52 protein-coding genes, 1 tRNA gene and 1 rRNA gene are annotated in these 51022 nt (G+C 41.6%); 52 read left to right on the plus strand and 2 right to left on the minus strand.

The window, feature by feature from the left end:
* Positions 1-22 precede the first annotated feature (22 nt).
* The 11 genes from rrf to rsmI all read left to right on the plus strand — a co-directional run bounded on the left by rrf (position 23) and on the right by rsmI (position 7335).
* Positions 23-138: ribosomal RNA gene (rrf, locus tag CSV79_RS10465) — 5S ribosomal RNA — on the plus strand.
* Positions 139-214: 76 nt separating this feature from the next.
* Positions 215-1660 carry an aminotransferase class I/II-fold pyridoxal phosphate-dependent enzyme gene (locus CSV79_RS10470; protein WP_099689003.1) on the plus strand — a complete coding sequence of 482 codons (1446 nt, stop codon included), beginning with the start codon at positions 215-217 and terminating at the stop codon, positions 1658-1660.
* Positions 1657-2298 (plus strand): dTMP kinase, encoded by a 642-nt coding sequence (tmk, locus tag CSV79_RS10475; protein ID WP_099689004.1) that lies wholly within the window; start codon positions 1657-1659, stop codon positions 2296-2298. The genes CSV79_RS10470 and tmk overlap by 4 nt, the downstream gene beginning before the upstream one ends.
* A gap of 54 nt (positions 2299-2352) precedes the next feature.
* Positions 2353-2682 carry a cyclic-di-AMP receptor gene (locus CSV79_RS10480; RefSeq protein ID WP_099689048.1) on the plus strand — a complete coding sequence of 110 codons (330 nt, stop codon included), beginning with the start codon at positions 2353-2355 and terminating at the stop codon, positions 2680-2682.
* A gap of 17 nt (positions 2683-2699) precedes the next feature.
* Entirely contained in the window at positions 2700-3140 is a 441-nt protein-coding gene (locus CSV79_RS10485) for a YaaR family protein (RefSeq protein ID WP_099689005.1), read from the plus strand.
* A 73-nt stretch (positions 3141-3213) separates the two neighbouring features.
* Positions 3214-4218: a DNA polymerase III subunit delta' gene (gene holB, locus CSV79_RS10490; RefSeq protein ID WP_099689006.1), complete on the plus strand. Its 1005-nt coding sequence runs from the start codon at positions 3214-3216 to the stop codon at positions 4216-4218.
* Positions 4211-5038, plus strand: a complete 828-nt coding sequence (locus tag CSV79_RS10495; RefSeq protein ID WP_099689007.1) for a PSP1 domain-containing protein — start codon at positions 4211-4213, stop codon at positions 5036-5038. The genes holB and CSV79_RS10495 overlap by 8 nt, the downstream gene beginning before the upstream one ends.
* A gap of 13 nt (positions 5039-5051) precedes the next feature.
* Positions 5052-5411 (plus strand): DNA replication initiation control protein YabA, encoded by a 360-nt coding sequence (gene yabA / locus CSV79_RS10500; RefSeq protein WP_099689008.1) that lies wholly within the window; start codon positions 5052-5054, stop codon positions 5409-5411.
* 58 nt (positions 5412-5469) lie between these two features.
* A complete protein-coding gene (locus CSV79_RS10505) occupies positions 5470-6210 on the plus strand; it encodes a tRNA1(Val) (adenine(37)-N6)-methyltransferase (protein WP_099689009.1) in 741 nt (246 codons plus the stop codon).
* A complete protein-coding gene (locus CSV79_RS10510; protein ID WP_099689010.1) occupies positions 6197-6460 on the plus strand; it encodes a GIY-YIG nuclease family protein in 264 nt (87 codons plus the stop codon). Before CSV79_RS10505 ends, CSV79_RS10510 begins: the two co-directional genes overlap by 14 nt.
* Positions 6460-7335 (plus strand): 16S rRNA (cytidine(1402)-2'-O)-methyltransferase, encoded by an 876-nt coding sequence (gene rsmI, locus CSV79_RS10515; RefSeq protein ID WP_099689049.1) that lies wholly within the window; start codon positions 6460-6462, stop codon positions 7333-7335. The genes CSV79_RS10510 and rsmI overlap by 1 nt, the downstream gene beginning before the upstream one ends.
* A 53-nt stretch (positions 7336-7388) precedes the next feature.
* Here rsmI and CSV79_RS10520 read toward each other — a convergent pair whose 3' ends face one another.
* Positions 7389-7664, minus strand: coding sequence for a transition state genes transcriptional regulator AbrB (locus CSV79_RS10520; protein ID WP_099689011.1), 276 nt, complete (start codon positions 7662-7664; stop codon positions 7389-7391).
* Between the two features lie 268 nt (positions 7665-7932).
* Here CSV79_RS10520 and metG point away from each other — a divergent pair, with 268 nt between their 5' ends.
* The 27 genes from metG to CSV79_RS10655 all read left to right on the plus strand — a co-directional run bounded on the left by metG (position 7933) and on the right by CSV79_RS10655 (position 34205).
* Complete coding sequence (metG, locus tag CSV79_RS10525) at positions 7933-9927, plus strand: methionine--tRNA ligase (RefSeq protein WP_099689050.1); 1995 nt, start codon at positions 7933-7935, stop codon at positions 9925-9927.
* 207 nt (positions 9928-10134) lie between these two features.
* Positions 10135-10902, plus strand: a complete 768-nt coding sequence (locus CSV79_RS10530; protein WP_099689012.1) for a TatD family hydrolase — start codon at positions 10135-10137, stop codon at positions 10900-10902.
* Between the two features lie 137 nt (positions 10903-11039).
* Positions 11040-12269 carry a G5 and 3D domain-containing protein gene (locus CSV79_RS17365; protein ID WP_099689013.1) on the plus strand — a complete coding sequence of 410 codons (1230 nt, stop codon included), beginning with the start codon at positions 11040-11042 and terminating at the stop codon, positions 12267-12269.
* 137 nt (positions 12270-12406) lie between these two features.
* Positions 12407-12973 carry a ribonuclease M5 gene (rnmV, locus tag CSV79_RS10540; RefSeq protein WP_099689014.1) on the plus strand — a complete coding sequence of 189 codons (567 nt, stop codon included), beginning with the start codon at positions 12407-12409 and terminating at the stop codon, positions 12971-12973.
* On the plus strand, positions 12966-13859 hold the full coding sequence (gene rsmA / locus CSV79_RS10545) for a 16S rRNA (adenine(1518)-N(6)/adenine(1519)-N(6))-dimethyltransferase RsmA (RefSeq protein WP_099689015.1): 894 nt from the start codon (positions 12966-12968) through the stop codon (positions 13857-13859). Before rnmV ends, rsmA begins: the two co-directional genes overlap by 8 nt.
* A 144-nt stretch (positions 13860-14003) precedes the next feature.
* On the plus strand, positions 14004-14270 hold the full coding sequence (veg, locus tag CSV79_RS10550; protein ID WP_009499413.1) for a biofilm formation stimulator Veg: 267 nt from the start codon (positions 14004-14006) through the stop codon (positions 14268-14270).
* A 142-nt stretch (positions 14271-14412) separates the two neighbouring features.
* The gene (locus tag CSV79_RS10555) at positions 14413-14586 is read left to right on the plus strand and encodes a small, acid-soluble spore protein, alpha/beta type (protein ID WP_099689016.1); all 174 of its coding nucleotides are present in this window, start codon (positions 14413-14415) and stop codon (positions 14584-14586) included.
* A gap of 157 nt (positions 14587-14743) precedes the next feature.
* The gene (gene ispE / locus CSV79_RS10560; protein ID WP_099689017.1) at positions 14744-15610 is read left to right on the plus strand and encodes a 4-(cytidine 5'-diphospho)-2-C-methyl-D-erythritol kinase; all 867 of its coding nucleotides are present in this window, start codon (positions 14744-14746) and stop codon (positions 15608-15610) included.
* A 56-nt stretch (positions 15611-15666) separates the two neighbouring features.
* Complete coding sequence (gene purR, locus CSV79_RS10565; protein WP_099689051.1) at positions 15667-16509, plus strand: pur operon repressor; 843 nt, start codon at positions 15667-15669, stop codon at positions 16507-16509.
* Positions 16497-16874 carry a RidA family protein gene (locus CSV79_RS10570; RefSeq protein WP_099689018.1) on the plus strand — a complete coding sequence of 126 codons (378 nt, stop codon included), beginning with the start codon at positions 16497-16499 and terminating at the stop codon, positions 16872-16874. Before purR ends, CSV79_RS10570 begins: the two co-directional genes overlap by 13 nt.
* Before the next feature lie 271 nt (positions 16875-17145).
* A complete protein-coding gene (gene spoVG / locus CSV79_RS10575) occupies positions 17146-17433 on the plus strand; it encodes a septation regulator SpoVG (RefSeq protein ID WP_099689019.1) in 288 nt (95 codons plus the stop codon).
* 415 nt (positions 17434-17848) lie between these two features.
* Complete coding sequence (gene glmU, locus CSV79_RS10580; protein WP_099689020.1) at positions 17849-19207, plus strand: bifunctional UDP-N-acetylglucosamine diphosphorylase/glucosamine-1-phosphate N-acetyltransferase GlmU; 1359 nt, start codon at positions 17849-17851, stop codon at positions 19205-19207.
* Between the two features lie 27 nt (positions 19208-19234).
* The gene (locus CSV79_RS10585; protein ID WP_099689021.1) at positions 19235-20194 is read left to right on the plus strand and encodes a ribose-phosphate diphosphokinase; all 960 of its coding nucleotides are present in this window, start codon (positions 19235-19237) and stop codon (positions 20192-20194) included.
* A gap of 97 nt (positions 20195-20291) precedes the next feature.
* Positions 20292-20918, plus strand: a complete 627-nt coding sequence (locus CSV79_RS10590) for a 50S ribosomal protein L25/general stress protein Ctc (RefSeq protein WP_199171907.1) — start codon at positions 20292-20294, stop codon at positions 20916-20918.
* Between the two features lie 82 nt (positions 20919-21000).
* Complete coding sequence (gene pth, locus CSV79_RS10595) at positions 21001-21567, plus strand: aminoacyl-tRNA hydrolase (RefSeq protein WP_099689023.1); 567 nt, start codon at positions 21001-21003, stop codon at positions 21565-21567.
* Positions 21568-21621: 54 nt separating this feature from the next.
* Positions 21622-21846 carry an anti-sigma-F factor Fin gene (locus tag CSV79_RS10600; RefSeq protein WP_099689024.1) on the plus strand — a complete coding sequence of 75 codons (225 nt, stop codon included), beginning with the start codon at positions 21622-21624 and terminating at the stop codon, positions 21844-21846.
* 114 nt (positions 21847-21960) lie between these two features.
* The gene (mfd, locus tag CSV79_RS10605; protein WP_099689025.1) at positions 21961-25488 is read left to right on the plus strand and encodes a transcription-repair coupling factor; all 3528 of its coding nucleotides are present in this window, start codon (positions 21961-21963) and stop codon (positions 25486-25488) included.
* An 83-nt stretch (positions 25489-25571) separates the two neighbouring features.
* Positions 25572-26108 carry a stage V sporulation protein T gene (spoVT, locus tag CSV79_RS10610; protein ID WP_099689026.1) on the plus strand — a complete coding sequence of 179 codons (537 nt, stop codon included), beginning with the start codon at positions 25572-25574 and terminating at the stop codon, positions 26106-26108.
* A 554-nt stretch (positions 26109-26662) separates the two neighbouring features.
* Positions 26663-27865 (plus strand): NAD(P)-dependent malic enzyme, encoded by a 1203-nt coding sequence (locus tag CSV79_RS10615; protein ID WP_099689027.1) that lies wholly within the window; start codon positions 26663-26665, stop codon positions 27863-27865.
* Between the two features lie 283 nt (positions 27866-28148).
* A complete protein-coding gene (gene ytaF / locus CSV79_RS10620) occupies positions 28149-28742 on the plus strand; it encodes a sporulation membrane protein YtaF (protein ID WP_233201422.1) in 594 nt (197 codons plus the stop codon).
* Positions 28743-28787: 45 nt separating this feature from the next.
* Positions 28788-30380, plus strand: a complete 1593-nt coding sequence (locus CSV79_RS10625) for a putative polysaccharide biosynthesis protein (protein ID WP_099689028.1) — start codon at positions 28788-28790, stop codon at positions 30378-30380.
* A gap of 4 nt (positions 30381-30384) precedes the next feature.
* Positions 30385-31854, plus strand: a complete 1470-nt coding sequence (yabN, locus tag CSV79_RS10630) for a bifunctional methyltransferase/pyrophosphohydrolase YabN (RefSeq protein ID WP_099689029.1) — start codon at positions 30385-30387, stop codon at positions 31852-31854.
* Positions 31841-32131 carry an RNA-binding S4 domain-containing protein gene (locus CSV79_RS10635; protein ID WP_099689030.1) on the plus strand — a complete coding sequence of 97 codons (291 nt, stop codon included), beginning with the start codon at positions 31841-31843 and terminating at the stop codon, positions 32129-32131. Before yabN ends, CSV79_RS10635 begins: the two co-directional genes overlap by 14 nt.
* 308 nt (positions 32132-32439) lie before the next feature.
* Entirely contained in the window at positions 32440-32736 is a 297-nt protein-coding gene (yabP, locus tag CSV79_RS10640) for a sporulation protein YabP (protein WP_099689031.1), read from the plus strand.
* On the plus strand, positions 32733-33218 hold the full coding sequence (gene yabQ / locus CSV79_RS10645; protein ID WP_143560562.1) for a spore cortex biosynthesis protein YabQ: 486 nt from the start codon (positions 32733-32735) through the stop codon (positions 33216-33218). The genes yabP and yabQ overlap by 4 nt, the downstream gene beginning before the upstream one ends.
* Before the next feature lie 29 nt (positions 33219-33247).
* Complete coding sequence (locus CSV79_RS10650) at positions 33248-33661, plus strand: FtsB family cell division protein (RefSeq protein ID WP_099689033.1); 414 nt, start codon at positions 33248-33250, stop codon at positions 33659-33661.
* Positions 33662-33782: 121 nt separating this feature from the next.
* Positions 33783-34205, plus strand: a complete 423-nt coding sequence (locus tag CSV79_RS10655) for a S1 domain-containing RNA-binding protein (protein ID WP_099689034.1) — start codon at positions 33783-33785, stop codon at positions 34203-34205.
* A 122-nt stretch (positions 34206-34327) separates the two neighbouring features.
* Here CSV79_RS10655 and CSV79_RS10660 read toward each other — a convergent pair.
* A tRNA-Met gene (locus CSV79_RS10660) sits at positions 34328-34401 on the minus strand.
* Positions 34402-34612: 211 nt separating this feature from the next.
* Here CSV79_RS10660 and CSV79_RS10665 point away from each other — a divergent pair.
* The 14 genes from CSV79_RS10665 (at position 34613) to lysS (ending at position 50834) form a co-directional block, all read left to right on the plus strand.
* Complete coding sequence (locus CSV79_RS10665; RefSeq protein ID WP_099689035.1) at positions 34613-37009, plus strand: SpoIIE family protein phosphatase; 2397 nt, start codon at positions 34613-34615, stop codon at positions 37007-37009.
* A 34-nt stretch (positions 37010-37043) separates the two neighbouring features.
* A complete protein-coding gene (gene tilS / locus CSV79_RS10670) occupies positions 37044-38453 on the plus strand; it encodes a tRNA lysidine(34) synthetase TilS (RefSeq protein ID WP_099689036.1) in 1410 nt (469 codons plus the stop codon).
* Positions 38454-38471: 18 nt separating this feature from the next.
* Positions 38472-39014, plus strand: a complete 543-nt coding sequence (gene hpt / locus CSV79_RS10675; RefSeq protein WP_099689037.1) for a hypoxanthine phosphoribosyltransferase — start codon at positions 38472-38474, stop codon at positions 39012-39014.
* Between the two features lie 141 nt (positions 39015-39155).
* Positions 39156-41177, plus strand: coding sequence for an ATP-dependent zinc metalloprotease FtsH (gene ftsH, locus CSV79_RS10680; protein ID WP_099689038.1), 2022 nt, complete (start codon positions 39156-39158; stop codon positions 41175-41177).
* Between the two features lie 128 nt (positions 41178-41305).
* The gene (locus CSV79_RS10685; protein ID WP_099689039.1) at positions 41306-42070 is read left to right on the plus strand and encodes a type III pantothenate kinase; all 765 of its coding nucleotides are present in this window, start codon (positions 41306-41308) and stop codon (positions 42068-42070) included.
* A 14-nt stretch (positions 42071-42084) separates the two neighbouring features.
* Positions 42085-42978: an Hsp33 family molecular chaperone HslO gene (hslO, locus tag CSV79_RS10690; RefSeq protein WP_099689040.1), complete on the plus strand. Its 894-nt coding sequence runs from the start codon at positions 42085-42087 to the stop codon at positions 42976-42978.
* Positions 42979-43191: 213 nt separating this feature from the next.
* The gene (gene cysK / locus CSV79_RS10695) at positions 43192-44118 is read left to right on the plus strand and encodes a cysteine synthase A (protein ID WP_099689041.1); all 927 of its coding nucleotides are present in this window, start codon (positions 43192-43194) and stop codon (positions 44116-44118) included.
* Between the two features lie 365 nt (positions 44119-44483).
* Positions 44484-45125, plus strand: coding sequence for a peroxiredoxin family protein (locus CSV79_RS10700; RefSeq protein ID WP_099689042.1), 642 nt, complete (start codon positions 44484-44486; stop codon positions 45123-45125).
* A 25-nt stretch (positions 45126-45150) separates the two neighbouring features.
* Positions 45151-46572, plus strand: coding sequence for an anthranilate synthase component I family protein (locus CSV79_RS10705; RefSeq protein WP_099689043.1), 1422 nt, complete (start codon positions 45151-45153; stop codon positions 46570-46572).
* Positions 46518-47423 carry an aminodeoxychorismate lyase gene (gene pabC, locus CSV79_RS10710; RefSeq protein WP_369824949.1) on the plus strand — a complete coding sequence of 302 codons (906 nt, stop codon included), beginning with the start codon at positions 46518-46520 and terminating at the stop codon, positions 47421-47423. The genes CSV79_RS10705 and pabC overlap by 55 nt, the downstream gene beginning before the upstream one ends.
* Positions 47423-48274, plus strand: coding sequence for a dihydropteroate synthase (folP, locus tag CSV79_RS10715; RefSeq protein ID WP_099689045.1), 852 nt, complete (start codon positions 47423-47425; stop codon positions 48272-48274). The genes pabC and folP overlap by 1 nt, the downstream gene beginning before the upstream one ends.
* Before the next feature lie 21 nt (positions 48275-48295).
* On the plus strand, positions 48296-48664 hold the full coding sequence (gene folB / locus CSV79_RS10720; protein ID WP_099689046.1) for a dihydroneopterin aldolase: 369 nt from the start codon (positions 48296-48298) through the stop codon (positions 48662-48664).
* A gap of 17 nt (positions 48665-48681) precedes the next feature.
* Entirely contained in the window at positions 48682-49176 is a 495-nt protein-coding gene (folK, locus tag CSV79_RS10725; protein WP_099689053.1) for a 2-amino-4-hydroxy-6-hydroxymethyldihydropteridine diphosphokinase, read from the plus strand.
* A gap of 167 nt (positions 49177-49343) precedes the next feature.
* Positions 49344-50834: a lysine--tRNA ligase gene (gene lysS / locus CSV79_RS10730; RefSeq protein ID WP_099689047.1), complete on the plus strand. Its 1491-nt coding sequence runs from the start codon at positions 49344-49346 to the stop codon at positions 50832-50834.
* The last annotated feature ends 188 nt before the right edge of the window (positions 50835-51022 follow it).

Raw genomic sequence — 51022 nt, forward strand, 5'->3', positions numbered from 1 at the left:
TTTGAGTGAACAACTCAAACAGTCTAGTAACGATAGCGAAGAGGTCACACCCGTTCCCATACCGAACACGGAAGTTAAGCTCTTCAGCGCCGATGGTAGTTGGGGGTTTCCCCCTGTGAGAGTAGGACGTTGCTGGGCACGCGAAGCCATTCACTATGAATTCATAGTGGATGGCTTCTTTGTGTTCTCATTAAAAAAGAGGGGTGCATAGCAGATGATTTATGAAGATCGGCCACTTGTTCAGGCACTTGAAAAATTTCATCAACAACAACATGTTTCATTTCATGTGCCTGGTCATAAACATGGATCATTGTCTGGTTTACCACATGAATTACGACAGGCATTAGCCTATGATGTAACAGAGCTGACGGGTCTTGATGATTTGCATGAACCGCAAGGGGTGATTCAGCAAGCGGAGTTAAAGTTAGCAGCACTTTACGGTAGCGATAGAAGCTTCTTTCTGGTTAATGGTTCAACGGTTGGGAATTTGGCGATGTTGTATGCAACAGTGAGGTATGGAGATACCGTGTTGGTACAGAGAAATGCGCATAAATCAGTATTTCATGCGTTAGAACTAACTGAAGCAAAGCCGGTGTTTTTGTCTCCACAGTGGGATGAAACCACACAAACAGCAGGTTATGTAACGTTAGAAAGCGTAAAGGTAGCAGTTTTACAATCTACTAATGTCAAAGCAGTTGTTTTAACGAACCCAACATATTACGGAATGAAAAATAATGAGTTGAAAGAAATTATCACTTTTTGTCACACGCGTGGAATTCCGGTATTAGTGGACGAGGCGCATGGTGCCCACTTTATTGTGGATGAAATATTTCCTGAAAGTGCATTACAATTAGGAGCAGATGTAGTTGTACAATCAGCGCATAAAACGTTGCCAGCCATGACGATGGGCTCATTTTTACATGTTCATTCAGATTTGGTGAGTAAAGAGCGAGTCGCGCACTATCTGCATATGCTACAGTCGAGTAGTCCATCCTATGTAGTAATGGCTTCATTAGACGATGCACGGCAGTATGTGGAGTCTTATAATAAAGATGACTCCGCATATTTTCAAGCTTATCGTAAGAAGTTGCTACAAGGCTTGCGAAGTATCCCTACAATCCGTGTGGTAGAAGTGGATGATGCATTAAAGTTATTGGTGCGAGCGGAAGGACATACAGGACTTTCATTGCAGAAAGCATTAGAGAATCAAGGAGTCTATACAGAGTTGGCAGATTTGTATCAAGTTTTATGGGTACTACCTCTCGTCAAAAGTGGTTATACTGACAATCAGATGGAGCTAATTGAGAAGTGTAGAACAGCAGTGGCTTCACTGAATCAGTCTGAAAGTAGCGTAGTAACGTCAAACATTTTCATGCCCCCACTTCCTGTATCAACTGTCGTGTATCTATCCAATCAGCTCGTTGGAATGAAAACGGAGTGGAAGCATATAGATAAGGCAACAGGATGTATTGCTGCTGAAGCTATTGTTCCGTATCCACCGGGAATTCCATTGCTATGCGCGGGTGAACGGGTATCGAAAGAACATATTACGCAGTTAGTTGCTTTATTAGTAGCGGGAAGTCACTTTCAAGGTGCAATCAAACCGGAGACAAATCAAATAAAAGTTGTTGTTGATGAGGATAGGGGACGTTTACTATGACAGGACTATTTATCAGTTTTGAAGGACCAGAAGGAGCAGGTAAGACATCTGTATTGCAGGAAGTTGCTACACGATTGAAAGCACTAGGACATGCTGTCGTCGTAACGCGTGAACCAGGTGGGATTCCAATCGCGGAGAAAATTCGTGAAGTGATTTTAGATACGAGTCATCATACGATGGATGGGAAGACAGAAGCTTTACTATATGCAGCCGCACGACGACAACATTTGGTGGAAAAAGTAATACCTGCTCTGGAACAAGGGATGGTCGTGCTATGCGATCGCTTTATCGACAGTTCATTGGCTTATCAAGGAGTTGCGCGCGGTCTAGGATTGGAAGAAGTACTAGCGATCAATCTGTTTGCGATAGAGGATCATATGCCGGATTGTACGGTGTTTTTTGATGTGCCGCCTGAAGTTGGATTAGCGCGTATCTGGAAAGATAAAGAACGAGAACAAAATCGTCTGGATCTTGAAACGTTAGAATTTCATCAGCTAGTTTATAAAGGCTACCAAGAAGTAATGCGCAAAGATGTAGAACGCTTTCGTGTAGTGGATGCGCGGAAGCCACAGTCTGAAGTTTTCGAAAAAGTTTGGAGAATTGTAAGTTCAAAAGTCAACAAGCACAAGGATTCATGATATAATATGAAAGAACACTACTTTTATAAGAAATCGGAAAAAGGGGAGAGTACATTGAAACTGATCGTAGCAGTGGTACAGGACCAAGATAGTAACCGATTATCTTCCGCGTTAACTAAAAATGATTTTCGGAATACGAAATTAGCTAGTACAGGCGGATTTCTTCGTGCAGGAAATACCACATTCTTGATGGGTGTGGAGGATGAGTTAGTCTCAAAAGCATTAGACTTAATTCGTGAAAATTGTCGGTCACGTGATCAGATGGTAGCACCAGTTTCGCCAATGGGTGGAAATGCAGATTCATATATACCGTATCCGATCGAGGTAGAGGTAGGCGGAGCTACTGTATTTGTCTTGCCAATTGAACAGTTCCACCATTTTTGATGTTGAGGTGAACACTGATGAAAGTCAATGGTGATTTACGGACGGGAATGGATAAACTACCGCCAGATTCGCTTCGCCAACAGTCGGGCAATGCTCGTTTTGGTCAAATGGTTGAACAGCAAGGAGCACGTCTGCAAGGTGAACAAATCACTCGACTCTTTGGGGATATTTCAACTGTGGGAGATCAACTAGCTAGATCACGCAACTTGCGGGATATGGCAAAGTATAAAATGCTGATCAAGCGTTTTTTGAAGGAAGTAGTTGAATCTGGCATTGAATTGAAGCAATCCCATACATGGAATCAATTTGGCGATGGACGTCGATTGAAGATTGTTCAAACGATTGATGAGAAACTAATTGCACTAACTGAAGCCTTAGTAGATGAAGAAGAATCCTCTATTGATTTACTGGCTAAGATAGGAGAAATCAAGGGACTTCTTATCAACTTATATATGTAATCCCGTGCTACACTTACCTGTAGTACGGGGTTTTTTGCAACAACTATAGAATAATTGCTAAGGAGGAGATTGCATGTCGGACATTATGCATGCCCTGCAGTCTCAGCAACAAGTAACAAAGCGTTTACAAGCCATTTATAATAGAAACCGAATTGGCCATGCCTATATATTTGACGGATCAAATGGAGCAGGAAAAGAAGCTATAGCATTCTACTTTACGAAGTTACTATTATGCATGAATCCAATAGAAAATGTTCCATGTGAAACATGTCACTCATGTAAAAGAATTGATTCCGGTAACCATCCAAACGTTATGCTGATCAGACCAGATGGACAGGATATAAAAAAAGAACAGATGTCTAGCTTGATTATGAAGATGACGAAAAAGGGGTATGAAGAAGGTCGTAAAGTATATGTGATTGCGAATGCGGAAAGAATGAACACGTCGGCTGCTAATACATTACTGAAATTTCTTGAAGAACCTGAGGGGAATGTAACGGCAATCTTGCTTACTGACTCTTACCAATCCATTTTGCCAACGATTCAATCACGCTGTCAGCGGATATCCTTACAGCCGATGAATCGACAAGAAAGTATGGAAAGCCTCATAACGCAAGGTATTACGCCATCGATGGCTGCTACGGTTACGATGTTGACTGCGAATGTGAATGAAGCTTATGAAATGGCACAAGAAGATTCTTTTGTACAGAGACGAAGATTAGTGTTAAAATTAGTAGAGGTAATAGAACAACGATCGCCTGGGGAGGCTTTGTTGTTCATCCAGACAGATTGGATGCCTTTGATGAAGGAAAAAAGTGATTGCGAACAAGGGATTGACTTGCTTCTCTTTGCTTACCGTGATATTGTTGCGGTAAAAGCGGGGTTGCAATCAACTATTGCGTATCCAGATCAACTAGAATTCTTCACCAGACACTCTGTTAAAAATGCGTATAGCAGTTTAACTGTGAAAATAGATGCCATCTTGCAGGCAAAAAAACGATTGCATCAAAATATGAATCGTACGCTTTTACTAGAACAATTGGTGCTTACTATGCAGGAGGGGTTATTGTTTGTTTAAAGTCGTAGGCGTCCGTTTTAAAAAGGCGGGAAAGTTATATTATTTCGACCCATTAGATTTGACTATCGAAATCGGTAACTATGTCATTGTGGAAACCGCAAGAGGCGTAGAGTATGGAAAAGTAGCTAGTCGAAGTAACGAAATAGACGATGAAGATGTCGTCTTGCCGTTGAAGAAGATTATCCGTCTTGCAGACGAGAGTGATCGAGAACGTGTGAAAGAAAATCAACAGGAAGCAGAGCAAGCTTTCGATGTATGTGTTGAGAAAATTATAGAGCATCAACTTGATATGCGTTTAGTGGATGTAGAATATACATTTGACCGCAATAAAATTGTTTTTTACTTTACCGCAGAAGGGCGTGTAGACTTCCGTAACTTAGTAAAGGATCTAGCGGCTATCTTCCGAACAAGAATTGAGTTACGTCAGATTGGTGTGCGTGATGAAGCGAAGATGCTTGGCGGCATAGGACCTTGTGGAAGAATGCTTTGTTGTTCTACATTTTTAGGAGATTTTGAGCCAGTTTCTATTAAGATGGCAAAGGATCAAAACCTATCATTGAATCCATCGAAGATTTCCGGACTTTGCGGCCGACTCATGTGTTGTCTGAAGTATGAGAATGACGAATATGAAGAAGCGAAAGCGCAAATGCCTGATATTGGTAAACAAGTTGTTACGCCAGACGGGGTAGGAAAAGTAGTTGGTTTGAACTTATTGGAGCGCGTGCTACAAGTGAATATACCAGCGTTTGAAAGAGTACTTGAGTATGCGTGGAGTGAGATTGAGGATTTACAGAAGGAAATGGCTCAATTGACGAATTGATGAGGTGGAACAGTTGAAAGAAGTGAACTTTCTTGACAGAGTAATGGAGTTTGAGCAACAGTTGGACTCCATGCAAAAACAATTCAGGGAACTCATTGGGTTTGTCGCAGAGATGACTGAAGAAAACCACTCGCTTCGTCTGGAAAACCATCATTTACGAGCGCGGCTGGACGAAATCGATAAGATTACACAACATATAGAAGAGACCACACGTGATGAGAGTCCGAAAAAGCTAGATGTTGGCGAAGGCGTAGATAATCTGGCACGTCTGTACAATGAAGGTTTTCATGTGTGCAACGTCCATTATGGCAGTAGTCGTAAAGGCGAAGATTGTTTGTTTTGTCTGTCATTTTTAAATAAACAGAACGGCTGAAATGGTCAATTCCTATTTTTAGGTATTGGCTTTTTCTTTTGATTGAGGAGTGTATATTGTGAATTTACAAGATGATGAACGGCTTGACTATTTATTAGCGGAAGACTTACGTATTATTCAAAGTCCTTCTGTCTTTTCATTTTCATTGGACGCAGTATTGTTGTCTCGTTTTGCTTCAGTGCCGATCAATAGAGGAAAAATTGTCGACTTGTGTACGGGAAATGGGGCCATTCCGTTGTTCTTGAGTGCACGGACAAAGTCAAGAATTATAGGTATTGAACTACAGGAACGACTAGCAGATATGGCAACGAGAAGCGTGGTTCACAATGAGTTAGATGAACAGATAATGATCATACAAGATAACGTCATTGGAATCGCAAAAAAAATAGGTTTTGAAGCGTATGACACGGTTACTTGCAATCCACCTTATTTTCCGGCAATAGACGCTAGTACAAAAAATAAAAGTGAGCATTATACTATTGCCCGTCATGAAGTAGAGTTAACATTGGATCAAGCCGTCCGATCTGCAAGTGAGTTATTGAAGCAAGGCGGTAAAGCAGCATTCGTTCATCGTCCGGGAAGATTGATGGATATACTTACTTCCATGCGACAGAATCGATTGGAACCAAAACGTATTCGATTTGTCTTTCCAAAGGAAGGGAAGGAAGCGAATACGTTATTAATTGAAGCGATAAAAGATGGAAAGCCGGACTTGAAGATCCTACCACCTTTGTATGTCTACACGCAGGATGGAGAATACACCGAAGAAGTGAGGCACTTGTTGTATGGCGACGAGTGAGCATTTCTTTTATGTGCTGGAATGTCGGGATGGTTCGTATTACGCGGGTTATACAAATAATCTAGAACGCCGCTTGTGCGTCCATAATGAAGGAAAAGGTGCAAAGTATACGAGGGGACGCTTGCCTGTACACTATGTATATTACGAAAGGTATGAAACAAAAAGACAAGCAATGCAAATAGAGTATCAATTCAAGAAGTTGAATCGCTTGCAAAAAGAGCAGTATATTCGAAAGGGGCAATCCGAATGATTACTTCTCAAAAAAGTGCTGAGATGACCGAAGCAGGTAAGTTGTTTATCGTTGGCACGCCGATTGGTAACCTAGAAGATATGACATACCGTGCAATTCGCATCTTGCAGGAGGCAGACTTTATTGCTGCAGAAGATACACGAAATACTATTAAGCTTTGTAATCATTTCGATATCCGCACTCCAATGATCAGCTACCATGAACATAATACACGAGTGGCAGGAGAAAAAATTATAGAACATCTACAAAGTGGGAAAGATATAGCTATCGTTAGTGACGCAGGTATGCCATGTATTTCAGATCCAGGAGCAGATCTTGTAGAACTAGCGATTGAACAAGGGCTAGCGGTTGTTCCAGTTCCCGGTCCGAATGCCGCAGTCACTGCATTAGTTGCTTCCGGGATAACCCCTCAACCCTTTTTGTTTTGGGGATTCTTACCGAGACAAAAGAAGGAACAAAAAGTACAACTTGCAAAACTACAACGCTATGAAGAAACCTTGTTATTTTATGAAGCACCCCATCGCCTAAAACAAACGCTAAAAGCACTCGTTGAGCAATTTGGCAATGAACGAAAAATTGTCATGGCACGGGAACTAACAAAGCGCTTTGAAGAGTTATTGAGAGGTACATTGGTAGAGGCAGTAGAATGGGCTGAAACGAATGAGATTAAAGGAGAGTTTTGCTTAGTAGTAGAAGGGAATCGACATGTACAGGAAGAACAAGTTGATGTCTGGTGGTCAGATCTAACTGTAAAAGAACATGTTGAGCATGTAATAGAACGGAAGGAAATACGTTCGAAAGAGGCTATTCGTGAAGTAGCGGAAGCACGAGAAATGAGTAAGCGAGATGTCTATCAAGCCTATCATGTAGATTGATGAAGAAATAAAAAAGGAATCCTGGACGATTGAACGTTCAAGATTCTTTTTAATTAATTGATTTTCTCTTCAATTTCTTGAATGAGTTGTTTTGCGCCTTCAGGACTTAAAATTAACTTACCGTCAATTAGACGAAGGTTATCGTCTGAGACTTCTCCTGTAATAGAACATGTCATATTAGGCATGTACTTTTTCAAGATAATTTTATCGTCGTCTACGTATATTTCCAACGCATCTTTTTGCTCGATGCCAAGTGTACGACGTAGTTCAATGGGGATGACAACGCGACCTAACTCGTCAACTTTTCTCACGATTCCAGTAGATTTCATGACAAGGATTCCTCCTACACTCTAGATTTCTTTTCGTCAAAATTCGACATGATTCTCTTGCCTAATATTTATCATACCAACTCTTCCAATAACCGTCAATCAACATAACTTGAATTATGTCTATTATTATTTATCACTTTTTTGACAAGGGAAAAGTGGAAGTTGAATAGAGTTTTAACTACCACAACATTTGCTGTGATTGATAAAAGATAGAAGACTCGTACAGAATTGCTTGATAACATGGCACTTTTGCATAACATCCGATAAAATGAAACTATACATTAATTATTTGGAGGAATTTTGTGTGGACAATCAATCTAAAACATTTTATATTACAACACCTATTTATTACCCGAGCGGAAAGTTCCATATAGGAACGGCTTATACGACGATTGCATCCGATGCAATGGCACGCTATAAGCGCCTACGTGGATATGACGTTAGATTTTTAACAGGGATGGACGAACATGGCCAGAAGATTCAAGAGAAAGCCGAAGAAGAAGGGCTTTCACCACTTACGTATGTAGATGGAATTGCTGATATCGCAAAGAGTCTTTGGAAACTTATGGACATTTCCTATGATGATTTAATTCGCACAACTGAAGATCGTCATAAAAGAGTTGTAGAAAAGATCTTCCAAAAGTTCCTTGAAAATGGAGATATCTATAAAGGGAAATACGAAGGATGGAAATGTGTACCGTGTGAATCATATTTTACAGAGTCACAGCTGGAAGATGGTAATTGTCCTGATTGTGGACGTCCCGTACAACGTGTGGAGGAAGAGTCGTATTTCTTTAATATGAAGAAATACTCTGATCGTCTATTAGCGTATTATGAAGAAAATCCAACATTTATTGAGCCAGAATCACGTAAAAATGAAATGATCAATAACTTTATCAAACCGGGATTAGAAGACTTGTCAGTTTCCCGTATGTCATTTGATTGGGGAATTAAAGTACCTGGAGATCCGAAGCATGTAATTTATGTGTGGGTAGATGCGTTGACGAACTATATTACGTCTCTTGGCTATATGACAGACGATGATTCGCTGTTTAAAAAGTATTGGCCGGCAGATGTTCATGTTGTAGGAAAAGATATTGTCCGCTTCCATACGATTTACTGGCCAATCTTCTTAATGGCACTTGATTTGCCGTTACCGAAAAAAGTGTTTGCGCATGGTTTCATCATGATGAAGGATGGAAAAATGTCAAAATCTAAAGGTAATGTGGTCTATCCTGAAATGCTAGTGGAACGTTTTGGTTTGGATGCAACGCGCTACTTCTTATTGCGTGAACTTCCATTTGGACAAGATGGCGTATTTTCCCCAGAAGCATTTGTTGAGCGCATTAACTATGACTTGGCAAATGATTTAGGAAACTTACTAAACCGTACTATTTCAATGATTAATAAATACTTTGATGGTGCTATTTTGACGGAAAACTTGGAGCCTACGGAGTTTGATAAGTCACTACAAGCAATGATCCAGCAAACTGTAGAAAAATATGAAAACTCCATGGAAAAAATGCAATTCAGCGTCGTGTTATCTGATGTCTGGGCATTGATTTCTCGTACAAATAAATATATTGATGAGACTTCGCCTTGGGTATTGGCAAAAACAGAAGAAGACCGTAAGAAGTTAGCTTCCGTTATGTATCACTTGGCGCTTTCCCTTCATCATACGGCAGTTCTTTTACAACCATTCATGACGAATGCGCCAAAGCAAATGGTAGAACAACTAGGTCTGTCAAAAGATTCACTTGGCTGGGATTCATTACGAGAAGATTACAGTATTCCGACAGGTACTACAGTAATCAATAAAGGTGTTCCTATCTTCCCACGTTTAGAAACAGAAGTTGAAGTAGAATTCATCCGTCAGCAAATGGCAATCACTGCACCTGCTGAAATGGAAGAGGAAGTAAAAGACGAAGTTGAAGAATCAAATGAAATTTCATTTGATGACTTCATGAATATAGAATTACGCGTGGCTACCGTAACAGCTTGCGAGAAAATACCAAAAGCCGATAAATTACTAAAACTACAGGTGGATCTAGGCTACGAGCAGCGCCAAGTAGTCTCAGGCATCGCCGAATACTACGATGCAAAAGACGTAATAGGCATGAAAGTAATTGTTGTAGCGAACCTAAAGCCAGTAAAACTACGGGGTGAAATTTCACAAGGGATGATCCTGGCGGGACAAAAGGATGGCATATTAAAACTTGCAACAGTGGATCAAGCGTTAGAAAATGGTGCGCAAGTAAAATAACTATATGAAACGTCTACCACATTGGTAAATATTACAGACTGTAGACAAACTCTAAAATTAGAGTTTGTCTACAGTTTTTCTTTTATTACCTACGTTCCTTTCTACTTGGCAGAATAAAAAGATTCTTTGTAATGAAAATGTAATATAACTGAGAAGAAAGTAACAAACAAAGATTATAGAATAGGAAACAGTGTGAGGAGAGATGAAATGTTTATTGATACACATGTCCACTTGAATGCAGATCAATATGAACACGATGTAGAAGAAGTTATACAACGTGCAATCGATGCAAAAGTAGAAAAGATGATTGTCGTTGGCTTTGATACAAAAACAATCAAGATTGCTATGGAGTTAATCGAGCGATTTCCATTCATTTATGGAGTGATTGGTTGGCATCCTGTTGACGCAGTCGATTGTACAGAAGATGATTTACAGTGGATTAAAGAATTATCGGTACATCCAAAAGTCGTTGGCATCGGTGAAACCGGCTTGGATTATTACTGGGACAAATCACCGAAAGATATACAACAAGAACTGTTTCGTAAACAAATTAGGTTGGCCAAAGAAGTAAACTTACCAATCATTATTCATAACCGAGATGCAACAGGCGACGTAGTTCGTATTTTGCAGGAGGAAACTGCGAGTGAAGTAGGGGGTATTATGCATTGTTACGGTGGTAGTGTAGAAACTGCTAAGCAATGTATTGATATGAACTTTCTAATTTCTCTTGGCGGTCCCGTGACATTTAAGAATGCAAGAATGCCAAAAGAAGTGGCAACAGAAATTCCGTTAGAAAAGTTGCTGATTGAAACGGATGCACCCTATTTAGCACCACATCCGTACCGAGGAAAGCGCAATGAACCTTCGTATGTTCCGCTAGTGGCGGAAGAAATTGCACGATTGAAGGAGATTTCGGTTGAGGAAGTTGCTAAGCAAACCACTGAAAATGCTATGCATCTTTTCCGTATAGTGTAGGTATAGTAGTTACTGAGTTTAAAAACTTCAGTGGGAGGAAGTTGGTCATACATTTTTAATCACCAATAGTTTAGAAGATTAACAGGTGAAAATAAGCGCTATATACTCAGCCGAGTAATGAAAGGGGAAATTTTTTCATGTCACAGAAGACCACGAAGGGTAAACGCGTTGCAGTTTTACTTATTGCAATCGCTTTATTCATCACAACTACGTCTCTTGTATTGATTGAAGGAAAAAAGAAAGATGTCACTATGGATCTAAACGGTAAGAAGATAGAGTTGCGTACAGCTGCATCGACAGTTGAAGAAGTATTAGCCGAAAATGATGTACAGGTAAAGCAACACGATCACTTGGAGCCGGCAATGCATACACCGCTTGAGAATGGCTTAGTTATCACATGGCAAGAAGCGAAAAAAGTTGCTATTGCAGTTGATGGAGAGGCGCAGGAATTATGGACAACAGAAAAGACTGTACAAGATGTATTGAAGACAGCAAATATCGAGATCAACACGCACGATGAAATAGAACCAGCATTGGCAACAACTATTTCAGATAATCAGCCGATCACGATTGCGAAAGCATTTCAAGTTACTGTGAAAGATGGTGGCAAAGAAAGCACGCACTGGTCCACTTCGACCACTGTCGCTGACTTTTTAAAGGATCAAAATATCCGATTGTATAATTTGGATAAAGTAGAAGGCGATTCAAAAGCGCAGCTTACATCGTCTAATGCAGTTGTAAATATTGCACGAGTAGAAAAGGTCACCGATGTTGTGGAAGTTCCAGCAGACTTCAAAGTAAAAAGAAAAACAGATCTTACAATGCTAAAAGGTCAAGAGAAAGTTACGACTGAAGGTAAAAAAGGTAAGGTCCAAGAGAAGTTTATAATAACGAAGAAGAACGGGGAAATTGTTTCCCGTGAATTAGTAAGTAAAGAGGTTGTTGTAGAACCTACACATAAAGTAGTGAATGTAGGGGCGAAAGTTGTAGTTGCTAGCGCTAATTCTACAAGCAAGGCGCAAACCGCGAAAAGTGCAAACGTAGGTGTTTCACGAAGCAACGAACCAAGTGGTGGTGGAAAAGAATTTTACGCCAATGCAAGTGCCTATACTGCTTACTGTACTGGTTGTTCAGGAATAACTGCAACGGGCATTAACTTACGTGCAAATCCGAACATGAAATTAATTGCTGTAGACCCACGAGTGATTCCACTAGGCTCTAAAGTTTGGGTTGAAGGATACGGCTATGCGATTGCAGGAGATACAGGTGGCGCTATTAAAGGTAATCGTATCGATTTGCACATGCCAACAAAAGAAGCAGCTTATCAATTTGGACGACGTCAAGTGAAGATTAAAGTAATTAACTAATTACGATCCTCCGGTAAAGAAGAGTCATTCTTCTTACCGGCTTTTTCTGTTTTTAACAAACGTAAACGGCATGGTTGTGCGGGATGCAAAAAAACAGTAAAATAGAAAGAATGATATGAGAAGAAAAGAGGAATCCTGTGAATATAGAGGAAGTAGTTGTAGTGGAAGGGAAATCAGACACTATTGCTATCAAAAGAGCGACAGGTGCAGATACGATTGAAACAAACGGTTCTGCTATTAGTGACAAAACGATTGAGCGGATTCGTCATGCACAGCAGACACGTGGAATTATTGTTTTTACGGATCCTGACTTTCCGGGAAGACGCATACGCGCGATTATAGAAGAACAGGTACCGGGCGTTAAGCATGCGTTTCTACCAAAGAAAGAAACGATTGCGAAGAATGGACGCGGATTAGGAATTGAACATGCAAGCGACGAAGCGATACGTCAGGCGTTAGCTTCTGTTTATACGGTCAGTGAGCATACACTAGAAGAGATTCCAATGGCAATGCTACTGGACGCTAAGCTAATTGGCCACGCGGACTCAAGGGGAAGACGGGAGAAACTGAGTGAGTTATTGCAGATCGGTCAGGTAAACGGCAAGGGGCTCAAAAAACGTTTAGAGATGTTCCGGATTACCCAGCTACGGTTAGAAGAAACGATAAGGGTTCTCGATGAGGAGGAAATGAAGACAGATGTATAAAGACATCGCAACACCGATGAGAACGAAAGAAATATTACAGAAGCATGGTTTTTCATTCAAGAAAAGCTTAGGACAAAACTTTCTAGTGGATTCCAATGTGCTTCAAAATATCGTTTCTCACGCAAACATAACAGATAGTACAGGTGTTATTGAAGTAGGTCCTGGAATTGGTGCACTAACTGAGCATTTGGCGCGTAAAGCAGGGAAGGTAGTGGCGTTTGAAATAGATGGCCGACTCTTACCTGTATTAGAAGATACAATGTCTCCGTATCCTAACGTGACGGTACTTCATCAAGACGTACTAAAAGCAGATCTGCATCAAGTAATAGAAGAGCAATTCGCTGATTATGAGGATGTAGTGGTAGTAGCCAATTTACCGTATTATATAACCACTCCAATTATTATGAAGTTCTTAATGGAAAAGGCTAGAGTCAAGCAGTTGGTCATTATGATGCAAAAAGAAGTGGCGGATCGTATTACGGCTGAGCCAAGCACAAAAGCGTATGGTTCACTGTCTATTGCAGTTCAGTACTATATGGATGCAGAAGTATCGATGATTGTACCTAAAACCGTTTTTATTCCACAACCGAATGTGGAATCGGCTGTTTTACGTTTAACTCGCAAGGAAGAAGCGTATCCTGACGTAGCGGACGAGGACTTCCTATTCAACGTGACACAAGGTTCATTTGTCCATCGCCGCAAAACGTTGTGGAATAACTTACAGGCGTCTCTTCCTGAAGGTAAGGAGAAGAAGGAATTGATTCAGCAAGCATTCGATACAGTTGGAATTGACCCGGTAAGAAGAGGAGAAACATTATCAATACCAGAGTTCATTGAACTTGCAAATGCACTATACCCGTCTTTCGGTAAGCCAAGATCGGAATAAAAGTCAATTGAATTTGTTATGAAAAAGTAGTTGATTTTATCATAAAACAATTGACAAAAGTGTAGGTAGACTGTTAAAATAAAAAATTTAGTTGACAGAGCTCCTTTAAAATGTTATGCTAGTATTTAGTGAGGTGTAAGCAACATGCCAAAAACATTAGCAGACATTAAAAAGTCACTGGACGCTCATTTAGGGAAACGTCTCCACCTAAAAGCAAACGGCGGTCGTAAGAAGACGATTGAACATGCTGGGGTATTGCGCGATACGTATCGTGCTGTTTTCGTAGTAGAGTTAGACCAGGATGACAATGCGTTTGAAAGAGTTTCTTACAGCTATGCAGATATTTTAACCGAAGCGGTTGAAATAACAATTCTTGATGGTGCAGATCAAACAGCTTTCATCATCAAATAATTTATTATGCTATTTTAATTTATTTCCTAGTGAATCCGCCCGGAACGTTCTGGCGGGTTTTTTTATGTTTTCAAATATACAATGCGTAACTTTCTCTGTTTTGTCCATGCTATAGTTGTCAGCCGAAAAGGAGGAAACGTGAATGGCGAGAAAAGGCGTCATGTCAGATCAATTAAAAGAAGAAATCGCAAAAGACCTGGGTTTTTATGACGTTGTACAAAAAGAAGGTTGGGGCGGTATTCGTTCACGTGATGCAGGTAATATGGTGAAACGTGCAATTGAAATGGCGAGTAGGCAAGTGGATGAGAAAAAGTAAATCATCCATGAATCGGATAATCCAAATCAGGCTGACGATGAGAGCTGCAAAAGCGAAAATGCTTTGCAGTTCTTTTTTTCAGTTATTCTTCCTATGTTCTATCCATTGTGTGGTAAAATAATGAGCAAGAACATGCTGTGGGGAGGGAGCTTTTATCATGATTTACGAAAAGGCACCTGCGAAAATCAATTTAACATTGGATGTGCTGAATAAACGGCCAGATGGCTATCATGAAGTCGAGATGATCATGACGACTGTAGATTTGGCTGATCGTATTTGGCTTCGACCGACGACTGATCATTCCATAATAATTAAGTCATCGCATCGCTTTGTGCCGAATGATCGTAAAAATTTAGCATATCAAGCAGCGGACTTGTTGCGGAAACGCTATCGTCTAAGACAAGGTGTAGAAATTACGCTCGATAAGAATATTCCGATTGCCGCCGGACTTGCAGGCGGGAGCTCAGATGCAGCGGCTACGTTGCGTGGATTGAATCGCTTATGGGACCTTGGGTTGTCATTGGACGAACTGGCTGTGCTCGGTGCAGAAATTGGTTCAGACGTATCCTTTTGTGTATATGGTGGTACAGCCATCGCACGTGGGCGTGGTGAGAACATTACACACTTACCTTCACCACCGAATTGTTGGGTAATCCTTGCCAAACCATCTATTGGTGTATCGACAGGAAATATTTATGGACAACTCGACTTGTCGACCATTGAACATCCGCAAACAGCAACAATGATGGAAGCCTTGGAAGAAGGCAATTACGATAAAATGTGTGCATCATTAGGAAATGTGTTGGAACCAGTTACGATGGGTCTGCATCCTGAAGTCGTCATGCTCAAAGAACAAATGGAACGTTTTGGTGCAGACGCGGTATTGATGAGTGGTAGTGGTCCAACGGTCTTTGGGTTGGTAAAACATGAATCACGTGTACCTAGAATCGTTAATGCACTCAAAGGGTTTTGTCAAGATGTACATGCCGTACGTACGCTAGGAGAACGTATTCTAGTTGATTAATGCCGTACAATTATGATAATGTACTTATAAATCATTCGGATTTAGGAGTCGGTATTATGAAGTGGAAAAGAAGTGAAAGGCTAGTCGATATGACCCGCCATTTGCTAGAAAATCCGCACACACTCATTTCTTTGACGTTTTTCTCTAACAGATATACTGCTGCCAAATCCTCCATTAGTGAAGACCTTGGTATTTTGAAGGAAACCTTTGAAGAAAGCGGTACGGGACGGTTAATAACTATTTCTGGAGCATCTGGCGGTATTAAATATATTCCTATAGCTAGTCGGGAAGAAGTGAATGATATCATACATTCGCTAATGGACGAATTGAGAAATTCTGATCGTCTATTGCCTGGAGGCTACTTGTATATGACAGATTTATTGGGAAATCCAATGTTTCTTGACCGAATAGGAAAAGTTATTGCTACTGCATTTTTTGATGCAGGAATTGATGCAATTATGACGGTCGCGACAAAAGGTATTCCAATAGCTCATGCTATTGCACGTCATTTAAACGTACCAGTAGTAGTGGTGCGTCGCGATAGCAAGGTGACGGAAGGATCCACAGTAAGTATTAACTATGTCTCTGGTTCTGCTCGAAGAATTCAAACAATGGTCCTTTCGAAAAGAAGCATGCAAAGCGGTCAAAAAGTGTTGCTGACAGACGATTTCATGAAAGTAGGTGGGACGATGCAAGGTATGAAGAGCCTGCTTGAAGAATTCGATTGTGAACTTGGTGGTGTCGCTGTGCTAGTAGAAGCGGAACATCTAGAAGAAGTGTTAGTAGATGACTACCTTTCATTAGTCAAGCTACATGCGGTAGATGAGAAGCACAGAAAGATTGAGCTAGAAGAGGGAAACTATTTCACGAGAGGCGGAAATGATATATGGAATATGTGAAAACAGATCAAGCACCCCAAGCAATCGGACCTTATTCACAAGCGGTGAAAGTGAATGGAGTAGTCTATACGTCAGGACAGATTCCTTTGACGGTAACCGGTGAAGTAGTGGTTGGCGGAATTGAAGAGCAAACGCATCAAGTGCTTTATAATCTTCGTAAAGTCTTAGAAGAAGCTGGTTCTGACATGCAACAAGTTATTAAGACGACAGTATTCATCCAAGATATGAATGAATTTGCTGCACTCAATGCAATCTACGAAGAACATTTTGGTGAGCACAAGCCTTCTCGTTCAACAGTTGAAGTAGCACGACTTCCAAAAGATGTTCGTGTGGAAATTGAAGCGATTGCTATTTGTGAATCATAATATTCGGCTTTATACAGCTCCTTGATGTCGAGTCAGACATTATGGAGTTTTTTTAGATGTTTAAATATCTCTTGATACTCAAGTAGTATAATAGTTCAAAATCTATTCAAATTTTATACACAATTTTAATAATTCGTAAGAATACTATTTTAATCTTTAAGGAAAAATAGTATTATAGAAATAACACAAGTATTATGGTTAATAAAAGGAATTTACCAACTAACCTAGAATTAATACATTGTGGACAATTGACAACAAGGGAGTGGGGAAGATGGAGATCACAGATGTGAGATTACGCAAGGTAGACACAGAAGGCAGAATGAGAGCGATTGCTTCCATAACGCTAAACAATCAGTTTGTCATCCATGATATCCGTGTCATCGAGGGGAATGACGGATTATTCGTGGCAATGCCGAGCAAACGTACACCGGACGGAGAGTTCCGCGACGTAGCGCATCCGATTAATTCGGAAGCAAGAACAAAAGTACAAGAATCGATCTTAGCAGCCTACCATCACGTGGACCAAACACAAGGGATACTTGAAGAAGCTACTTTATAAATGAATACATGACGAGAAAGCGTTTTCATATGTCGTTTCAGTCAAAAGGCCATCTATTCGAGTAGATGGCCTTTTGGTTATCCCACCTGTGAGCTAATCCTTCCTAAGTATCCGCCTAAGTGCGTGTGCTCCTAACGCTTCGCTTTTACTCACAATATTTCGCAACGGCTCTCACTTCACTGATGTTTATCTATAACTTTGGTAAATGAAATATTTAACTTTTTTGTTTCAATGTCGTAGGAAGGGGTAAACCCAAAATACTCCCGTTAATGAATAAATATTGTACTCATTGGGCTGTATGTGCAAAAAGATTAATAATCATAAAATAAAGCCATGCAATTGTCAAGGGGATATACTTGAAAAGAACTGTCATTTCCGATATAGTCAATTATGAATTAAGGATGGAGGCTGGCAAATGACAAACACGTATGCTATCGTCCTAGCCGCGGGGCAAGGGACTCGGATGAAGTCTAATTTGTACAAAGTGCTTCACCCGGTCTGCGGCAAACCGATGGTAGAGCATGTGATCGATCATATTCGCGATTTAGACGCTGGTCGCATCGTCACTATTGTCGGTCACGGCGCGGAAATGGTAGAGCAAACGCTAGGTAACAAAAGTGAATACGCGCTACAGGCGGAGCAATTAGGGACGGCACATGCTGTTTTGCAAGCGGAGTCTGTGCTTGGAGATATAGACGGCACAACACTAGTCGTTTGCGGAGATACCCCGTTAATCAGTAGCGACACGATGAAAGCATTACTTGCGCATCATCACATAACCGAAGCGAAGGCTACAATACTTACTGCAATTGCAGATGATCCAACAGGATACGGTCGGATCATCCGCGCAGAGAATGGTGACGTTTTAAGAAACGTCGAACATAAAGATACTAATGACGAAGAACGTAGTGTGAAGGAAATCAATACAGGTACGTATTGTTTCGATAACCGTGTGCTATTTGACACTTTGAAAAAAGTAAACAATGAAAATGCACAAGGTGAATACTATCTTCCGGATGTATTAGGCATTTTAAAATCTGAAGGCGAACGAATCTCTGCTTACACGACACCCGACTTCCACGAAACATTAGGTGTCAATGATCGGGTAGCACTAGCACAGGCTGAAAAAGATATGCGTCGTCTGATCGCAGAAAAGCATATGCGTAATGGTGTCACAATCATTAATCCAGAACAGACTATCATTAGTGCAGACGCAGAGATTGGCCAAGATACAATATTGCAGCCTGGTGTGATGATTGAAGGTGCAACAAAAATTGGATCAAATTGTATCATTGGTCCTAATAGTCATATTCTAAACAGTACAATCGGTGACTACAGCACGATTCACTCGTCAGTAGTTCGTGATAGTCAAGTAGGAAATCAGACAGCGGTTGGACCATTCGCACACTTGCGTCCTGACTCACAGTTGGGCAATCACGTAAAGATTGGTAACTTTGTCGAAGTAAAGAAATCGCAACTAGGCGACGATAGTAAAGTATCCCATCTCAGCTACATTGGTGATGCGGAAATTGGTAAGAGTGTGAATATAGGTTGCGGCACAATTACCGTGAATTATGACGGTAAAAACAAACATAAGACTGAAATACAGGACAATGCTTTTGTCGGTTGCAATGCCAACTTAGTAGCGCCTGTAACTGTGGGGAAAAATGCTATTGTGGCAGCTGGATCCACCATTACAAAAAATGTTCCAGAAAATTCACTTGCAATTGCACGCGTTCGGCAAGAGAATAAAGAAGGATACGTAAAAAACTAATCTTACCCAACTAACAGGAGGGCCATCATGGCAAATCATTATCCAAACGAAAAACTGAAAATATTTTCTCTAACTGCGAACGAACCCCTTGCACAAGAAGTAGCAGATCAAGTCGGACTTCCACTCGGCAAATGCTCAGTAAAACGTTTTAGTGACGGAGAAATCCAAATTAATATCGATGAAAGCATCCGTGGCTGTGAAGTGTTTGTTATTCAATCCACTTCTAATCCGGTCAACGATAACTTAATGGAGCTTCTCATCATGCTAGATGCCTTGATGCGTGCTTCTGCGCGTACGATCAATGTTGTCATGCCTTATTATGGCTATGCGCGACAAGACCGTAAAGCGAGATCACGTGAACCAATCACCGCTAAATTAGTTGCGAACTTATTAGAAACAGCAGGTGCTGACCGTGTGATTGCGGTAGATTTGCATGCGCCACAGATTCAAGGATTCTTTGATATTCCAATCGATCACTTGGTTGCCGAGCCAATCTTGACTGAATACTTCCAAAGCGAAGGTTTAGTAGGAGCTGATTTAGTTATTGTCTCCCCTGATCATGGTGGCGTTACACGGGCTCGTAAAATGGCGGATCGCATGAAAGCGCCGATTGCAATTATTGACAAACGTCGCCCGCGTCCGAACGTGGCAGAAGTTATGAATATTGTTGGGAATGTAGAAGGAAAAACGGCTATTCTTATTGATGATATTATTGATACAGCTGGTACGATTACGATTGCTGCAAGCGCGTTAATTGAAAGTGGAGCAAAAGAAGTGTATGCTTGTTGTTCACATCCAGTTTTATCCGGTCCTGCAATTGAGCGGATTAACAATTCGAAGATTAAGCAATTAGTCATTACAAATTCTATCGAATTGCCGGAAACAAAACTATCTCCAAAGATCAAACAGCTATCGATTGCACCACTATTAGCATCAGCAATCGTTCGTGTATTTGAGAAGAAGTCTGTAAGTACGTTATTTGATTGATGTAAAGATGGATTGATGACAAGTTACCTGATGTCGTCTGGTATTGAATGTTTCAAGAGGTAGAAAAAACTTTTTTAAAGGAAAGGTGACTATACAAATGAGCACAATGCAGTCGAACTTAAGAGAAACTAACAAAACAACACTATCACAATTACGAAAGGACGGATGGATTCCTTCCGTAGTCTATGGCTATAAAACAGAGAGTACACCAATCTCCGTTAAAGAGCGTGACTTAATTGATACGCTACGTGAAACGGGAAGAAATGGTGTTATCAAACTAGACGTAGATGGCAAAAAAGTAAATGTCGTGTTGAGTGATTATCAATCGGATGTTTTAAAAGGAACTATTACACATGCTGACTTTTTAGCGATTAATATGACAGAAGAACTTGAAGTTGAAGTTGCCATTAATCTAGTCGGTCAATCGCCAGGTGAAAAAGAAGGTGGAGTCATTCAGCAACCAATTCGTGATGTTACGATTCGCGTCAAGCCTTCTGATATTCCAGAGTCCATTGATTTGGACGTTTCAGAACTACAAATTGGCGATACACTTCTTGTAAGTGATATTCGTTCGAAGGTAGCATTTGAAATCTTGAATGAAGATGAAGATGCGCTTGTGCTAGTGTCTGCTCCACGTACGGAAGCGGAGATGGAAGCATTGGATGAAACGGCTGACGCAGGTGCAGAGCCTGAAGTAATCGGCGATGACAAAGCAGCAGAATAAATAATGAAATGGGCGCACGAGTTTATAACGTGCGCTCCTTTTCTATGCATATAGAGAATGGTTAGAAAAGGAAGAGAAGCTTATGAAATTACTAATCGGACTCGGAAACCCCGGGAAAGCTTATGAAAAAACACGTCATAATATTGGTTTTCAAGTAATCGATGAATTAGCGAAGCGTTGGCAAGCACCAGCGTTTCAAAAGAAGTTTAATGGTGAATATACAACCGCTCATATGCCAGAAGGAAAAGTAATTTTGGTTAAGCCGATGACGTATATGAACTTATCCGGTGAATGTATACGTCCACTGGCAGATTACTTTGAAATAGATGACGATGAACTAGTCGTTCTTTACGATGACTTGGATTTGCCAACGGGCAAGATTCGCCTTCGTCAAAAAGGTAGTGCAGGCGGTCACAACGGTATGAAGTCGTTAATCGCACATTTAGGAACTTCTGAATTTAATCGTATCCGCATAGGTGTTGATCGTCCGATAGGTGGTATGAAAGTAGCTGATTATGTACTGTCGCCTTTTAGTAAAGAGGAACAGCCGTTAATAGAAGAGGCAGTACAAAAAAGTGCGGATGCCTGTGAAGAGTGGATGAAGAGGTCGCCTTTTTTAGAAGTGATGAATAAATTTAACGGATCCTAAGCATAATAGAGCGATTCCTAGCCTATACTTTGATAAAAGGAAGGTGAAGGACGCGTGATCCGCTATTCTTGCAGTCACTGTGATACGGAAATTGGTTCTATTTCATTGGACGCGGCAGAAGCTGTACTGTGTCAGATTAAGAGCTTAGATGAAGGGGAAAAGGATTCTTTTTTATCGGTAAATGACGAAGGCACGCATATACGATGTATTTGTGAACACTGCGAACAATCACTGAAGGCGTTCCCTGATTATTACACCTTAAAGAAATGGCTACAATAGTAGCAAATGCTTTGGCGCTTATAGCCAAAGCTTTTTGTGCATAATACATTCTGCTAAAAAAGTTGCTAGATTTGTTAGCTATGCAATAATTGATATATAGAGAGGGTTAGTCAATTGGGAGTAATAGAACAATTATTTTTAGAAGAAAAAGAGATTCAAGGTCTACTTAAGGACTTGGAGGCTGGACAGGATCAACAATTAATAACAGGTCTATCTGGTGGTTCTAAGGCCATCTTCTTTAAGGTAATCCAACAATCGTTGACACGCCCAGTGTTGATAGTCTCGCCGAATATGTTGCAAGCACAGCGTACGTATGAAGATTTGATCAAGCAAGTTGGCGATGATCATGTACATTTATACAATGCGGAAGAATTGGTGGCAGCCGACTTTTCATTTGCAAGTTATGAACTGCGCGCTGGGCGAATTGAAACGTTGGATCATATGGCACGAACGGGTAGTGGCATTTATATTACGCCAGTTGCGGGGCTTAGAAAGCTCCTGCCTTCAAAAGAACGTTGGCTTACTCATTACGTCAAAGCAGAAACGGATGAAGAAATTGATATAGGAATGTGGCTTGTGAAACTTGTTTCCATGGGCTATATACGAAAAAACCTGGTAAGTGCACCGGGTGAATTTGCGTTGCGTGGCGGCATACTAGATATTTATCCGCTAACTATGCAAGAACCTGTTCGTATCGAATTATTTGACACGACGATCGATTCCATCCGAACATTTTCTGCTGAAGACCAGCGTTCTACAGGGAAACTAGAGTCAATTATGTTATTACCTGCTACAGAATTTATTTGGACACCAGATGAACTGTTACAAGTTTCTCGCGCTGTGGAACAAGCGCTTGGCGATAGTTTGACGAAGATTAAAAGTGAAGAGTTACAGCAACGATTATTGATGACAGTGATGCAAGACATTGGCTTGATGCAATCGGGTATTGTGCCAGATACGATGAATCAATACGCTTCATTCTCTTCACAAGCTAATGCTACGCTAACAGATTATTTCCCGGTGAATGGAATTGTCGTATTTGATGAACTCGGACGCGTACAGGAGTCCGTGGCGACATTAGAAGCGGAGGAACAGGAATTTCATCTAGCTATGCTAGAGGATGGTAAAATGTTGCATGATACAAGGTTAGCTTGGAAGTATCACGAGGCGCTGAGTAGAATTCATCAGCAACGTTTATACTTGTCGTTATTTACGCGTGCGGTACCTGGGTTCACTATTAAAAAGTCTATTGCAATTTCTTCTAAGCCGATGCAACAGTTCCACGGTCAGATGCCTTTATTAAAAAGCGAAATAGAACGTTGGCTACAGGGGAATTATAATGTCTTCATGCTAGCGGCATCTGCAGAACGTATGGCTGCTATCCAAGGTGTTTTACAGGAGTATGATATAGAAGCAGTAGTGAATGGTAAACCGAGTAGAGAAGGTATTCTGTCGATCATAGAAGGGGACTTGTCTGCCGGCTTCGAATTACCGTTTCAGAAATTAGCAGTTCTTACGGATGCTGAAATGTTCACAGGTAAGCCAAAGCGTAAAGCCCGTCCGCAGAAATTAACAAATGCAGAACGAATTAAAAGCTATTCAGAAATTCAAATTGGCGATTATATTGTTCATGTCCACCACGGAATCGGTCGATATTACGGTGTAGTGACGTTAGAAGTGGGCGGTATCCAAAAAGACTACTTGGATATTCGTTATCGTGGCGATGATAAATTATTCGTACAAGCCGATCAAATTGACTTAATCCAAAAGTATGTGGCTTCAGGAGAAAAAGAACCAAAGTTACACAAGCTAGGTGGTACAGAGTGGACCAAGACGAAACGTAAAGTAACGGCTGCCATTCAAGATATTGCGGATGATTTGATCAAGTTATATGCTAAGCGAGAAGCAGAAAAAGGATTTGCCTTCAGTGAAGACGATGATTTACAGCGTTCATTTGAAAATGCATTTCCTTATGAAGAAACTACAGACCAATTACAGTCGATTGATGAGATAAAAAAAGATATGGAAAAAGAGCGGCCGATGGATCGTTTGTTATGTGGAGATGTAGGTTACGGAAAAACAGAAGTAGCGATTCGTGCAGCATTCAAGGCAGTAACAAATGGCAAACAAGTAGCATTTTTAGTGCCAACAACGATTCTTGCACAACAGCATTATGAAACGATGAAAGAACGTTTTGCTGATTATCCAGTAACGGTCTCCTTACTCAATCGTTTCCGGACGAAGAAGGAACTAGATGAGACGATTAAAGGACTTAAAGCTGGTACGATTGATGTCGTCGTCGGTACTCATCGCCTACTTTCGAAAGATGTCGTCTATCAAGACTTAGGATTGCTAGTAGTTGACGAAGAGCAACGTTTTGGTGTGACACACAAGGAAAAACTGAAACAACTAAAAACGAATGTAGATGTACTGACATTGACGGCTACACCTATCCCACGTACATTGCATATGTCGATGGTTGGTGTTCGTGATCTTTCTGTTATCGAAACACCTCCAGCAAATCGCTTTCCAGTCCAAACGTATGTCATGGAACATAATGGAGGATTAGTGCGTGAGGCGATTGAGCGAGAGATGGGGCGCGGAGGTCAAGTGTTTTACTTGTATAACCGTGTAGATGATATGGATCGTAAAGTAGAGGAAATCCGAGAACTTGTACCAGAAGCACGCATCGCGTCTGCACATGGTCGAATGGGTGAAGCAGCACTTGAAGCGGTCATCATGAGTTTCCTCGAAGGCGAATATGATGTACTCGTTACGACAACAATCATTGAGACAGGTATCGATATTCCGAATGTTAATACATTGATCGTGCATGACGCAGATCGCATGGGTCTATCACAGCTTTACCAATTACGTGGAAGAGTAGGGCGTTCGAATCGTGTAGCATATAGCTATATGCTGTATCAGCGTGATAAAGTGCTGACTGAAGTCGCAGAAAACCGTTTACAAGCAATCAAGGAGTTTACTGAACTTGGATCCGGCTTTAAAATTGCTATGCGAGATCTCTCTATTCGTGGAGCAGGGAATCTACTTGGATCTCAGCAACATGGATTTATTGATTCTGTCGGATTCGACTTGTATTCACAGTTACTACAAGAAGCAATTGAAGAGCGTCAGACAGGTGTCACTAAAGAAGACAAGGTGGATGTTGAAATCTCTTTACCGATTAATGCGTATTTACCTGAAACGTACATTCAAGATGGCTACCAAAAGATTCAGATGTACAAGCGTGTAAAAGCAATTACGAGTGATGACGATTATTCGGAGCTAGTCGATGAAATGATTGACCGTTTCGGTGATATGCCGTTTGAAGCTGATTTATTACTACGAGTAGGACGTATGAAAGCTTGGGGACGTAGAGCGGGTGTCGAATCAATTAAGAAAGTTCAAGACATCGTTGAAATTCATTTATCGGAAGAAGGTACATCGCGAGCAGATGGTGCAAAATTGATGGAACACTCCTTGAAGTTTGGTCATGCGGTTGGACTAACGCTTGAAAATGGTCGAATCATCGTGACAGTAAATGAAAAGAAGTCCAATAAATTTACTGAGTTTGATATGGTTGAAGAAATGATCCATTCAATGCAAGAAACTACAAAAGAAGTACGGCCTACCGTGTAACACCTTGATTGCATAAAATGACCAAATATGATGCATACTACTTTCAGAAATACATTTCATTTCGAGAAAGTGAGGCATTATACATGAAGGCAACGGGTATTGTTCGCAGAATTGATGATTTAGGTAGAGTAGTCATTCCAAAAGAAATTAGGAGGACTCTTCGTATTCGTGAAGGAGACCCTTTAGAGATATTCACTGATCGAGAAGGGGAAGTCATTTTAAAAAAATATTCACCTATATCAGAGCTTGGTGAATTTGCGGTGGAATATGCAGAATCACTTTATGAAACACTTGGCACGCCGGCTCTGATTAGTGATCGTGATGAAATGCTTGCAGTGGCAGGTTTATCTAAAAAGGATTATATGAACCGTCAGCTCTCACCAGGATGTGAAGAACTACTAAGCGGTAGAACGGTTGTCGTAGAAAAGCTTGAGAAGTCCGTAGAGTGGGTACCGGGACAGGTAGAGCAAGTTAAATCCTATTGTATTGCACCAATTATTACAAACGGCGATGCGATTGGAGCGGTTTATATATTATCGAAAGTTCATTTTGTTGGTGATGTTGAGCAAAAGGCCGCAGAAACCGCCGCCGTCTTCTTAGCTAAACAAATGGAGAGTTAAGTTCTTTTACGGCATGCATAAAGTTTCTAATAAAACCTGCAGCGGAAAATAATGGCTGTAGGTTTTCTCTGTTTATGCAGTGTTTTTTTACAAATGATGGATGTAATTATGTTTGAAAGTAATGGAGATACCCAGAATTAGGTTAGAAAAAAACAAGTATTTAAAAAAATTTTTGACCATATGGAGTAAAAAGGTCACTAATTTTCCACTATTTACATAGTGGTGAAATAATTCACACACTACTTATGTTAGAAATTTCACAAGCGAAAATCCTTTAGTGAAGGCTTTCACATAGGATTCATGTGAAGAAATTCACAAGCGTGAAATTAAAAGTGAAGGATTTCACATACTACTAAATTCAGCAAAAGTCAAAACTTTTTTTAAAAGATTTTAATTGACTAGAAAACCCTTGACAAAGGTGTTGTAAACGCTTTCCTTTTTTAAATTTTTAGAGTTGAGAGAATATTACCCTTGTATTTGCTTTACGTTTGCGCTTATAATCATCACCAACACGAACTACCAACAAACGAACAGGACAGGGAGAGAGATAAATTATGAACAGACAATATAAATCTTCTTTACACATGCATCAAATACACAATGGGAAAATGGAAACTATTTCAAAAGTGCCTTTAGAAAATAAAGAGGATTTAAGTTTGGCTTATTCTCCAGGAGTAGCTGAACCTTGTGTAGAAATTGCTCGCGACTCGTCTCTTGCATATGAGTATACAATTAAAGGGAACCTGGTGGCAGTTGTAACGGATGGAACGGCTGTACTTGGTCTTGGGGATATAGGTCCTGAGGCAGCATTGCCAGTAATGGAAGGTAAAGCCTTATTGCTGAAACAGTTCGCAGGAATTGATTCATTCCCAATTTGTTTAGACACGAAAGATACAGATGAAATTGTTAAAATTGTCAAAGCCATCAGCCCAACATTTGGTGCGATTAACTTAGAAGATATCTCTGCTCCTCGTTGTTTTGAAATTGAACAACGTTTACGTGAAGAATGTAATATTCCAATTTTCCACGACGATCAACACGGTACAGCAATCGTCGTAGGCGCTGGATTGATCAATGCATTGAAATTGGTAGGCAAAGAGCGAAATGAAGTGAAGATTGTATTGAACGGTGCTGGTGCAGCAGGTGTAGCCATTACAAAACTTTTGTTGAACCTAGGCTTCGAGAACGTAATTATGTGTGATTCAAAAGGAATTATCTTTGAAGGCCGCGATTACTCGATGAACGGTGTGAAGCACGAGATGTCACGCATCACGAATCGCGAAAAGATTGAAGGCTCATTGGCAGACGCTATGAAGGGCGCTGATGTATTTGTCGGTGTATCCGTAGCGAACTTATTGACGAAAGAATTGATTGCATCTATGAATGAAGATCCGATTGTCTTCGGATTAGCAAACCCATTACCTGAGTTAAAGCCTGAATTGGCAGAAGAATACGGAGTACGTATCATTGCGACAGGACGTTCTGATTATCCTAACCAAGTCAATAACGTCTTAGCATTCCCAGGTATTTTCCGTGGTGCGCTTGACGTTAGAGCTTCGGAGATCAACGAAGAGATGAAGCTTGCAGCGACGTATGCAATTGCTGGATTGATCAAGGAAGAAGATTTGTCCGATGATTACATCATTCCAGATCCTTTCGACGACCGCGTATCTTCCGTCGTAGCACAGGCTGTAGCTCAGGCAGCAATACGCACTGGCGTTTCAGTTTCTAAAGAATTGATCTTACCTGGCAGATAATATCCATTTACATGAACCAGCTCCCTGAGAATCAGGGGGCTGGTTTTTTATGTGGAAAACATTAGTGGACGAAAAGGTACCGTTTCGCTGCTAAGTACGTGTGCCTTTAACGCTGCGCTTTCTAGCACATCTTTGATTTAAATCTCGGATCATTCACTAAGTATCCACTTTGACTACTTGCTCCAATCGACTTTATTTTGTCATGCTCTACTCTAGTGCGCACACACGCGAGCTTCTTTGTGAACGTATAGTAGGAGTAAAACTATACGTTGGGGGGAGCAAAATGACTTGGCTACTTGTTTTGGGCTTTGCGATATCATCTAGTATTGATAACTTTGGGGTCGGGCTTTCGTATGGAGTGCAAAGAGTGCGAATTCCTGCTATTTCAAATCTACTGATCGCCGTGATTTGTTTTGTCTTTAGTGTAGTCGGAATCGTTTCAGGAGTATGGCTAGCGGAATTACTACCAGGGAACATGCCTAATATCGTAGCGTTTACTGTGTTAAGTATTATCGGTATACGAATTATGTTCATTGCTTTGCGGCAACAATATAAAAAACATTCAAGCGTATTGGGTGAGCCCGAAAAAATGGATTTCGATGGATCTTCGCATATTAGTATTGGAGAAGCGTTATTGTTAGGTGTTGCCTTGTCAGCGAATGCTTTGACTAATGGGGTCGGTGCAGGGTTACTTGAGCTATCAGCAATTGCAATTGCCTTTTCGGCAGCAGTCGGTAGTTATTTGATGCTGTGGTTAGGTGTCGGATTAGGGACTAGATTGGCGAACCTTTATATAGGCAAGATGACTGTGGGACAGTTTGGGACGTTTATGAGTGGTGCAATAATTTTATTAATCGCAGTGACGCGTCTATTCTAGTAAATGGTATACTAGAAGCCATCATGTTATGAAAGAGGCGCATATATGGCGTTGACTAAGTGGAATATGAAGTCGTTTATGAAAGGTGCATCGATTTTAACGGTTGCGGCTATTATTGTCAAAATCTTGAGTGCTGTGTATCGTGTACCATTTCAAAATTTGGTAGGAGACAAAGGCTTTTATATATATCAGCAAGTGTATCCGTTTGTTGGAATATTTATCGTTTGGACATCAGCGGGGGGAGCGGTAGCGGTTTCTAAGCTGCTGGCAGAAAGTAGGGGTGCCGGAGAGTCGCGAGGGATTCTACGCGTATCACTCGCTTATCTCCTCGTGTTATCCATAGGGATCTTTTTGTTGCTAAGGGCGGGATCCACATTCTTTGCTAGTGCAATGGGAGATGGTGAGCTGGCACCTGTTTTACATAAAGGATCTTATATTGTTTTAATCTTGCCGTTTCTTGCTGTGCTAAAAGGTGTCTTCCAGTCAGAAGGACAAATGGTTCCTGTTGCAATTTCCAATGTGTTGGAACAATTATTTCGAGTAATTGTCGTGTTGGCGGGTACGTGGTTCGCCATAAAGGCTGGAACTTCTTTATATAAAATAGGAGAGATTACGATGTGGGCCGCTGTAGTAGGGGGAGCGGTCGGTGTGATGATTCTAACGTGGTTCTTTTTACAACGCGAACGAGTTGCCAGTGCGAATGTGCAAACGTGGAAAGTAGTCAAGGATTTGACGAAAATTAGCATAAGCGTCAGTGCGAGTTCATTAATTTTATTGGTCTTTCAATTAGTCGATTCATTTACGATTTACAATGCATTGATACAATCGGGAATCGCCAGTGAGCAAGCCATGGAAATGAAAGGCGTCTATGACAGAGGGCAACCGTTAGCGCAAATGGGTATTCTGCTAGCATCTACATTAGCGTTAGCACTCGTCCCTTTAATTGCGCATCACGCAACTAAACAAGACGGCAAAGGTGCGCTACCGTTTATTAGCTTAACTTTCCGGACATCTATTTTATTTGGCTGGGCGGCAACGGTTGGTTTAATTCTCGTCTTACCTTTCGTCAATGAAATGCTATTTGAAACACGGACAGGCACTGTTGCACTTATTATTTATTCTATCCAAATATTTTGGTTGTCCATTATTTTGCCATTGACGGCTATTCTTCAAGGAAGCAATAAAGTAAGAGGTCCGCTACTTCTTATGATAATTGGTGTGATTATCAAATTAATGATGACCCCAAACCTTGTTAAGCAGTATGGAATTGAAGGTGCGGCCGCGGCAAGTGCTTTTGCATTTGCGGTCGTCGCAGTATTATTGATGTTGTACTTTAAACGTTTCTGGCAAACACCACTTGCAACCAGTCGTTTTTATAAAGTGCTGGTGGTTGCAGCAGTTGCTATGGTTACTGTGCTCATACCGTGGACGCTATTCGCTGACTCTTATCTTTTTGATAACTTCCCTTCGCGCTTAGGTGCTACAGTGACAGCGATGACGGCAGTAGGAATTGGGGCAATCATATTTCTGTTCGTCGTCTTGAAATCACGTATAATGAAGGAACGAGAATGGTACTTACTGCCGTTCGGAAAGCGTTTGGCAACCGTTCAACTATGGCTAACTAAAAATAGAAGGTGACTATATGAAAAAAATAACTGTTATTGGATTGGGTGCGGGCGATTTGCAACAGCTATCGCTTGGCACGTACCGATTATTGAAGCAGGCAAAGCGTCTTGTTATTCGGACAGAAGAGCATCCGGTCGTTAAAGAATTACGTACAGAAGGTCTAATAATGGAGAGCTTCGATGCGATATATGAAGCAAATGATTCGTTTGAAGATGTGTATGAGAGGATTGTCGAAAAGTTACTTGAAATGAGTGCAGATCAACCAATTACCTACGCAGTACCGGGTCATCCGCTTGTGGCAGAGCGAACGGTGCAATTATTGATTGAAAAAGAAAAGTCAGGTGAAATTGAACTTCAGATAGCGGGTGGTAGTAGCTTTTTGGATCCGATATTCACCGCGCTGCGTATTGATCCAATCGAAGGATTTCAACTGCTTGATGGTACGGACTTGAAGCGTGATGACGTGCAGATGGAACAGCATGTTTTAGTAGGACAAGTTTATGACGCGTTTGTTGCGTCTGACGTTAAATTATCTCTTATGGAGAAGTATCCCGATGATCACGAGGTGACAATCGTAACAGCTGCAGGCTCTGTGGATGAAAAACTGACAAACGTAGCGTTATATGAACTGGATCGAGTGATGTCATTAAATAATCTTACGACCATCTACGTACCCCCTATAAAGGACCAAGAGCAGCGTTTAAAGGACTGGAGTTCGTTTAGGGAAATTATCGCTACTCTGCGTGGGCCAGATGGTTGTCCATGGGATCGTGAACAGACTCATGAGACATTAAAGCGTTATTTAATTGAGGAATCGTTTGAGTTGATTCAAGCAATTGATGAAGAAGATGACGATGCGATTATTGAAGAGCTAGGCGATGTCTTGTTGCAAGTCTTTTTGCACGCACAAATTGGAGAAGATAATGGTTACTTTTCGATGGAAGACGTGCTCGAAACAGTAGGTGCAAAAATGATCCGCCGCCATCCGCACGTCTTCGCACAAACACAAGCGGATACGACAGTTGATGTTCTAACAAATTGGCAAGCTATTAAAGAGCAGGAAAAACCTACAGTAGATTCACTACTTGAAGGTCAAAAACGTCAGGCTTCGTCGTTGCTCACGTCTTATAATTATCAAAAGACGGCTGCTAAAGTTGGATTTGATTGGCCGACGATCGAAGGAGCTTTTGATAAGTTCCAAGAAGAGTGGACGGAATTCCAAGAAGAAGTACGCAATGGCGAAACGGCAAGTCAGTTAGATGAACTGGGCGATGTTTTATTTACCATTGTTAACATTGCTAGGTTCCTAAAGATTTCACCTGAAGAAGCAATGTGGCATGCAAATGAAAAATTTAAATCACGCTTTACTCATGTAGAGCAATGCGTAAAACAAGGCATTGGGGACTTTTCTACCTACAGCCTAGAACAATTGGAAGAATTCTGGCAACAAGCCAAACGAAAGGAAGATTCCCATGAGACTCGATAAATTTTTAAAAGTATCCCGGCTGATCAAACGTCGTACATTAGCAAAACAAGTAGCTGATCAAGGCCGCATCACGATAGACGGAAAAGTAGCCAAAGCTTCATCTGACGTAAAGCCGGGAGACGAACTTGCTATCCGCTTCGGTCAAAAAGTCGTCACGGCTAAAGTCAACGAGCTAAAGGACTCTACAAAAAAAGAAGACGCAGCTTCGATGTACACCATCCTAAGCGAAGAACGCCTCGAAAAAGTAGAGCCAGAATTCATGGACGACGAGGATTGAATCGCAAAATGGAAATACTAAGTGTTTGGCTAAAGATTCCACTTACTACCTTCAGAAGGTCCAACTAGTGAAGCGAAGTGCAAGGCGGCGACTAGGGGAGGATCAGCCCGACAGGAGAGACAACCAGGGGAGCTTGCGGGCGGTTGGCTCCCGAACGCGTCCGCCTGGAACGCAGCGTAACGGTATACTTCCCACTTCTGTATGCAATCCAAGACAGCCTAACCGAAGGCTGTCTTTTCTATTGCTTGTCATGTTTGACCAAGCCCCTGCATAAGATATGGGGAACGCACTAGAGAAGGGGGACGCATATGCAAATGCAAACTGACAATTCAACGTACACTATCCCATCAGGAGACCACGTAGTAACGATGCGCAATCGCAAGAGAATGGACCTTACATCCGTAAAGACGATCGATCGATTCGACCAAGAGGAATTTCTCGTCAGAACATCGCAAGGCGTTTTACAAATTCGTGGGGAGGAATTGCGTATTGTACATTTAGACGTGGACAAGGGCTTACTCACATTAGAGGGCTCCGTCCAAACATTGCAATACGATGAAGAAGAAACTGGTTCGCGCAATTTTCTCCATAAACTATTCGGATGAGCCTATCCGTCCAGTTCTTCAGTCTACTCGCGATGATCGGGACAGGTATTGCCGCTGGAGTTATCATGGATTTATTTGGAACGATCGTCGCTGCATGCGATAAACGTTCGATTATTCGACGCCGAGCATTTTGGTTCGAATTACTTGTATGGATCTTTTTAGGTATAGGTGCATTTTGGATATTGATGATTGTACGCGACGGGGCGTGGAGGATGTATGACCCCGTTGCGCAAGTGTGTGGTATGTTACTTTATGTTGCTATCTTTCATTACCCATTCCGATTGATTGGCAGAGTATTGCTGATTGTTGTGATTCGTCCTATTTGGTATGTCATTCGTTTAGTTTTGCTGCTGATTCAACGTATTATTCAAGTTTTTCGCCATATTCTGTTACTTATTCTATCACCGATTGTCCTATTATTGAAGAATGGTCGTAAATTCCTTCAAAATAAATACAGACTACTATATAATAAAAGGCAATAGTAGAAATATCTCAGAAAGGTGTGTGCGCCATGAACAAAACACAGAAGCAGTCATCTGAGAAAGTCACAGCAATCGATAATGACTATGTGCGCTCCATGCAGAAAAAAGAATACATGAAAAAAGCGCAAAAAAAACGTTTGCGAAATCGTCTAGCGGTCTTTGCGGTGATCATCTGTATCGTGGCTGGAAGTTTATTCAATATGAACTCTAGACAAAAGGAATTACTCGCTATGAAAGAACAGGAAAAGGCCCGGGCAATGGCTACACTAAAGGATTTGAAGGCAGAACAAGAACAATTGAATATGCAATTGACTAAGTTGGATGATGACGAGTATATTGCCAAATTGGCGCGCAAAGAATATTTTCTTTCTGAATCCAATGAGATCATTTTTTCCATTCCTGACAAGAAAAAAGAGTCAGAAAAAGAGATGAGAAAAGAGTAGTCATGTTGACACTCTTTTTTTGTTGGCTATAATATAAGTAGGAGCTTGTAAAATACAGGCACTGCCAATATGGTTGATAGGCTTAAGAGCCGCTTAAAACTTAAGGAGGAGCATTTTTTTTATGTCAATTGAAGTAGGCAGCAAGTTAGAGGGTAAAGTAACCGGGATCACAAATTTTGGGGCATTTGTTGAATTGCCAAGCGGATCCACAGGATTAGTCCATATTAGTGAAGTAGCTGACAATTATGTCAAGGATATAAATGACCATTTAAAAGTCGGCGATATGGTAGAAGTAAAAGTTATGAATGTGGGATCTGACGGTAAAATCGGTCTTTCCATCCGTAAGGCGAAACCTGAGTCAGAACGTCCACAACGTCCACAGCGTCCGCAAAGACCTCGTCCAGGCAGCAAGCCGAGCTTTGAACGTCCAGAGAATTTCGAACAGAAAATGGCGAAATTCATGAAGGACAGCGAAGAACGTTTAACTACCTTAAAAAGAGCGACGGAGTCCAAACGTGGCGGCCGTGGAGCTAGAAGAGGATAACTTGCTGACTGTTTCAACTGTCTTAAGTTAGTAAAGTGTACACCCAACAAACGTTGGATGTACGCTTTTTTATTTTAGCAGAACAAAAAACTCCTTCGCCGAAGCGAAGGAGTTTTACTATATAGCGGCGGAGGGAGTCGAACCCACGACCTTACGGGTATGAACCGGACGCTCTAGCCAGCTGAGCTACGCCGCCATGATAATCATTGGAAGTTGAAATGCTAAGACTTCCAACGCAACGTCTTCTATCATACAAGGCAAACAAAGAAATGTCAACCGTTCTTTGTAAAAAGAAAAAAGATACGGAATACGTCGAAATGTTTTTACGTTAGCCTGTCACAAACAGACAAAATTTCTCGTGGTACCGATGTATAGTTGCTAGTAAGAGAACATAGGGGGTATGAGAAATGAAGATGATTGATAATATCGAAAGACCACTAGGCCAACAAATCAGAGCACCTTGGCAATGGTTGATCACCCGTAAAGTGTATATATTGACAGCTATTCTTTTCTTGGTCGGATCGTTCTTTCTATCGCAAGCAGTAGTATTTGACATGGCAGTTCCGTTCTTCCTACCAATATGGGCATTGGCTAGTATGCGTTACCGTCAACATATGATTTATGTCTTTATTGGTGGAATGATAGGTAGCTCGTTCTTAGGAATGGGACAAGCTGTTATACATCTAACCCAGTTATTATTATTCCACTCGGCTTTGAAGATCCCAGTCATGAAAAAGTCTATCCCGTTCGCTGTGGCAGGGAGTATGGCCATCACGCAACTCACTTGGCAACTTATTAAATACAGTGAGGGCTTGCCGGTAGCCGTACAATTATCTATTGGTTTAGAAGCATTATTAGCTCTCTTCATGACAATCTTTATGTTATTAGCCTTTCCTTCTATAGATAGGTTGCTATACGGACCTTGGAATCCTGAACAAGTCAGCGCGATGTGTATAGTCGGTGCATTGGCAACGACGGGGATGGGGGGGCTACAAATTGGCTATGTATCCGTGGCGGGCGTATTTCTGTTTCTAGCGATCTACGTAGCCGCCATGGTAGGTGGTGTACCTTTTGCTACGACAGTAGGTATGATCATCGCTTTAATTATAGGAGTTTCTGATTTAGCATTTACAGGCATGATGGCATTATACGGAATTACCGGTTTAATGGCAGGTGGATTAAAGAGGTTTGGGAAAGTGGGTGTGATAACAGGAAGTTTATTTGTTTCGGTCTTTTTCTTGCTATATGATGCAACACTTCCAATTGATACGGTTCACTTTTCAACAATTGGCGTAGCAGCCTTACTATTTTTCTTTATTCCGTCTCAAAAAATGAATCGTATACGTCAAGTGTTATTACCTAAACAAGAGGGGATCTCTGAAAAGCGTCAGCAATGGCTGGCGGATAAACTGGATGGGCAGTTGGAGGAGTTTCAGCAGTTTGCTCATTTCATGTCGACATTGGTGAGTAATCGTCTAACTCCAGAGAATGAGGCCGCGGCTACAGTTGAGGTGCCGTCTATTTGTCGATCTTGTTTTCGCTATAGAAAGTGTTGGGAAAGTGAAGAGGATGGTATTGGTGAATTAATAGGTGAATGGGAATCCACGTATTCAGCGACGAAAAAAGCCGCACGTGTGCGAGTAGAACAGAAGATGAAGTTTAAATGTCTACGTTTTAAAGGGTTAATCAATGAATTGGAGGAGCACGGAACGAATCGTCTATTAATGGGACAGTTGCAGCACGGTCGAAAAATGTTAGCCCTGCAGTTACGGGATATGAGCACGCATATCGAAAAAGTAATGCGTGAAGTGAAGGAGGACTTGACGACCTATAAATTGGCGGAGGAAGAGTTAGCAAATCGTTTGCAAGCGCAAGGTGTAGAGTTCTTTCAAATTGATATTTTATCGGAGGAACGCGGGGCTTGTAGGGTAGTTGTTTCGGTGCCGGAGAAAAAAGCAGACTTTGAAGCGGAGACAACTGTTGGGGAATATTTGATTGTTCCGGTATTGGAACAAATGTATGAAGAGCCAATCTATATTTCGAAGTCTACGTATCAGCCGTTCCCATTCCCGCATGTCCAGCTAACATTCAGTTCAGCCGTCCGTTTTTCGTTAGATTATGATATTGTGACTACGGCTGGAAGAGGGACATTCCAGGGCGGGGATGCTTATGAAGTATTTAAAATTCATGATGGATTGTCAGCTGTATTATTATCTGACGGAATGGGGCAAGATATTAATGCTTACCACGAGAGTCGGAAAGTTATTCGGTTAATGCGTGAGTGTTTAGGTCAGAAAATGGATCCTGAAACGGCCATCCATACATTGCATTATATGATGGCGCTCAATGGTTTAGACGATATGTATGCCACATTAGATTTAGCGTTAATTGACTTGCAAGATGGACGGCTGTGGTCGTGGAAAGCGGGTTCAATGAGCACATATATAAAAAGGGGAGATGAGTGTATACGATTAGATAGTAAAACCGTACCGTTCGGGTTCTTACCATCCTTTTCAATAGAAGCGAAAAATGAACAATTAAAGTCCGGAGATATTATTGTCATGATGACGGATGGAATATTTAATGGAGAATTGCAGTTAGAAGCACAAGAAGAAGTTATGCATCAAACCCTTGAACGATTCAAGGAGATGGATTGCCATACGATTGCAGATCAAGTGATGATGGAAATGGAGCGTGTATTTGAATCGGTAGAAGATGATCGGACGATACTAGTCATGAAAGTGGATCATATCGTCCCAAAATGGTCAAAGACAAATAAGAAATCTAAAGTGAGTTCGAACTAATTAATGGTAGAATAGGGGAGGAGGGAGATGGATCATGAAAAATTTGCAGCAAGAAGTACTGGAGTTTATCGACAGACACAGATTGATCCCTCCCGGCTCTCGTGTATTGGTAGCGTGTTCGGGTGGTGTAGATTCAATTGCTTTGCTTCACTTCTTGGGAACTCATCGTGGATTACTTGGGATTGAAGTGGGAGCAGTGCATGTAGACCATATGCTTAGAGGACGTGAATCTGCCGAAGATGCGTATGTGGTGGAACGTCTATGTAATGAATTTCAAATATCATTTTTCTCGGAGCAAGTTCCAGTTCCCGCTATTTTGGAAAGTCATGGCGGTAATGTACAAATGGTATGTAGAGAAGAGCGTTATGCATGTTTTAAGAAGATTATGCAGAATCATGAGTTTTCGATTCTTGCGACAGGACATCACGCGGAGGATCAGTTGGAAACGGTACTTATTCAATTAAGTAAAGGCTATTCATTAAACGGCATGCCGCTGCAGCGAACTATTGATCAAGGGAGTGTGGTTCGTCCCTTCCTTCCTTTGAAAAAGAGCGAGCTGTACGCATATGCCAATTATTATAAGCTGTCATATCGGGAAGATCCAAGTAATGAACGAGACGATTATTTACGCAATCGTATGCGTCATCGAATCGTTCCGGTATTAACGGAGGAAAATTCTTCAGTCGCTAGCAGTACCGTTCGACAGACCGTGCAACGCCAGGCAGATGAAGAGTTGTTGAAGGAACTTGCCGAGCAACATTGGCAAACGATTGTAACCTATAGTGATGATCAGCTTCCTTCTTTTTACCGGGAGGCATTTCTTGCTATACCCTATGCTTTACAAAAGCGTGTGATTCAACTACTATTAAATTGTCTTCCGAACCCAGAAGTAGCGAAAGTTGAGCAACGTTCCACAGTAGTGGAAGAACTGTTACAACATATTCAAAATTCGGCTGGCAATATAACGATTGATTTGGCAAATGGCTATCGGTTTGTTAGAGAATATGATAAACTGCTAGTTACGAAAATGGAAATGAATACAATGTCCCTCTGTCCGAAAGTACTTGAAAAAGGAACCTGGTATTCATGGGGAAGTGTTCAATTTTATTGGCAGCAAGTTGATACGCATGAAATCAAGTCCCTCTCATCCTCGGATGACGTCAGATATTTTCAATTACCCGCATGTGAACTACCGTTGGCTGTACGACTCCCGCAACCCGGAGACCGCATACATCTTAAAGGTATGTCCCAAGCGAAACGAGTGTCACGGTTATTGATTGATGAAAAAGTAGGGATGGCACAAAGAAAGCAACAGCCGGTTATTACAACGGCGAGCGGTATCGTATGTGCGATGCCAGGTGTTCGGTATGGTGAGATGTTTTCGCATCGCCAACTAGAAGGCGAGTCATACATATGGATTACGCGAGAAAAGGAAAGTAGATAAAATGGAGGGGGCGAGCCAATGATCGCACAAGACATCGAGCAAGTTTTAATTACAGAAGAGGAACTTCAAGAGAAAGTTCTAGAACTCGGAGCGACACTGACGGAAGAGTACCGTGAGAAGTTTCCTTTGGCGGTAGGTGTATTGAAGGGTGCTTTGCCATTCATGAGCGATTTGATCAAACGAATCGACACGTATATTGAGCTGGATTTCATGGATGTATCAAGTTACGGTAATGCAACCGTTTCTTCAGGTGAAGTAAAAATTGTCAAAGACCTGAATACAAGCGTTGAAGGCCGCGATGTCTTAATCATTGAAGACATCATCGACAGTGGGAAAACATTGAATTACCTAGTGGAACTATTTAAGTATAGAAAAGCTAACTCCATCAAAATTGTAACATTGTTAGATAAACCGACTGGCCGTAAAGTGGATTTGAAAGCAGACTATGTAGGGTTCGACGTTCCGGACGCATTTGTTGTTGGCTACGGATTGGACTATGCTGAGAAGTATCGTAATTTACCTTATATCGGTGTGTTGAAAAAGGAGATCTATTCTTTTTAACGCTTTCTGACTGAACAGATATAAATCAGTCCGAAGGCCTTTTTCCTAAAGGCCTTTTCTTTGTAGAGTCGTGTTAATCTATGTTAAAATTTACAATAGTTTTCTATTTAGTTGCTGTTGAATGAGATGAGGAGGCTTGGGATGAATCGAATACTTCGATACTTTCTTTTATATGGATTGATCTTCCTTGCAATTATGGGGATTTTCAGTTCGCTAAACAATCCAAATCCGAAGATGAAACCTATTCGGTATGATGAATTCGTCACAGCGCTAGAGCAAGGAAAAGTCGAAAATGTTACTTTTCAGCCTCTACAGCTTGTGTATGAAGTAAAAGGTGAAATGCAAGGTTACGAAAAAGGAGAAACATTTGTAACGAACATTCCGATGAATGACATGGACAATATCGGTAATATTGTTAAAACAACAAAGACTGAAATTGAGATTTTACCTCCGAAAGAAACAAGCGCGTGGGTATCCTTCTTTACAGGACTTGTACCATTCATTATCATTATTATCCTTTTCTTCTTCTTATTGAATCAATCACAAGGCGGCGGTGGTGGCCGAGTGATGAACTTCGGAAAAAGTAAAGCGAAACTGCAAACTGATGATCGAAAGAAAGTACGCTTTAATGATGTAGCAGGTGCAGATGAAGAGAAAGCAGAGCTAGAAGAGGTCGTCGACTTTTTGAAAGATGCCAGCAAGTTTGTAGAACTTGGCGCACGGATTCCAAAAGGGATCTTGCTTGTAGGACCTCCAGGTACTGGTAAAACATTACTTGCACGTGCGGTAGCGGGTGAAGCAGGCGTACCGTTCTTCTCGATTTCAGGTTCTGACTTCGTGGAGATGTTCGTAGGTGTTGGTGCTTCTCGAGTACGTGATTTGTTCGAGAACGCTAAGAAAAATGCACCATGTATTATCTTTATCGATGAAATTGACGCAGTTGGACGTCAGCGTGGAGCTGGTTTAGGTGGCGGTCACGATGAGCGTGAGCAAACATTGAACCAATTGTTAGTTGAAATGGATGGTTTTGAAGGAAACGAAGGAATTATTATCGTTGCTGCTACGAACCGTCCGGATATATTGGATCCAGCACTTCTTCGTCCGGGACGTTTTGACCGTCAAATTACGGTAGGCCGCCCAGATGTAAAAGGAAGAGAAGCTGTATTGAAAGTGCACGCACGCAACAAGCCGCTTGATGATTCGGTCGATATGAAAGCTCTTGCTCAACGTACGCCTGGATTTTCCGGTGCAGATCTTGAGAACTTGTTGAACGAAGCGGCACTTGTAGCAGCGAGACGAAAGAAAAAGAAAATTGATATGGCTGATATTGATGAAGCAACAGACCGGGTCATTGCAGGTCCTGCTAAAACATCGCGTGTCATATCGGAAAAAGAGCGAAATATCGTCGCGTTCCACGAAGCGGGTCACGTGGTGGTTGGTTTGATGCTTGATGATGCAGAGATCGTTCATAAGGTGACGATTGTGCCACGCGGTCAAGCGGGCGGTTATGCCGTTATGCTTCCGAAAGAAGATCGTTACTTCATGACGAAACCAGAACTCCTTGATAAAATTGCAGGTCTGTTAGGTGGACGTGTAGCGGAAGAGGTTGTACTTGGTGAAGTCTCAACAGGAGCTCACAATGACTTCCAGCGCGCGACAGGAATAGCGCGTTCTATGGTAACTGAATACGGTATGAGTGATAAGCTCGGGCCGATGCAGTTTGGTCAGTCTCAAGGTGGTCAAGTATTCCTAGGTCGCGACTTTAATTCTGAGCAGAACTATTCTGAATCGATTGCGTATGAAATTGATCAGGAAATGCAACGAATCATTAAAGAACAATATAGCCGTACAAAAGAGATCTTGACGGAACAAAGAGATCTACTCGATTTAATTGCAACGACTTTATTGGAAGTTGAAACACTTGATGCGGAACAAATCAATCACTTGAAGGATCACGGTGTTCTGCCAGAACGACCGTATGAAAACGGCAATAACGTTGTGGAAGAAACGAAAGAGGAAACTCCTGTAGTGGCTGAAACAACGCCGAATGCAACTCCAGATATAACGGGTGCTCCAAGTGATCCGTCTGTTGGAGATTTGCCAAGTGAACGTGGAACGGGAGACAAAACACTTCCTTCCATTGACGAAGAGCGCAGAGACTAAGTGAACTAACAGCCGACTGTATATAGCAGTCGGCTGTTTTTTATCTGGAGCGCAAATCAACGGCATCTATGAACTAACTTATGGTATGATGTGTGGGAAAAAGTCTGAGGCAAGAGAGGAAAACGACTATGCTGTTAGTATTAGATACAGGAAATACAAATATTGTACTCGGTGTATACCAAGAAGACGAATTAAAATATCATTGGCGCATGGAAACGCATCGTCACAAAACTGAAGATGAATACGCTATGGCAGTAAAAGCGATGTTCCAACATGTTGGTTTATCATTTAAGGACATTACGGGTATTATCATTTCTTCTGTCGTCCCGCCTGTTATGTTCCCATTAGAACAAATGTGCAAAAAATACTTCAATCAGAAGCCGTTAATCGTAGGGCCAGGCTTGAAAACAGGTTTGAACATCAAATACGAAAACCCGCGTGAAGTGGGTGCTGACCGAATCGTTAATGCAGTAGCTGCTATTCGTGAATACGGTAGCCCGCTAATCATCGTAGACTTCGGAACGGCAACGACGTATTGCTATGTTAACGAACACGGAGAATATATGGGGGGGGCAATTGCTCCAGGTATCGCAATTTCTATGGAAGCATTATTTGATCGTGCGTCTAAATTGCCAAGAGTACAGCTTACGCGACCTGATCACGTTGTAGGCAAAAATACAGTATCAGCTATGCAATCTGGTATAGTCTTTGGCTATGTAGGACAAGTTGAAGGTATCGTCAATCGAATGAAAGAAGACTGCCCAGTAGAGCCAACTGTTATCGCAACGGGTGGTTTGGCGGAGTTAATATCATCCGAAACAAAAGTTATTGATATCGTGGATAATTTCTTGACGTTAAAAGGATTACATTTAATATACAAAAGAAATCTGTAAAAGGAGCGAACAACATGTCAACCGATTACTTAGTAAAAGCACTTGCCTTTGATGGGGGCATTCGTGCATATGCAGTCCGTTCTACAGAAGCGGTAGGGGAAGTTCAACGTCGTCATGATATGTGGCCAACTGCAACAGCGGCACTTGGACGTACACTTTCAGCATCTGCCATGATGGGTGCGATGTTAAAAGGTGAAGATCGAATGACGGTCAAAATCCAGGGTGATGGTCCTCTAGGTCCAATCGTAGTGGATGCCAATGCAAAAGGAGAAGTGCGTGGTTATGCTACTAATCCACAAACGCATGTGCCGCTTAACGATAAGGGGAAACTTGACGTACGCGGAGTGGTAGGGACGGAAGGAACGTTGTCCATCATTAAGGATCTTGGATTGAAAGATTACTTCACTGGCCAAGTACCTCTTATTTCCGGGGAAATAGCAGAAGACTTTACCCAGTATTTAGTAGTCTCTGAACAAGTTCCGTCAGCTGTCGCTTTAGGTGTACTAGTTAATCCAGATAACACTGTCAAAGCTTCTGGCGGCTTTATCATTCAAGTATTGCCAGGTGCTACTGATGAAACGATTACTCTTTTAGAAAATAAAATAGCTTCAATGAAACCGATCTCCTCTTTGATTGACCAGGGATTATCTCCTGAAGAAGTGTTGATCGAAGTGTTAGGGAAAGAAAATGTAGTGTTTCTTGATACAGTAGCCGTGAAGTTTGACTGTGAATGTTCTAAAGAACGTTTCGGTGAAGCGATTCAAGCGCTTGGTCGTTATGAAGTGCAAGCAATGATCGATGAAGACCATGGAGCAGAAGCGCAATGTCACTTCTGTTTGGAAACATATCAATACTCTGAGGCTGAGTTAAAGCAATTTATAGACAACATGCCTTCAGTAGAGGACTGAAAGTGTAATCATTCGCCCGCCAAAGGTTTATACTCTGGCGGGTTAGTCATTTATCGGAAAGTTAACAGAAGCTATTTCATATACTATGATTTTAGGATGGTAAATTACCAAACGATACTATTCTGAATAATTTGTTTGACAAGTCAAAAAGAAGATAGTATTATTAAGTCAATAAAACATATAAAAATACTTGGTATTGGGAGTGGATGGCATATGACTAAAGTTGGGAATTCAATTATTGATTTGGTAGGTAACACACCATTAGTCAAATTAAACCGTTTAACAGGATCAGAAGATGCGGATGTCTATTTGAAATTAGAATTCTTCAACCCGGGTTCTAGCGTTAAAGATCGTATCGCACTTGCGATGATTGAAGCTGCTGAAAAAGATGGTAACTTAAAAGAAGGCAGTACAATTATTGAACCGACTAGTGGAAATACAGGAATTGGACTAGCAATGATTGCGGCGGCTAAAGGATATAAAGCTGTACTCGTCATGCCTGATACGATGAGCTTAGAGCGTCGCAACTTGCTGCGTGCATACGGAGCGGAATTGGTATTAACTCCAGGGGCAGAAGGAATGAAAGGTGCAATCGGGAAAGCAGAAGAACTCGCTTCAGAAAATGGATGGTTCTTGCCACAGCAATTTAATAACGAAGCAAATCCAGAAGTACACCGTTTAACAACTGGACCTGAAATCGCAGATGCGCTAGACCGAGTTGACGCTTTTATCGCGGGAATCGGTACAGGTGGTACAATCACAGGTGCGGGTAGTGTATTGAGAGAACGTTTCCCGGATATCAAAATTATTGCAGTAGAGCCAGAAGACTCAGCGGTATTGTCTGGAGGTAAACCGGGACCCCATAAAATTCAAGGGATCGGTGCAGGTTTTGTTCCGAAAGTATTGAACACGGATATTTATGATGAAATCATCCAAATTTCCAACGACGATGCATACGCAATCGCGCGTCGTGCAGCTCGCGAAGAGGGAATCCTGGGAGGTGTGTCTTCAGGTGCCGCAATCTCAGCTGCGCTACAAGTAGCTAAGAAACTTGGAAAAGGTAAAAAAGTAGTCGCGATTCTACCTTCCAACGGAGAACGCTACCTAAGCACGCCGCTTTATCAATTTGACGAAGAATAAAAGAGAGCGCCCATCCGGCGCTCTCTTTTCTAGCTTGTAGATAAGTAAGACTAAGTGTAAAGGATAACTGGATACTTAGAAAATAGTTCTGGATTTACAACAAAGGTCATACTTCACTTTTTTATGTTCAAATGACAAAACTAAGCACTACTCTGAACTTTCCACTGACTACCTTCATAAAGAAGACACTAGTGAAATGCAGCGAAACGGCTATCCATTCTTCCAGCCTACCATCCAAAGTATCTGCAAAGACGTCAGAATCTCTACACTTTTATCAGACCGTACAATTCTGTATAATTAAGTTGGAACGCGATTGCTAGCTATACATAAGGGCAGTAAAATAATAGTACTAGAGGAGGTTCTCTGTGAAGAAAAAATGGAGCATGATGGTTTCGGCTTTGATCATCATCACGATGGTCACGATCATTATCTTAACCAACCGAGAAATCAAAAAAGAAACAGGTGGATTGGACGGATATGAAAGTGCCATGATGAAGGATATGCCGAAAGAAGAAGTTGAACGTCTTCCTGAAGACTGGCAAGTAGCTAGTTCTTCTGAGAAGCCCGGTCTAAGTCAAGGAGATCTCGCGCCAGACTTTGAACTAACGACGCTTGATGGAAAAACAGCCAAATTATCCGATTATCGTGGGAAAATGGTATTGCTTAATTTTTGGGCATCATGGTGTCCGCCTTGTCGATCTGAAATGCCGCATATGGAAACGTATTATAAAGAACACAGTGAATTAGAAAATGTTGAAATACTCGCTGTTAACATGACGAAGACGGAAAAGAATAAAGAACAGAGTGCCAAAGACTTCGTTGAAGAATATCAATTGACTTTCCCTATTTTATTAGATAAAAAGAGTGATGTCATGAAAATGTATCAAGTGAAGGTCTATCCAACGACGTATATTATCAATGAAGAAGGGGTTATAACGGACAAAGCGATGTTCCCTTTAGATGATAAATTATTGAAAGAATTACTAGACAACAGCAAGAAAAATTGATCAGAGACATTCAGGGGGAAACATTATGGATACAATAGCGTATCAGACAGCAGCAATGACGAAAGACGATTTCTTTTATGCCTATCGTCAACTAGCAGAAACGACAGAACGTCATATTTTACTCGATAGCGGACGTGGCGGTGAGATGTGTATCGCAGGTCTTAATCCACTTGTGACAGCGCAGGCGAAAGAACACGGTTTGCTGTTGCAATGGAGAGATGGAAAAGAAGAACTTCTTACAGGTGATCCGCTTGTCTTGCTTAACGAAGTACTGTCACGATATAAACTTACACATCAAGAGAATTTACCTGCATTCCAAGGTGGAGCAATTGGGATGATTAGCTATGATTATGTCAGACGCTATGAAACCTTACCTGTTCTTGCGGATGACGACTTGTTGACTCCTGATACGTACTTTTATTTATTCGATCAGTGGGCTGTATTAGACATACAAAGCGAAACGGTTTACTTTATGGCGTTACCAGATAAACAATCTTCATTGGCAACTATGCGTAATGAATGGACAGTAGCTGCAAAAGAGGGACTAGCCACTAGGAAGTTTTCTGCAGGACAAGCGCTAGATATAGAAGTAACAGAAGAAGATTTGCAAGTTTCTGTTACGGGTGAGCAATTTGAACAGATGGTACGTGATGTACAACAATTTATTGCACAAGGGGAAGTCGTGCAAGTAAATCTCTCAGTTCGCCAATCCAAGCCGCTTCATGCACCTTCATTATTAATGTATGAAGCATTACGGTCGTTTAATCCGTCTCCTTACATGGCTTATATGGCGGCACCTGAATTTGAAGTAGTTTCTGGATCGCCTGAGCTGTTGTTGAAAAAACGTGGCAATGAATTAAGTACCCGCCCAATTGGTGGAACACGTAAACGTGGAATGACGGAAGCAGAAGATCAAGCGTTACAGCAAGAACTCATTTCTAACACTAAGGAAAAAGGCGAGCATAAAATGTTAGTCGATCTTGAATGTGCAGACTTTGAAGGTATTTGTCAGCCTGGAACAGTGGAAGTAGATGAATTTATGGTCGTCGAAAAGTACTCGCACGTTATGCACTTAGTATCGAATGTCCGTGGTACTGCTGCATCCGACAATCATGCTGAAATTATTCATGGAGTATTCCCGGGGGGCTCAATTACCGGGGATCCAAAGCTACGAACTATGGAAATCATTGAAGAATTGGAACCGACACGCAGAGGGTTGTATACGGGTTCGATGGGATGGATTGGGTTCGATGGCGATATGGAATTGAATATTACGATTCGTACGGCATATATTCAAGAAGGTGTGGTCCATATTCAAGCAGGCGCTGGACTAGTCCCAGACTCGGATCCTGCATCGGAGTACCAAGAGTCAATGAATAAAGCGAAAGCATTATGGCAAGCGAAGGAAATGGCAGAACAGATTGTAAGAGAAGAGCAACGCCATTGATCTGTTGGATGAACGGTAATCAGCAGCTAGCTGACGAGTTGCGGATTTCTCCTTATGACCATGGATTTCTGTATGGACTCGGATTTTTCGAGACGTTTCGTACGTATGATGGAGAGGTATTTCTCTATGAAGCGCATATGGATAGACTGAGATCCGCTCTTTTTGAGTATCGGATAGCTATGCCGTATGGCGACAAAGAAATTCAACAAGCCATTTCTTCGCTTTATGTGGCCAATGGAAGCGAAGATGGCTACTATCGGTTGAATGTGTCTGCAGGGGTTCATGATATTGGATTAGCGCCCGTCAACTATGAACAACCCAACGTGATAATTTTTCAAAAGCCTCTTCATTTGCCACCAACTCATACAGAAAAAGATGGAGTGTGGTTGCAGACGACGCGCAATGAACCGGAAAGTACAATTCGCCATAAATCGCATCAATATGCGAATAATGTGCGGGGCCGTTTAGAATTGCCCTCTTTGCAAAAGGTGGAAGGCTTCTTCGTCACGAAGGAAGGATTTGTCGCGGAAGGTATAACATCTAATATCTTTTGGGTAAAGGAAGATATTCTCTATACACCTTCATTGGAAACAGGAATTTTACCAGGGACTACGCGTGCGTTTGTACTGACGTTAGCAAATGATTTAGGATTAGTGGTAAATGAAGGGCTGTTTTTGCCGTCGGATTTAGAATCTGCGCAAGAAGTTTTTATCACAAATGCGATCCAAGAGCTAGTTCCAATCCGCAATGTACCGAATACTGACTTTCTAGGCAACGAAGGGCCTATCTACCAACGACTACATATGAACTATCAACAAGCGATTAGCCAAATGAAAGTGAGTGACCAGTAATGGAGCTAGAGAAAGCACGTACGTTTTATCAATTCGGTGAGACGACGATTAATTTTGCGGAAGAAACGGTCATTATGGGTATTTTGAATGTCACGCCAGATTCCTTCTCAGATGGTGGGAAGTTTGGTGGGCACGACCTTGCGTTAACACATGCTCGACAAATGTTAGTAGATGGTGCGAAAATCATCGATATCGGTGGTGAATCTACTCGACCTGGGCATACGCCGGTTTCGTTGGAAGAAGAATTGGAACGTGTAGTACCGGTTATCGAATTACTGACGAAAGAGTTAGGCTGTGTCATTTCAATTGATACGTCAAAAGCAGCCGTGGCAGAAGCAGCAATCCGAGCGGGTGCGAGTATTATCAATGATGTGTGGGGAGCCAAACGTGAACCGGAAATTGCAGAAGTGGCTGCACACTACGGAGTACCAATTATTTTGATGCATAACCGGGATAATCGGGAGTATCAGCTGCCGTTCATGGATGCAGTTGTGGCGGATTTGCAGGAGAGTGTCAATATTGCGAAACAAGCAGGTGTTAGCGAGGATATGATTTGGTTGGATCCGGGCATTGGTTTTGCGAAGGATACAGAACAAAATATACTGGCTATGCAAGGGTTGCCGACAATCGCGGATCTTGGCTACCCTGTATTACTTGGGACATCCCGCAAGAAGATGATTGGAAACGTCTTGGATGTGCCGGTAGAACAACGGGTAGAAGGGACAGGTGCAACAGTGTGTTATGGAATTGAGCATGGCTGCCATATAATGCGTGTGCATGATGTGAAGGAAATCTCACGAATGGTCAAGATGATGGACATCTTGACGAAAAAGGCCATTTTTACAGGGTGAACGATAAAACGGAGGGATTTCATGGATTATATTCATTTGAATGATATGGAGTTTTACGGTTACCACGGGGCGTTGCCAGAGGAGAATAAGTTAGGTCAGCGGTTCCGACTAACGGTTTCCTTGGCGACAGATCTTGCGGAAGCAGGACAGACGGATGATCTATCGAAGACAATAAATTATGCGGAAGTCTACGAGATGTGCAAAAACATTATTGAAGGTGAAACGGTCCGTTTAATTGAGACGGTGGCGGAAACGGTAGCTGGGACGATTATGACAGACTTTGCTGAAAAAGTGAATGGTGTTCGCGTGGTGCTAATTAAACCGGACCCACCGATTCACGGTCATTACGCGTCGGTTGCAGTTGAAATCACAAGGGGGCGCTTCTCGTGAATAAAGCCTATTTGTCGATGGGTTCAAATATCGGCAATCGCTTGGAACATCTTGTACAAGCGGTTCGCTTATTGAATGAGCATCCCGCTATTAACGTCAAAAAGGTATCCTCTGTTTACGAAACGGAACCTGTAGGGTTGACGGAGCAGGCAAAGTTTTTAAATATCGCAGTGGTGATTGAGACTTCATTAAAAGCGATTGAACTACTAAGCGCTTGTCAATTCATCGAAAACAAACTCGGTAGAATGCGCAAGATTCGTTGGGGGCCACGTACGGTAGATCTTGATATTTTGCTTTACAATGAAGAAACTATACGATTAGAGAATTTAATCGTCCCTCACATACGAATGGCAGAGCGTGCATTCGTTCTGATCCCACTTATTGAAATTAACTCGGAACTGAAGAACCCTGTAACTAAGAAACTTTACAGTGAAGAACCCGCGATGGAAGATGAGGGAGTAGTTCTTTGGAAAAAGGTTGAAGGTGTTGAGGAGTTCTTAAAACAAGACTGATCGTTAACTTTATAAACACGAAACTGCTCTCGTATAGGGCAGTTTTTTCTATGGAATTAATATGTATAATTGTTTGCCCTTTTGTTAGGCAAGTAATTTGTGTACAATAGTTGCAGACGGCCTATCCTGAGAAGATGGTGGGCTAAAGTATGAAGGAGTGAAAGGGAATGTCCCATTTGGATGAAATGAATGATCAGCTTTTGGTCAGACGCCAGAAGATGAATGATATACGAGAAAGTGGTTTGGATCCGTTCGGTGCTCGTTTCGAGCGTACGCATCTAACAAAAGAGATTAACTCTGTGTATGAAGATTTATCAAAAGAAGAGTTAGATGAAACTGAGCATGAGGTAACAATTGCTGGCCGTATCATGACGAAACGTGGTAAAGGTAAAGCTGGATTTGCGCATATTCAAGATCTAGGCGGACAAATCCAGATTTACGTGCGTCAAGATGCAATAGGTGAAGATGCATATAAACTATTCACATCAGCAGATCTTGGCGACATTGTCGGTGTTCAAGGGATTGTTTTTAAAACAAAAGTAGGCGAACTTTCCATTAAAGCGACGAGCTTTACATTCCTAACTAAATCATTGCGTCCATTGCCGGAAAAATTCCACGGTTTACAAGACGTTGAACAGCGCTATCGTCAGCGTTACCTTGATTTGATCTCTACAGAGGGCAGTAAGGAGACATTCATCATGCGTAGCCGAATTATTCAATCGATGCGACGATACTTAGATGATCAAGGTTTCCTAGAAGTGGAAACACCTATGTTGCACTCAATTGCTGGTGGAGCAGCAGCGCGTCCGTTTGTTACGCATCATAATACATTGGATATGACGCTTTATATGCGAATCGCAATCGAACTTCACTTAAAGCGCCTAATTGTAGGTGGACTAGAGAAAGTATATGAAATTGGGCGCGTATTCCGTAATGAAGGAATGTCCACTCGTCATAACCCGGAATTCACAATGATTGAGTTATATGAAGCGTATGCGGACTATAATGACATTATGGAACTTACGGAAAATTTAGTAGCCCATATTGCGCAAGAGGTACTTGGTACGACGACGATCCAATATGGCGAAGACCAAATTGACTTGGCACCACGTTGGAAGCGACTGCATATGGCAGACGCAGTTAAAGAATATACGGGTGTAGACTTCTGGCAGCAGCTAACAAAAGAGCAGGCTCATGAATTGGCGAAAGAACATAACGTTCAAGTAACTCCTTCTATGGAAGTTGGACATGTTCTAAATGAATTCTTTGAACAGAAGGTAGAAGAAGAATTGGTACAACCTACATTCATTTACGGTCATCCAGTGGAAGTATCACCGCTTGCAAAGAAGAATCCTGAAGATCCGCGCTATACAGATCGCTTTGAATTGTTCATTGTTCGTCGTGAGCACGCTAACGCATTCACTGAATTGAATGATCCAATTGATCAGCGTGAACGCTTTGAAGCTCAGCTAGTAGAGAAAGAGCAAGGAAATGATGAAGCGCATGAGATGGATGAAGACTTTATAGAAGCACTTGAATATGGACTACCACCAACAGGCGGATTAGGAATCGGTATTGACCGTCTAGTGATGCTGTTGACGAATGCTCAATCAATCCGTGACGTCCTGCTATTCCCACAGATGCGCTCAAAAGACTGATATAACAGCCCTGGCTACTAGAGCTAGGGCTGTTTTGTCGTTTACAAACAGTGTTTTTTAGGTTCTATAATATTTGTTGGGGTATGCGTACAATTTGCATAAAAAAATACACGTGATCACCGATTTCTTTTATACTTGAATTGTCTAGAAACAAGTAAAAGTGAAAGGTGATACGTGCATATGAATTT

The organism is Sporosarcina sp. P13, assembly GCF_002743055.1.
Taxonomy (GTDB): domain Bacteria; phylum Bacillota; class Bacilli; order Bacillales_A; family Planococcaceae; genus Sporosarcina.

Coding starts and splice junctions, on each gene's coding strand:
- CSV79_RS10470 (WP_099689003.1), top strand. CDS start 215: ATGATTTATGAAGATCGGCCACTTGTTCAGGCACTTGAAAAATTTCAT.
- tmk (WP_099689004.1), top strand. CDS start 1,657: ATGACAGGACTATTTATCAGTTTTGAAGGACCAGAAGGAGCAGGTAAG.
- CSV79_RS10485 (WP_099689005.1), top strand. CDS start 2,700: ATGAAAGTCAATGGTGATTTACGGACGGGAATGGATAAACTACCGCCA.
- holB (WP_099689006.1), top strand. CDS start 3,214: ATGTCGGACATTATGCATGCCCTGCAGTCTCAGCAACAAGTAACAAAG.
- CSV79_RS10510 (WP_099689010.1), top strand. CDS start 6,197: ATGGCGACGAGTGAGCATTTCTTTTATGTGCTGGAATGTCGGGATGGT.
- CSV79_RS10520 (WP_099689011.1), bottom strand. CDS start 7,664: ATGAAATCTACTGGAATCGTGAGAAAAGTTGACGAGTTAGGTCGCGTT.
- metG (WP_099689050.1), top strand. CDS start 7,933: ATGAAACTATACATTAATTATTTGGAGGAATTTTGTGTGGACAATCAA.
- CSV79_RS10530 (WP_099689012.1), top strand. CDS start 10,135: ATGTTTATTGATACACATGTCCACTTGAATGCAGATCAATATGAACAC.
- CSV79_RS17365 (WP_099689013.1), top strand. CDS start 11,040: ATGTCACAGAAGACCACGAAGGGTAAACGCGTTGCAGTTTTACTTATT.
- rsmA (WP_099689015.1), top strand. CDS start 12,966: ATGTATAAAGACATCGCAACACCGATGAGAACGAAAGAAATATTACAG.
- veg (WP_009499413.1), top strand. CDS start 14,004: ATGCCAAAAACATTAGCAGACATTAAAAAGTCACTGGACGCTCATTTA.
- CSV79_RS10555 (WP_099689016.1), top strand. CDS start 14,413: ATGGCGAGAAAAGGCGTCATGTCAGATCAATTAAAAGAAGAAATCGCA.
- ispE (WP_099689017.1), top strand. CDS start 14,744: ATGATTTACGAAAAGGCACCTGCGAAAATCAATTTAACATTGGATGTG.
- purR (WP_099689051.1), top strand. CDS start 15,667: ATGAAGTGGAAAAGAAGTGAAAGGCTAGTCGATATGACCCGCCATTTG.
- CSV79_RS10570 (WP_099689018.1), top strand. CDS start 16,497: ATGGAATATGTGAAAACAGATCAAGCACCCCAAGCAATCGGACCTTAT.
- spoVG (WP_099689019.1), top strand. CDS start 17,146: ATGGAGATCACAGATGTGAGATTACGCAAGGTAGACACAGAAGGCAGA.
- glmU (WP_099689020.1), top strand. CDS start 17,849: ATGACAAACACGTATGCTATCGTCCTAGCCGCGGGGCAAGGGACTCGG.
- CSV79_RS10585 (WP_099689021.1), top strand. CDS start 19,235: ATGGCAAATCATTATCCAAACGAAAAACTGAAAATATTTTCTCTAACT.
- CSV79_RS10590 (WP_199171907.1), top strand. CDS start 20,292: ATGAGCACAATGCAGTCGAACTTAAGAGAAACTAACAAAACAACACTA.
- pth (WP_099689023.1), top strand. CDS start 21,001: ATGAAATTACTAATCGGACTCGGAAACCCCGGGAAAGCTTATGAAAAA.
- spoVT (WP_099689026.1), top strand. CDS start 25,572: ATGAAGGCAACGGGTATTGTTCGCAGAATTGATGATTTAGGTAGAGTA.
- CSV79_RS10615 (WP_099689027.1), top strand. CDS start 26,663: ATGAACAGACAATATAAATCTTCTTTACACATGCATCAAATACACAAT.
- ytaF (WP_233201422.1), top strand. CDS start 28,149: ATGACTTGGCTACTTGTTTTGGGCTTTGCGATATCATCTAGTATTGAT.
- CSV79_RS10625 (WP_099689028.1), top strand. CDS start 28,788: ATGGCGTTGACTAAGTGGAATATGAAGTCGTTTATGAAAGGTGCATCG.
- yabN (WP_099689029.1), top strand. CDS start 30,385: ATGAAAAAAATAACTGTTATTGGATTGGGTGCGGGCGATTTGCAACAG.
- CSV79_RS10635 (WP_099689030.1), top strand. CDS start 31,841: ATGAGACTCGATAAATTTTTAAAAGTATCCCGGCTGATCAAACGTCGT.
- yabP (WP_099689031.1), top strand. CDS start 32,440: ATGCAAATGCAAACTGACAATTCAACGTACACTATCCCATCAGGAGAC.
- yabQ (WP_143560562.1), top strand. CDS start 32,733: ATGAGCCTATCCGTCCAGTTCTTCAGTCTACTCGCGATGATCGGGACA.
- CSV79_RS10650 (WP_099689033.1), top strand. CDS start 33,248: ATGAACAAAACACAGAAGCAGTCATCTGAGAAAGTCACAGCAATCGAT.
- CSV79_RS10655 (WP_099689034.1), top strand. CDS start 33,783: ATGTCAATTGAAGTAGGCAGCAAGTTAGAGGGTAAAGTAACCGGGATC.
- CSV79_RS10665 (WP_099689035.1), top strand. CDS start 34,613: ATGAAGATGATTGATAATATCGAAAGACCACTAGGCCAACAAATCAGA.
- tilS (WP_099689036.1), top strand. CDS start 37,044: ATGAAAAATTTGCAGCAAGAAGTACTGGAGTTTATCGACAGACACAGA.
- hpt (WP_099689037.1), top strand. CDS start 38,472: ATGATCGCACAAGACATCGAGCAAGTTTTAATTACAGAAGAGGAACTT.
- ftsH (WP_099689038.1), top strand. CDS start 39,156: ATGAATCGAATACTTCGATACTTTCTTTTATATGGATTGATCTTCCTT.
- CSV79_RS10685 (WP_099689039.1), top strand. CDS start 41,306: ATGCTGTTAGTATTAGATACAGGAAATACAAATATTGTACTCGGTGTA.
- hslO (WP_099689040.1), top strand. CDS start 42,085: ATGTCAACCGATTACTTAGTAAAAGCACTTGCCTTTGATGGGGGCATT.
- cysK (WP_099689041.1), top strand. CDS start 43,192: ATGACTAAAGTTGGGAATTCAATTATTGATTTGGTAGGTAACACACCA.
- CSV79_RS10705 (WP_099689043.1), top strand. CDS start 45,151: ATGGATACAATAGCGTATCAGACAGCAGCAATGACGAAAGACGATTTC.
- pabC (WP_369824949.1), top strand. CDS start 46,518: ATGGCAAGCGAAGGAAATGGCAGAACAGATTGTAAGAGAAGAGCAACG.
- folP (WP_099689045.1), top strand. CDS start 47,423: ATGGAGCTAGAGAAAGCACGTACGTTTTATCAATTCGGTGAGACGACG.
- folB (WP_099689046.1), top strand. CDS start 48,296: ATGGATTATATTCATTTGAATGATATGGAGTTTTACGGTTACCACGGG.
- folK (WP_099689053.1), top strand. CDS start 48,682: ATGGGTTCAAATATCGGCAATCGCTTGGAACATCTTGTACAAGCGGTT.
- lysS (WP_099689047.1), top strand. CDS start 49,344: ATGTCCCATTTGGATGAAATGAATGATCAGCTTTTGGTCAGACGCCAG.